This window comes from Sphingomonas phoenicis (genome assembly GCF_047238005.1).
Lineage (GTDB): Bacteria > Pseudomonadota > Alphaproteobacteria > Sphingomonadales > Sphingomonadaceae > Sphingomonas.
The window spans coordinates 1-56,257 of sequence record NZ_JBDFMC010000005.1 but is presented as its reverse complement, the minus strand read 5'-3'; the positions used below and the strand labels follow the sequence as shown (position 1 = coordinate 56,257).

General features: G+C 65.0%; 56 protein-coding genes and 2 pseudogenes (1 of these 58 cut by a window edge). 26 read left to right on the top strand and 32 right to left on the bottom strand.

Features of this window, described 5'->3' with window-relative positions:
• The 12 genes from ABC319_RS19080 to ABC319_RS19025 form a co-directional block, all read right to left on the bottom strand.
• Positions 1-48 carry the beginning of a reverse transcriptase domain-containing protein gene (locus tag ABC319_RS19080; protein ID WP_024018999.1) on the bottom strand. The gene continues 1,875 nt to the left of window position 1, outside the view, so only the first 48 of its 1,923 coding nucleotides appear in the window; it begins with the start codon at positions 46-48; its stop codon lies off the left edge, out of view.
• Positions 49-639: 591 nt separating this feature from the next.
• On the bottom strand, positions 640-930 hold the full coding sequence (locus tag ABC319_RS19075; protein WP_413071845.1) for a hypothetical protein: 291 nt from the start codon (positions 928-930) through the stop codon (positions 640-642).
• A gap of 27 nt (positions 931-957) precedes the next feature.
• Positions 958-1,395 carry a hypothetical protein gene (locus tag ABC319_RS19070; protein ID WP_413071844.1) on the bottom strand — a complete coding sequence of 146 codons (438 nt, stop codon included), beginning with the start codon at positions 1,393-1,395 and terminating at the stop codon, positions 958-960.
• Positions 1,396-1,401: 6 nt separating this feature from the next.
• A complete protein-coding gene (locus ABC319_RS19065) occupies positions 1,402-2,046 on the bottom strand; it encodes a hypothetical protein (protein WP_413071843.1) in 645 nt (214 codons plus the stop codon).
• Positions 2,047-2,111: 65 nt separating this feature from the next.
• Complete coding sequence (locus ABC319_RS19060; protein ID WP_413071842.1) at positions 2,112-2,309, bottom strand: hypothetical protein; 198 nt, start codon at positions 2,307-2,309, stop codon at positions 2,112-2,114.
• A complete protein-coding gene (locus ABC319_RS19055; RefSeq protein ID WP_413071841.1) occupies positions 2,306-2,782 on the bottom strand; it encodes a hypothetical protein in 477 nt (158 codons plus the stop codon). The genes ABC319_RS19060 and ABC319_RS19055 overlap by 4 nt, the downstream gene beginning before the upstream one ends.
• Before the next feature lie 36 nt (positions 2,783-2,818).
• Positions 2,819-3,781: an ArdC family protein gene (locus ABC319_RS19050; protein ID WP_413071840.1), complete on the bottom strand. Its 963-nt coding sequence runs from the start codon at positions 3,779-3,781 to the stop codon at positions 2,819-2,821.
• A 102-nt stretch (positions 3,782-3,883) separates the two neighbouring features.
• The gene (locus ABC319_RS19045; RefSeq protein WP_413071839.1) at positions 3,884-5,938 is read right to left on the bottom strand and encodes a ParB/RepB/Spo0J family partition protein; all 2,055 of its coding nucleotides are present in this window, start codon (positions 5,936-5,938) and stop codon (positions 3,884-3,886) included.
• Between the two features lie 94 nt (positions 5,939-6,032).
• Positions 6,033-10,274 (bottom strand): strawberry notch-like NTP hydrolase domain-containing protein, encoded by a 4,242-nt coding sequence (locus tag ABC319_RS19040; RefSeq protein WP_413071838.1) that lies wholly within the window; start codon positions 10,272-10,274, stop codon positions 6,033-6,035.
• Between the two features lie 34 nt (positions 10,275-10,308).
• Positions 10,309-11,139 (bottom strand): DUF7146 domain-containing protein, encoded by an 831-nt coding sequence (locus tag ABC319_RS19035; RefSeq protein ID WP_413071837.1) that lies wholly within the window; start codon positions 11,137-11,139, stop codon positions 10,309-10,311.
• A gap of 193 nt (positions 11,140-11,332) precedes the next feature.
• On the bottom strand, positions 11,333-11,650 hold the full coding sequence (locus tag ABC319_RS19030; RefSeq protein ID WP_413071836.1) for a hypothetical protein: 318 nt from the start codon (positions 11,648-11,650) through the stop codon (positions 11,333-11,335).
• On the bottom strand, positions 11,647-12,324 hold the full coding sequence (locus ABC319_RS19025) for a ParA family protein (RefSeq protein ID WP_413071835.1): 678 nt from the start codon (positions 12,322-12,324) through the stop codon (positions 11,647-11,649). The genes ABC319_RS19030 and ABC319_RS19025 overlap by 4 nt, the downstream gene beginning before the upstream one ends.
• Positions 12,325-12,596: 272 nt before the next feature.
• Between ABC319_RS19025 and ABC319_RS19020 the strand changes: the two genes are divergently transcribed.
• A complete protein-coding gene (locus ABC319_RS19020; RefSeq protein ID WP_413071948.1) occupies positions 12,597-13,475 on the top strand; it encodes a lytic transglycosylase domain-containing protein in 879 nt (292 codons plus the stop codon).
• Here the strand turns inward: ABC319_RS19020 and ABC319_RS19015 are convergent.
• The 4 genes from ABC319_RS19015 to ABC319_RS19000 all read right to left on the bottom strand — a co-directional run bounded on the left by ABC319_RS19015 (position 13,442) and on the right by ABC319_RS19000 (position 17,940).
• Positions 13,442-13,717, bottom strand: a complete 276-nt coding sequence (locus tag ABC319_RS19015) for a hypothetical protein (RefSeq protein ID WP_413071834.1) — start codon at positions 13,715-13,717, stop codon at positions 13,442-13,444. The two genes, ABC319_RS19020 and ABC319_RS19015, sit on opposite strands and share 34 nt — an antisense overlap.
• Positions 13,718-13,808: 91 nt before the next feature.
• The gene (locus ABC319_RS19010) at positions 13,809-14,702 is read right to left on the bottom strand and encodes a replication initiator protein A (protein ID WP_413071833.1); all 894 of its coding nucleotides are present in this window, start codon (positions 14,700-14,702) and stop codon (positions 13,809-13,811) included.
• Between the two features lie 183 nt (positions 14,703-14,885).
• A complete protein-coding gene (gene repC, locus ABC319_RS19005) occupies positions 14,886-16,238 on the bottom strand; it encodes a plasmid replication protein RepC (protein WP_413071832.1) in 1,353 nt (450 codons plus the stop codon).
• 496 nt (positions 16,239-16,734) lie between these two features.
• Positions 16,735-17,940 carry a tyrosine-type recombinase/integrase gene (locus ABC319_RS19000; RefSeq protein ID WP_413071831.1) on the bottom strand — a complete coding sequence of 402 codons (1,206 nt, stop codon included), beginning with the start codon at positions 17,938-17,940 and terminating at the stop codon, positions 16,735-16,737.
• A gap of 369 nt (positions 17,941-18,309) precedes the next feature.
• On the opposite strand from ABC319_RS19000, the gene ABC319_RS18995 reads away from it, so the two are divergent.
• Positions 18,310-18,933 carry a PRC-barrel domain-containing protein gene (locus tag ABC319_RS18995; RefSeq protein WP_413071830.1) on the top strand — a complete coding sequence of 208 codons (624 nt, stop codon included), beginning with the start codon at positions 18,310-18,312 and terminating at the stop codon, positions 18,931-18,933.
• 146 nt (positions 18,934-19,079) lie between these two features.
• On the opposite strand, the gene ABC319_RS18990 is transcribed toward ABC319_RS18995, so the two are convergent.
• The 3 genes from ABC319_RS18990 to ABC319_RS18980 form a co-directional block, all read right to left on the bottom strand.
• On the bottom strand, positions 19,080-19,295 hold the full coding sequence (locus ABC319_RS18990; protein ID WP_413071829.1) for a hypothetical protein: 216 nt from the start codon (positions 19,293-19,295) through the stop codon (positions 19,080-19,082).
• Between the two features lie 55 nt (positions 19,296-19,350).
• Positions 19,351-20,480 (bottom strand): IS3 family transposase gene (locus ABC319_RS18985; protein WP_413071828.1). Its coding sequence is split into 2 segments (ribosomal slippage): positions 19,351-20,231 and positions 20,231-20,480, totalling 1,131 coding nucleotides; the frame shifts between segments, so codons are not numbered across the junction.
• A gap of 59 nt (positions 20,481-20,539) precedes the next feature.
• Entirely contained in the window at positions 20,540-21,418 is an 879-nt protein-coding gene (locus tag ABC319_RS18980) for a LysR family transcriptional regulator (RefSeq protein WP_413071827.1), read from the bottom strand.
• Positions 21,419-21,519: 101 nt separating this feature from the next.
• Between ABC319_RS18980 and ABC319_RS18975 the strand changes: the two genes are divergently transcribed.
• From ABC319_RS18975 to ABC319_RS18940, 8 genes and pseudogenes are all read left to right on the top strand, one after another.
• On the top strand, positions 21,520-23,100 hold the full coding sequence (locus tag ABC319_RS18975; RefSeq protein WP_413071826.1) for a proton-conducting transporter transmembrane domain-containing protein: 1,581 nt from the start codon (positions 21,520-21,522) through the stop codon (positions 23,098-23,100).
• Entirely contained in the window at positions 23,100-25,514 is a 2,415-nt protein-coding gene (locus tag ABC319_RS18970) for a YbcC family protein (RefSeq protein WP_413071825.1), read from the top strand. The genes ABC319_RS18975 and ABC319_RS18970 overlap by 1 nt, the downstream gene beginning before the upstream one ends.
• Positions 25,515-25,654: 140 nt before the next feature.
• Entirely contained in the window at positions 25,655-26,518 is an 864-nt protein-coding gene (locus tag ABC319_RS18965; protein WP_413071824.1) for a DUF6671 family protein, read from the top strand.
• Between the two features lie 20 nt (positions 26,519-26,538).
• On the top strand, positions 26,539-26,763 hold the full coding sequence (locus ABC319_RS18960) for a hypothetical protein (RefSeq protein ID WP_413071823.1): 225 nt from the start codon (positions 26,539-26,541) through the stop codon (positions 26,761-26,763).
• 107 nt (positions 26,764-26,870) lie between these two features.
• The gene (locus tag ABC319_RS18955) at positions 26,871-28,562 is read left to right on the top strand and encodes an ATP-binding cassette domain-containing protein (RefSeq protein ID WP_413071822.1); all 1,692 of its coding nucleotides are present in this window, start codon (positions 26,871-26,873) and stop codon (positions 28,560-28,562) included.
• A 37-nt stretch (positions 28,563-28,599) separates the two neighbouring features.
• Entirely contained in the window at positions 28,600-29,628 is a 1,029-nt protein-coding gene (locus ABC319_RS18950; protein ID WP_413071947.1) for an HlyD family secretion protein, read from the top strand.
• The gene (locus ABC319_RS18945) at positions 29,625-31,031 is read left to right on the top strand and encodes a TolC family protein (protein WP_413071821.1); all 1,407 of its coding nucleotides are present in this window, start codon (positions 29,625-29,627) and stop codon (positions 31,029-31,031) included. The genes ABC319_RS18950 and ABC319_RS18945 overlap by 4 nt, the downstream gene beginning before the upstream one ends.
• Positions 31,032-31,256: 225 nt before the next feature.
• Positions 31,257-32,174: pseudogene (locus ABC319_RS18940) on the top strand (transposase); the annotation flags it as partial.
• Positions 32,175-32,211: 37 nt separating this feature from the next.
• On the opposite strand, the gene ABC319_RS18935 reads toward ABC319_RS18940, so the two are convergent.
• Together ABC319_RS18935 and ABC319_RS18930 are read right to left on the bottom strand one after the other, a co-directional pair.
• The gene (locus ABC319_RS18935; RefSeq protein WP_413071820.1) at positions 32,212-32,778 is read right to left on the bottom strand and encodes a recombinase family protein; all 567 of its coding nucleotides are present in this window, start codon (positions 32,776-32,778) and stop codon (positions 32,212-32,214) included.
• A gap of 221 nt (positions 32,779-32,999) precedes the next feature.
• A complete protein-coding gene (locus ABC319_RS18930) occupies positions 33,000-33,560 on the bottom strand; it encodes a TetR/AcrR family transcriptional regulator (RefSeq protein ID WP_413071819.1) in 561 nt (186 codons plus the stop codon).
• A gap of 79 nt (positions 33,561-33,639) precedes the next feature.
• On the opposite strand from ABC319_RS18930, the gene ABC319_RS18925 reads away from it, so the two are divergent.
• Positions 33,640-35,376, top strand: coding sequence for a CocE/NonD family hydrolase (locus ABC319_RS18925; protein WP_413071818.1), 1,737 nt, complete (start codon positions 33,640-33,642; stop codon positions 35,374-35,376).
• A 10-nt stretch (positions 35,377-35,386) separates the two neighbouring features.
• Here ABC319_RS18925 and ABC319_RS18920 read toward each other — a convergent pair whose 3' ends face one another.
• Together ABC319_RS18920 and ABC319_RS18915 are read right to left on the bottom strand one after the other, a co-directional pair.
• Positions 35,387-35,995: an IS5 family transposase gene (locus ABC319_RS18920; RefSeq protein ID WP_413071817.1), complete on the bottom strand. Its 609-nt coding sequence runs from the start codon at positions 35,993-35,995 to the stop codon at positions 35,387-35,389.
• Entirely contained in the window at positions 35,962-36,171 is a 210-nt protein-coding gene (locus tag ABC319_RS18915) for a transposase (protein ID WP_413071816.1), read from the bottom strand. Before ABC319_RS18915 ends, ABC319_RS18920 begins: the two co-directional genes overlap by 34 nt.
• A gap of 371 nt (positions 36,172-36,542) precedes the next feature.
• On the opposite strand from ABC319_RS18915, the gene ABC319_RS18910 reads away from it, so the two are divergent.
• From ABC319_RS18910 to istB, 9 genes are all read left to right on the top strand, one after another.
• Positions 36,543-37,358: a universal stress protein gene (locus ABC319_RS18910; RefSeq protein WP_413071815.1), complete on the top strand. Its 816-nt coding sequence runs from the start codon at positions 36,543-36,545 to the stop codon at positions 37,356-37,358.
• A gap of 259 nt (positions 37,359-37,617) precedes the next feature.
• Positions 37,618-38,043 carry an ion channel gene (locus ABC319_RS18905; protein WP_413071814.1) on the top strand — a complete coding sequence of 142 codons (426 nt, stop codon included), beginning with the start codon at positions 37,618-37,620 and terminating at the stop codon, positions 38,041-38,043.
• 83 nt (positions 38,044-38,126) lie between these two features.
• A complete protein-coding gene (locus ABC319_RS18900; RefSeq protein WP_413071813.1) occupies positions 38,127-38,555 on the top strand; it encodes a group III truncated hemoglobin in 429 nt (142 codons plus the stop codon).
• Positions 38,552-38,902, top strand: a complete 351-nt coding sequence (locus tag ABC319_RS18895; RefSeq protein WP_413071812.1) for a TehB family protein — start codon at positions 38,552-38,554, stop codon at positions 38,900-38,902. The genes ABC319_RS18900 and ABC319_RS18895 overlap by 4 nt, the downstream gene beginning before the upstream one ends.
• A 125-nt stretch (positions 38,903-39,027) precedes the next feature.
• On the top strand, positions 39,028-39,489 hold the full coding sequence (locus ABC319_RS18890) for a hypothetical protein (RefSeq protein ID WP_413071811.1): 462 nt from the start codon (positions 39,028-39,030) through the stop codon (positions 39,487-39,489).
• A 94-nt stretch (positions 39,490-39,583) separates the two neighbouring features.
• Positions 39,584-39,991: a c-type cytochrome gene (locus ABC319_RS18885; protein WP_413071946.1), complete on the top strand. Its 408-nt coding sequence runs from the start codon at positions 39,584-39,586 to the stop codon at positions 39,989-39,991.
• A 304-nt stretch (positions 39,992-40,295) separates the two neighbouring features.
• Positions 40,296-40,544, top strand: coding sequence for a hypothetical protein (locus ABC319_RS18880; RefSeq protein WP_413071810.1), 249 nt, complete (start codon positions 40,296-40,298; stop codon positions 40,542-40,544).
• 291 nt (positions 40,545-40,835) lie between these two features.
• Positions 40,836-42,350, top strand: a complete 1,515-nt coding sequence (gene istA / locus ABC319_RS18875) for an IS21 family transposase (RefSeq protein WP_413071809.1) — start codon at positions 40,836-40,838, stop codon at positions 42,348-42,350.
• A complete protein-coding gene (istB, locus tag ABC319_RS18870; RefSeq protein WP_413071808.1) occupies positions 42,337-43,065 on the top strand; it encodes an IS21-like element helper ATPase IstB in 729 nt (242 codons plus the stop codon). The genes istA and istB overlap by 14 nt, the downstream gene beginning before the upstream one ends.
• Before the next feature lie 651 nt (positions 43,066-43,716).
• On the opposite strand, the gene ABC319_RS18865 is transcribed toward istB, so the two are convergent.
• Positions 43,717-44,178, bottom strand: coding sequence for a BON domain-containing protein (locus ABC319_RS18865; RefSeq protein WP_413071807.1), 462 nt, complete (start codon positions 44,176-44,178; stop codon positions 43,717-43,719).
• Positions 44,179-44,217: 39 nt separating this feature from the next.
• Positions 44,218-44,289 (bottom strand): annotated as a pseudogene (locus ABC319_RS18860) (BON domain-containing protein); the annotation flags it as partial.
• Here ABC319_RS18860 and ABC319_RS18855 point away from each other — a divergent pair.
• Both ABC319_RS18855 and ABC319_RS18850 read left to right on the top strand, forming a co-directional pair.
• Positions 44,290-46,155: a sensor domain-containing diguanylate cyclase gene (locus tag ABC319_RS18855; RefSeq protein ID WP_413071945.1), complete on the top strand. Its 1,866-nt coding sequence runs from the start codon at positions 44,290-44,292 to the stop codon at positions 46,153-46,155.
• Between the two features lie 69 nt (positions 46,156-46,224).
• On the top strand, positions 46,225-47,175 hold the full coding sequence (locus ABC319_RS18850; protein WP_413071806.1) for a L,D-transpeptidase: 951 nt from the start codon (positions 46,225-46,227) through the stop codon (positions 47,173-47,175).
• 1 nt (position 47,176) lies between these two features.
• Here ABC319_RS18850 and ABC319_RS18845 read toward each other — a convergent pair whose 3' ends face one another.
• From ABC319_RS18845 to hemN, 3 genes are read right to left on the bottom strand one after another with little or no spacing between them, the layout of a single operon-like run.
• On the bottom strand, positions 47,177-47,686 hold the full coding sequence (locus tag ABC319_RS18845) for a GNAT family N-acetyltransferase (protein ID WP_413071805.1): 510 nt from the start codon (positions 47,684-47,686) through the stop codon (positions 47,177-47,179).
• Complete coding sequence (locus ABC319_RS18840) at positions 47,683-48,462, bottom strand: Crp/Fnr family transcriptional regulator (protein WP_413071804.1); 780 nt, start codon at positions 48,460-48,462, stop codon at positions 47,683-47,685. Before ABC319_RS18840 ends, ABC319_RS18845 begins: the two co-directional genes overlap by 4 nt.
• The gene (hemN, locus tag ABC319_RS18835; protein ID WP_413071944.1) at positions 48,425-49,747 is read right to left on the bottom strand and encodes an oxygen-independent coproporphyrinogen III oxidase; all 1,323 of its coding nucleotides are present in this window, start codon (positions 49,745-49,747) and stop codon (positions 48,425-48,427) included. The genes ABC319_RS18840 and hemN overlap by 38 nt, the downstream gene beginning before the upstream one ends.
• A gap of 102 nt (positions 49,748-49,849) precedes the next feature.
• On the opposite strand from hemN, the gene ABC319_RS18830 reads away from it, so the two are divergent.
• Positions 49,850-50,551 carry an OmpW/AlkL family protein gene (locus ABC319_RS18830; RefSeq protein ID WP_413071803.1) on the top strand — a complete coding sequence of 234 codons (702 nt, stop codon included), beginning with the start codon at positions 49,850-49,852 and terminating at the stop codon, positions 50,549-50,551.
• 132 nt (positions 50,552-50,683) lie between these two features.
• Positions 50,684-51,391 carry a Crp/Fnr family transcriptional regulator gene (locus tag ABC319_RS18825; protein WP_413071802.1) on the top strand — a complete coding sequence of 236 codons (708 nt, stop codon included), beginning with the start codon at positions 50,684-50,686 and terminating at the stop codon, positions 51,389-51,391.
• Position 51,392: 1 nt separating this feature from the next.
• Here ABC319_RS18825 and ABC319_RS18820 read toward each other — a convergent pair whose 3' ends face one another.
• The gene (locus tag ABC319_RS18820; RefSeq protein ID WP_413071801.1) at positions 51,393-51,929 is read right to left on the bottom strand and encodes a hypothetical protein; all 537 of its coding nucleotides are present in this window, start codon (positions 51,927-51,929) and stop codon (positions 51,393-51,395) included.
• 152 nt (positions 51,930-52,081) lie between these two features.
• On the opposite strand from ABC319_RS18820, the gene ABC319_RS18815 reads away from it, so the two are divergent.
• Positions 52,082-53,041, top strand: coding sequence for an HWE histidine kinase domain-containing protein (locus ABC319_RS18815; protein ID WP_413071800.1), 960 nt, complete (start codon positions 52,082-52,084; stop codon positions 53,039-53,041).
• Between the two features lie 5 nt (positions 53,042-53,046).
• Here ABC319_RS18815 and ABC319_RS18810 read toward each other — a convergent pair whose 3' ends face one another.
• From ABC319_RS18810 to ABC319_RS18800, 3 genes are all read right to left on the bottom strand, one after another.
• On the bottom strand, positions 53,047-53,235 hold the full coding sequence (locus ABC319_RS18810) for a hypothetical protein (RefSeq protein WP_413071799.1): 189 nt from the start codon (positions 53,233-53,235) through the stop codon (positions 53,047-53,049).
• 70 nt (positions 53,236-53,305) lie between these two features.
• The gene (locus tag ABC319_RS18805; protein WP_413071798.1) at positions 53,306-54,007 is read right to left on the bottom strand and encodes an NAD(P)H-dependent oxidoreductase; all 702 of its coding nucleotides are present in this window, start codon (positions 54,005-54,007) and stop codon (positions 53,306-53,308) included.
• A gap of 9 nt (positions 54,008-54,016) precedes the next feature.
• On the bottom strand, positions 54,017-55,351 hold the full coding sequence (locus tag ABC319_RS18800) for an MFS transporter (RefSeq protein WP_413071797.1): 1,335 nt from the start codon (positions 55,349-55,351) through the stop codon (positions 54,017-54,019).
• A 151-nt stretch (positions 55,352-55,502) separates the two neighbouring features.
• Between ABC319_RS18800 and cyoA the strand changes: the two genes are divergently transcribed.
• On the top strand, positions 55,503-56,257 hold a 755-nt coding region (gene cyoA / locus ABC319_RS18795; RefSeq protein ID WP_413071796.1), incomplete at its 3' end, for a ubiquinol oxidase subunit II.

Here is a 56,257-nt window from a genome sequence, read left to right as displayed (position 1 = left end):
GAGCGCCGGAATGGCCTCCAACCGGCCTTTCACAGTTTCTGGCAGCATCAGCACACCCCATGATCGGTGGTTGAAGAATCACAGCTGCCGCCCTTCCCCCGGTCTTCCCCGCTTTCGGCCCGATCGCTCGAGACCTTATACAGTTGCACCGCCGCCTCCGAAGAGGTCGATGTCCCGGGCATTACCCCGGGCATTTGAGTAATATGGCGGCTCCGTACCCATGCAGGCCGGCAGAAGCCGCCTGTTTAGGGCATCCCGTAGTTACGCTGAATGGAGATGCGGCGCGGTTAGGTGTCCCGTTCGTCCACTAAACCCCTCGACGAGAGGCGCACCGGATGGGCTGAGAAACAGGCGGCCAAGACATGAGACCGCTGTCATCATCCGGACCTGGCGTGACAGTCGCTTTCGCCAGTATCGCTATATAGATTGCTGCAGACTGGGATTTAAGCAGTGTAGCCTTCACCATACGCACCTTGCCCTGACCGTCATCGCCTCCATTTGCGACTAAGACGCATCTGGCCTTTTCCGAACATGCTATTGTTCCCCGTCCCTTTCGGGATTTCAGACCTTGTGAGGCCCGAGGTTAGTCCGGCGAGCAGAGGCATTCTCAACTTACCTCATCATCACTGATACTCCATTTCAGCGCCGCAACGGCGCACTGTCCTTGTAGCCGAACACGTATCCCTCCTTGTCGCGCGGGTTCCACTTGACCAGACACACGACCGCGAAGGCCGGGCCGTCGACGCCGTCGGTGCTGGGCACCGCGGCCGCATAGTAGACCTGGTTGCGCTGGCAGGATGACGCGATGATGCGGAGCGCCCTGCCCTTTCCGGCATCGTCGCGCCGGTCGTAGGTGAACTGCCCATCGAGGTAAGCCTTCGGGGAGGCGTACGGGTGCATCGACGACAGCGGCATGGTGAGCCAGCCCATGATAGATCCTTTCGGGAGTGAGCCGCGTCAGGCGCGGCGGGGGTCGAGATGGTTCAGCGCGGCGGCGTCGGCGGTGAGCCTGACGAACCGGCCCATGAGGTCCGCCACCACGGCCGTGATGCGAGCGTCGGGGAGTTCCTCCGGGTGCGCGGACAGAAGCGGCACCGGCGACGCGGTCATTTCGGGGAAGAGCGCGGATAGGACGGTGGCCTCGATCGCGGCGGCAAGCTCGTGGATGGCTCGCCCCTGCGCGGCCTTTTCCAGGCCGGGCGGCATCTCCAGCCACGACATGGGCGCGATCACCTCGGTCATCCGGGCGAGGAGCCCGTGCCCGTGCCCGAAGTCGCTGTGATAGTGGATCAGCGACTGACGTTCCGGTGACAGCGCCGCGAAGCGTGCATAGAGGCGATACTGGTAGCGCGGGCTCGCGCCGGTCACGCGCACGCGGGTGGCGAGGGCTTCCATGGCGTATCAGCCGACCAGGGCGATGGGCTGGGTGGTGGCCGGGGCCAAGCGAAGCTCGCGCCGGAGCCGCTCGGCGAAGCGCTCGGCGTTGAGCAGCTCCCGAATGGCGGCGAAGCGCCGGCGGTCGCCCAGATGGTCGTGCTGACCGCGGACGCGGCGGAACGTCACCTCATACTCGGGCCCGAGCGCGCCGAGCGACAGCTGGACCCAGACCTCCTCGCCATGGAGCGTGATCTCGCCCGACACGGACGGGCCGGATCGGTTGGACCGGATGGTGTAGCTGCCGTCCGCCAGCGCCAGGGCGGCGGCTAGGTTGCGCATCGCCTTGCGACCATCGGCGTGGAAGAGGTCCTTGGCAGCGGCATCGTACGCGACGCCCCGGATTGCGAGCGTCAACAGCGCGGGGAAACGCTGCAGCTCGTTGATGCTCTCCATGCACCGTCGCCGCATGATGGCCTCGACAGGCCGGTCCTGGGTGACCGTGCCGAGGTGCCGCGCCAAGAGGACGACCGCGGCGTCGCTCTCGTGATCGACGCCGGCGTTGCGGCAGTCGTCGATCGCACGCGTCAGGGCGTGGAGGCCGGCAGTGATGGTGGTCAGCGCGCTGGGATCGAGCGCCTGCTGATGGCGGAAGGCGACGTCGTAGGGCATGGCGGTCTCCGGGTCCTGAGCGCCTGTCGCGCCCACAATCCCGCCTCCCCCTCCCCTTCGCCCGGTCAGAGCATCAGGCCGGCCGGGTCCGACGATCGTTCCGCTGCGGCGAAGCCTCTTTCCCAGGCGGCCGCGAGCCGGCTGCCACGTCGGTAGCAGCAGCCGGGGTTGCCAAAGACAAAGCACCGCCAGCCCGACTTCTCGGCTTCCCACAAGGGATCGAGCGGCGCGGGCGCGAGCAGATCCAGGAGATCGAGCCTCATGACGACGCCTGGTCGGCTTGCGCGATCATCAGGTCGATCGCCTCCTCGAGCGCCTGTTCGTCGCCGTTGACGACGCGGAGCCCGGGACGCTGCCGGCGGGCAGCGGCGGCAACGACGGACGGGTCCCGGCCCTTCAAGGAATAGCTGTAGACCTTGCCGTCATCGATCGCGACGAGTTGCGTCCTGAAGGCCCGGCGGAGGCGCTTGGCTTCCTCGATCCTCCCGATCAGCGCGGCGACCTCGAACTCGAGCGTGTGATCGAGCACGGTGTCGCCGATACGGGTGGACGCCCGGTTCGCGGCGAGCCATGCGTCGACGGAGCGTTCGGTGATGGTGCCGACCTGATGGAAGTCGTCCGCGGCGCCGTGACCACGGTTGGACGCGAGGAACGCCTTTGCACCATCGATCCAGACCTCGGCGGTGTAGGAGGTCGTCTCCTCGGAGAGCGCGGTGACGACCTTCAGCTTCTTCAACTCGATGCGCATGGCTGCGGCTCCTGCGAGGATGGGTCATGCTGCGAGCGCTTCGGGCTCGCGCCAATCGGTCGCTGCCTCCTCAGCGGAGGCCGGGCTGGCGGGCCGCGCGAGATCCCTCAGGTAGGCGAAGGCCTGCTCCGCCTTGGAGGCGGCCTTGATGATCGCGCTCGAGTCCGACTTCAGGATCTTGAGCCAGTGATCGATATAGCTCGCGTGGTTATCGTGGAGGTCGCCCGGCAGCCCGAGCTCGGCACAGACGAGGCACTGGCCGATCGAGGCCACCAACTCCTCGAACGCGTAGGCGCTGTCCCCGAAGCGCTTGCCGAACTCGCGCCCCAGCCGGTTTGCGGCTCCTGACCAGTGGGTGTATTCGTGCCCGAGCGTGCTGGCGTAATGGTCGTCGGAGCGGAACGCGCCACGCTTGGGCATCTGGATGTAATCGCCGATCGGCGAGAAGTAGGCCTGGTCGCCGCCATGCCGGACGTTGCCCGGCAAGGCGTCGAAGAACGCATCGATCGCGGCGCGATGCTCGGACTCCACGCGCGGCGCGGGCGGTGCGGGGACGGGATAGTAATAGCTCGGCAGGCCGTCGATCTGGTCGACGTTGAAGACGATGTACGAGCGCAGGAAGCGGATGTTCTTTGTCGCTTCGGCGCCGGTGACGCGGTCCGTCTCCGTCTTCGAGAAGCTGGAGAAGTACACGCTCAGCGAGCCCCGCTCGCCGCGCCGGACCTGGCCGCCCAGCTCCTCGGCCTGACGATAGGTCATCCAGGTACGGCTGTCATAACCGCGGGCGTCGCCGATTGCCCAGAGGTAGAGGGTGTTGATCCCGGTGTAGGGCGTGCCGCAATGGCGCAGCGGACGGCCTCCTGCGCCCGTCAGGCCCCACGGCCGGGACCAGGGCAGGACGCCCGTTTCGAGCTTCTCGATGATTAGGTTCGTGATCTCTGCGGCGACGTCGCGCCGCGGCGCGTCGGATTTGCGACGGTAGGTCATGTCGGATGCTCCCCAAGAGGCGCGGCAAGACGCCTGCGAAGAAGAAGGCGGCCGCCGGATCGGGACGGCCGCCAGTTTGCCCGGGAGGGGGTTAGGCGGGGGCTACTCGGCGGCGACCAGGTCGGTGTCGTCGTTCACGCCGTCCAGGCCGGCGCCATCGTCCGCGGGCAGCTGCTCGCCGCCCGGGCCGCCATCGCCGTCGAGATCGGCGTCGTCGTCGGCGGGGTCGGTCTCCTCGACCAGATCGACCGATCCGACCGCGTCGAAGCGCATGGCGTCGGGCACCCAGGCGAGCGCCGCCTCCTTGGTTTCCGCCTCGGTGATCGCCTCGCCGGCGAACAACCGCTCGCAGCTCGTCTCGATGTCGCCCTTCTTGGACCCGATGTAGCGGGCGGCGAGCGTGGCACCCCCCACCTCGGTGAGCGTGGCGAGGCAGGTGCCCTTGCTGACCCGGTTGAAGAAGTTCTTCACATTGGGCCGCCACCACTTGGCGACGTCGATCTCCAGGATCGACGCGAGACGGGCATGCAGCGGGTTGGTCGTGACCGCGCCGTAATCCTGCTTCGCCTCGAGCGAGTCCGCGACGACCATCGCCAGCCAGGCGGCCTTGGCGTCGTCGTCGAGCGCCCGGAACGCCTCGAACCGGTCGACCGCCTCCTTGGCCTCGGACCAGCTCGTGTCGAGCGCCTCACGCGCTTCGGCGACGGCCAGCTTCGCCTGGGTGGGAGCGAAGTCGGGCGGCATCTGCGGGTCGTTGGGCCGACCGGCCGTGAGCGTGGTTCCGGACCGACCGTAGTTGCGGGAGCGGTCGACCATCGCGAACAGGGCATAGTCGAGCGCCAGTCCGGGGTCGGCCAGGATCGAGGCGGCGAGGATGTCGCGGCGCTGGACCGCCAGCTCGTCGTGGAGCTTCGCGCTCAGCTTCTTGCCGCCCGGCGCAACCGCCTCGGGCGGGAGCGAGCCGGTTTCGCGCGTGGCGCCGGTCGCCTTCGGCTCGGTCGTGTCGCCGGGTGCCCGCAACGGCGTCTCGCTGAAGTAGGAAGTCTCCAGCACGAGTTTGCCGGCGCGGTCGAGCATCAGGAACGTCCCGACCTGTCCCTTGATCTCGTCGGGCAGCACTGGCGCCTTGCCGTGGATGCCCTCATACTCCGCCTGCAGGGCCTCGTACTCGGTCTCCAAGGTGGCGTAGGTCTCCTCGTCCGAGCCCTCGATCTCCTCAGAGATGATCTCCATGCGGGCGGCGATCTCCTCCGACCGGGTCTCCTCCGCCTCGGTGAGCGGCGCCGGCTCGAGCGGAACGCGGTGGAGGTCCGCGGTGGCGCCGTAGAGGTTGGTGGTCGCGATCGGCCGGATCCAGGCCAGTCCCTGCTCCTCGCCAAGGCGCTTCGCTTCGGCTTCCATGATCGTCGCGGCGAGCGACTGGGCGAGTTCGGGGTCCGACCAGCGGTCGCCGTCCTCGCTGAACAGTTCGCGCTCCACGCGGCCGCCAGCGGCGGCGTACGCATCCTCCCCGACCAGGATGGCGACCGGGTCGGTCGCCTTCATGGTGTCGTTTGCGATCGCGCGGCGGATCTGGTCGGCGTTGATGTAGGAGTGCTGGCCGTATTGAGCGAACACGCGTTCCTGCTTGGCCTGGTCCTCGGTGGAGCCATAGGCCTTCGCCATGTCGAGCGTGATGTCGCCGTTGGCGAGGGCCTCGAACACCGGGGCCGCCAGCTTCGCGAGCCGCAGGCGTCCCTCGATGAAGCGCCGGGTCTGACCGAACCGTTTGGCCACGGCATCGATGTCGCCGTCGGACCGCAGGAAGTGTTCGAACGCGCGGCATTCCTCGGCGGGGGTCATCGCCTCGCGCTGGAAGTTCTCGGTCAGCGAGAGCTCGCGCAGCTCGGCCTCGTTGCCGGTGACGATCTTGACCGGCACGTCGTAGTCGGCGGCGACGATTTCGCCGAGTTCGGCCCGCATCATCGCGCCGAGGTAGCGGCGATCGCCGGCGATTACCTCGAACATGCCGCGCGGCTTGCACGGCGTGATCAGCAGGTTCTGGATGATGCCGCGCGCGCGCTGGCTGGCGGCCATCGCCTCGATGTTCTTGGGCGGCGTGGTACGGGCGTTCTTCTCGGAGCGCTTCAGCTTCGAGAGTTTGACGGTCTGGGTCATTGCCAGTCTCCTGAGCGTGGAAGATGCTCGGCGAAGTCCCTCACCAAGCACCCTCCCCGCTCCCCCTCTCCTTCCCGCTCCGGTCCTGACGGCCTCAGCCGTCGTGTTGCGCCGTCAGGCGGCCGATCACCTCGGTTGCGCCCTCGTTGGGGATGAAGACGCGCGTCTTGTAGGAGATGATCTCCGTGTAGCAGCCGATCGACTTCAGCCAGGGCAGCTGCGCCACGGGCGCGCCGACCAGTTCGATGCGCGGCTTGCCGTTGACCCGCGCGCGCTTCACCTCGCAGGCGAACGGGCGCTTGAGGACGATCGAACCCCCGCCCAGCGCCGCCTGGGCGATCTCGTCGGGCTCGAGCACTTGGGGTTCGTCGAGGCCGAGCTTGCTGAAGAGCGTGTGGATGTCGCGCGGGAAAACCATGCGGCCAAGCCAGGAACGCCCTTCCCCATCGACGATGCGGTTGACGACAAGGTGATCGCTCGGAAGCGCGGACCAGATCGGCAGCAGAAGCCCCGTGGCGAGGCGGATCGTCTCCGTGTCGACCTTGGTCCGCGCTTCCTCGACCTCGGCTTCCCAGGCGGCCGTGAACACCTCGGGCGGGCACTCCTCCCACGCGGTCTCGTAGAGATCATCGAGGGCGAGGTATTCGCGCCGTGTCGGGCGCATCAGCTCGATGCGGAGCACCGCGACGCCGTCCTCGGTCATCCCGGACCTCGCGGCGGTCCGCAGCGCCACCTTGTCGGATCGGCTGTTGCGCATGAAGGTCGCCGTGCCGTCGCTGTCGGCGATGCGGAGAGCCCGGTCGAGCGGCACAGGCTGCCGGCGACGGGCGACCTCGATCGTGAGAAGGTGCGACGTCGCGCCGCTGATCGGATCGGTCCGCAGCACGGTGTCGTCGAGGACGGTCGCGGTGTCGACCGCCATGGTCTCGACCCCGACATCGAGTGTACCGGCCTCGCGCGCGGCCGCGACCCGCGTTTCGACCAGCGCGAGGAACTCGTCGAAGATCAGATTCTGCAGCCCGATTGGCAGGGCGAGGAGGCGGTTGAGCCAACGCTGGATCGGCGGGAGCTCCTCCTTCAGGACGCCGTCCTTGTCGAGGAGTTCCAGGCCGGTGCGATGCTGGAAGTCGACCAGGTTGGTGCTCGTCAGCTTGCCCGCTTTGAGCAGGTGATACCAGCTGATCAGCGCCGCCTTGGCATATTCCGATTCGAGATTGTCGGCCGGGTCGAAAAGGTTCTGGCCCCCCGTCTGCCTCTGACCCCGGGTGAGAGCCCCAAGGCTGTCGAGCCGGCGCGCGATCGTCGACGTGAAGCGCAGCTCCCCCTTGCAGTCCGTGGTGACCGGCCGGAACAGCGGCGAGCAGGCCTGGTGGGTGCGGTGGGTGCGTCCGAGCCCCTGAATCGCACGATCGGCGCGCCAGCCAGGTTCCAGGAGGAGGTGGACACGCTGCTCCTGGTTCTTGGCCGCGAGGCTGGCATGGTACGAGCGCCCGGTGCCGCCCGCGTCGCTGAAGACGAGGATGCGCTTGGTACCTTCCATGAAGGCTGCGGCGTCCGCCTGGGTCGCTCGCGCGGAGCGGCTCTCCAGTTTCTGGGTGCCGCTTGCCGTGCCGACAAGGCGCTTGGTCCGTCCGGTCACCTCCGCGACATTGTCATGGCCGAAATGTTCGAGGATGCCGTCGAGGACGGCCGCGATCGGCGGGAGCGCGCAAAGCTGCTCGATCAGCGCGTCGCGCGCAGCCTCGGCCTCCGGGTTGGTGACCGGGGTGCCGCGCTCGTCGAACATGGGTCGGCTTCGGGTCTCGCCGGTGTCGTCTCGGTAAGGTGTCATCTGCTGGACCGGGAATGCGCGCTGCAGGTAGTCGATGACTGCCTCGCGCGGGGAGAGGTCGAGATCCAGCTCGGCCCGTTCATCGGGTGAAAGCTCTCCCAGCCGACGATCGAGGATCGCCTCGGCGGTGCTGACCAGCTGGAGCACGACCGACTGCCCGGCCTCCAGATGCTGGCGGACGGCGGCGAGGACCGTCGGGAGCTTGCACGACAGGAGGAGCGCACCGAAGAAGCGCTGCTTGCAGCTCTCGAAGCGGGACCGCGCAGCGGCCTTGGCACCCGAGTTCAGCGTCTCGCCTTCCACCGCGTCGACGACGCCGGTGAGTTCGAGCGCCGTCTCCATGTTGCGGTGGATGATTCCCCAGGCGTCTGCGTAGGTATCGTACACCTCGATCTGCTCGGGCGAGAGTTCATGCCGGAGGATGTCGTACTCGACGCCGGCAAAACTCAGCGCTCGCGCTGTGTAGAGACCGGTCGCCTTGAGATCGCGCGCGACGAGCTCCATCGCGGCGATGCCACCCTGTCGGATCTCGGTGATGAACGCCTCGCGGTTGGCGAACGCAGTGTCGGGACCCCACAGGCCCAACCTCACCGCATAGGCGAGGTTGTTGACTTCGGAGGCTCCGGTCGCGGACGCGTAGAGCACGCGCGCGCCGGGCAGGCGGTTCTGGAGCAGAACGCCGGCGATGCCCTGCTGGGAGCCCTTCTTGGCGATCATGCTGCCCTCGCCCCCCGCGACGCCGCCCATCTCGTGGGCCTCGTCCCAGGCGATCACGCCCTCGAAGTCCTCCCCTGCCCAGGTGAGGATCTGCTCGAGGCGGCTCGCGTCGCCCCGGGACGAGCGCAGCGTAGGATAAGTAACGAACAGAACGCCTTCGGACATGCTGATCGGTTCGTCGATCTTCCAGCGCGAGAGCGGCTGCACGTCGGCGGCGAGCCCGCCAAGAGCGGTCCAGTCGCGAACGGCATCAGCGTGGAGCGCCTCGTTTTTCGAGACCCAGATCGCGCGTCGACGGCCGGCGAGCCAGTTGTCGAGGATCACGGCCGCAATCTGGCGCCCCTTCCCTGCTCCCGTCCCGTCGCCTAGGAAAAAGCCCTTGCGATACTGGCTGCCGTTCTCGTCGATGATGAGGCCGACGCCCTCCGGGTCTGCCCGGAACCGGCCGGGGATGACCTGGGTCCACGCGTGACCCGCATAGACGACCGTCTCCAGCTGCGAGGAGGACAGCAGGCGCTCGGTGACGGTGCGCTCGGGCAGCGACGGGACGTGGCTGGGGATCGGAGCCGGGATCGACCCCATCGCGACCGACTCGACCAGGGCCGTCGGATGCTCGCCGGCGGTGTCGAAGACGATGCGGCTCGGCCGGTAGGGCAGGTAGACGCCGGTCTGCTCCGCGAGTGGCGCCGGGGTCTCAAGGACCTGATAGGTGACCGGCGCCACCTCGTTCCGGGTAGGCGCGCGGAACAGGCGCGGCGCAGAGGCCGGTTTCGACCGGACGCTTCGGAAGAGCGACACACTGCCGCCGCGTGTCACCGGCGCCTTGTCGATCAGCGGGGCCAGTGTCAGGCGCTCAGGCACGTCGAGCGCGGGCAGCAGCTCGGCGACGGTGCCCCGCTGCAGCGTTACGCTGGTCCCCTTCCCGACGGCCTTGTCGAGCACGTAGAGCCGTACGGCGACGCCCGTGCCGTGCTTGCCGTAAGCGTCGGTCAGGCGGATCGACGTCCTGATCGAGACCTGGTCCAGGGTCGCCGCCCAGATCTCACCCATCCGAGCCGAGTTACTGAACCAGTCCGGCATGATCGCCACCACGCGTCCGTTCGGCCGGACGCGCTTGATCGCGGCCTGAAGGTGGCGCACCGCGGCGAGCGCGTCGAGGCCGCGCCCGATCGACCGGGAGAACGGCGGGTTCATGACGATCAGGCTGGGGCGCGGGAGCGAGGCCATGATGCTCGCGACCGCGGCGCCGTCGTGGCCGGACACCGGTGCATCGGGGAAGGTCGCCAGCAGGCGAGCCCGTCGTGCGGGATCGATTTCGTTCAGCTGCAAGGCGGCCAAAGGGCCGAGCTGCGCGACGAGGAGGCCATTGCCAGCGCTGGGCTCAAGGACGACGTCGTCGGGCGTGGCGGCCGCAAGCATGAGGGCCACGGCGGCAAGGTCGAGCGGCGTTGAGAACTGCTGCCACTCTATCTGCTCCTCGCTTCTGACCGTCTGCGTCGGCAACCGGTCGAGCAAATCAATCGCCTGCAGCACGTCCTGCTTTGCAATCTGCTGGCGCATTGTACTGCAGTTGCGCATGGCAAGCGCAAGGGCATGCTCCAGCACTTCGAAGCTCTCGCGCTGGGTCCAACGGTCGTCGGCGTCCGAACCGCCATAGGCGCTGGTCATCGCCTCGTTGAGCATCGCCCGCGTGATCTTCGCTTCGCCGAGGACGGCGGGGACGAGAAAGCGGGCGGCGGTCGTGCAACAGGACGCGCGATCGCGCGCGGCGTCGAACAGGTCGCTCATGGGGGTCTCCTGGGTTGTGGCTGCCCGTCGCAGCTCACCGACCAGCTCCCCCTCCCCTCCATGCTCCGGTCTCGACCTCCGCCCAGTCGGCGAACTGGCCGGGTGGCGGCATGCGCCGCATTTCCAAGCCGCGAGGGCGATAGGCAGCCCACGCCTTGCGGCAGGCTCGGCGCCCTTCAGGGTCGTTGTCCTCGGCGAAGATCAGGAACCGCACCGATGGCGGGATATGAACCCGGTCGAGCCTCGCCGCGCCGAGCGTGGCCCAGCACGGGATGCCGTTGAGTTCGGTGAAGCGAGCTGCCGTTTCGAAGCCCTCCGCCAGCGCCAGCGTGTCGGTGATCGGTCGTCCCTGCCAGCTCGCACCATGAGGCGTTCCTAACATGACCTTGTCGATGTAGCCGCCATTCTCCAGGTCGAGGAAGACGCGCTGGATCGCGCGGAGCGCACGCGCCTCGCGCGCGGCGACGAGCAGCGCCGGAAGGAACCGGGTCAGTGGCTTCGGACCGCGCGGACATCGCGGATGAAAGCGAAGGTCGTCGAACGGCGCCACGATGCCTCGATGCAAGAGGTAGGCTTCGGCCGGCGTACCGTTGACCGGCACCGCCTCGGTCCAGATTCGCTCGACATTGGGCTGGCGTGCTGGGCGTGATGGCGCGGGGACAAGGTAACGCTTTCCTGGCCGCAGGCGCGAGATCTCTCGCAGAATGTCGCCGGGATCGCACCCGGCGAAGCAATGAACAAGAATCCCGTCATGTCCCTGTCGGATCGACAGGCTCGGCGTCTTGTCCGCGTGGGCCGGGCACGGGCACATGGCGTGGTAGCCCCGCCAGGTGCCGCCCAATGTGCCGACGATGTCGACAACCAATTGGGTAGGCTTCAGTGCGACTAAGGGCATCGTGCATCCTTTCTCACGATGCACCCGCCCCCTTCCCTTTCCTTTCGGGCATTTGGGATGAAAATGACAAACGTAAAAAAGCGCGGAAGTCCTGCGCTGTGCAAAGCACGATACAAGTGCACTGCGCTTTCGCCTTGCATCTGACTTGCGCTTGTTAAGGCTCTCAGTCCTTAGGGCGCGTGGCCAGGTCCAGCAGGCGATCGAACGCGTCCGACTGGGACAATTGCTCGCGGTCGCAGAACTCGTCGAACCGAGCGAAGGTCGATGGCTTGATCCGCATGGTGAGCGTCTTGCTCTTGGTCTCGCGCGCTCGGCGACGCCGAGGGCCTGACGCGGCCTGGTAGTCGTCGGGGAGGCTCATCGGGGCGCCCGGCCGCGCCGAAGGCGTGGCGCGAATATCCGACAGGTCGAGATCGCTTGGAGCAGGGGACCTGTCCGTCCTCGCGAACTTCTTCGGCCCGGGTGCGGAGGTCTCGCTCATGCCCGTGATGCTCCCTTGATGATGGCGACAATCTCACGAAGCAAGGATTGCACCTGCTGACGCGCGCGCTCGGTGCGTGAGAGGCCGTGGGCGTCGAGCTCCTCGAGCGTCATCCGGTAGAGGAACATGGCCTTGTAGGCGTCACCCTGGAAAAGCTCAGAGGAGAACACCTCCACCGCCTCGCGGGTCTGGTCCATGATCTCGCGATCGGCGCGTGACATGATCGCCGCGCTGCGCTGGGTGAAGACGACGCGGTGGGGCAGGGGCCTTCGGCGTGCGCTCTCGATGAACTCCATCTGGTCCAGAAACTCGATCGAGCGTTCGAGGTCCGCGGCCGAGGCGCGCTGGGGAATGACGAGCAGGTCTGCCTGTCGAGTCGCGTGGAGAATGGCCTCGTTCATGGCGCCCTTTACGTCCACGATAACGAACGGGTGCTCGCGCGAGGCTTCATAGACCGCGGTTTCCAGCTCCTTCTGGGACATGCGGTGGCCGTCCTCGACCACGATCCGATCCTTCAGCTTCCAATCCTCGTACCAGCGGTACAGCGAGTTCTGCTTGTCGGTGTCGATGATGTGGACCGTTTGCCCGGCCGATCGGATCTCCGAGGCGAGGGCGAGGGCAGTCGTCGACTTCCCGACGCCCCCTTTGATCGATCCAACAAGTATAACCGGCATGCTGTCCCCGCTCTGTACCGCTGAAGCGCAGGACATTGTGCTGCGCTTTGCACTTCAACCTGCACTGTATGGCGCAGCGTCCTTCGCTTGGCAATGCGCGTTACAAGCGGGTGGTAGCTGGAAAGCGACTGGCAATGCGCTTTGCACCGCGGTTGTACTGCAACTGTGTAAAAACTTTCCACGTTGTCAGGCAGCATAGCCTGTGGTCCGCTTGACGCGTGGTGGGGATCAAAAGCCTTTCGTCGACGTGTCTGGTCGGAGCTGCCTTGGCGGTGCTAGGCTGGTCGAGCGCGGACGCGCAGCAGGTCGAGCTCGTGCCGTTCCGAACATTCGACGATGGCGTGGTGATCGAGATAGGGAAGGGGGCTGCGCACCGAACCGCAAAGCCCTCGGTACAGGCCCGACCGGCAGTGTCGCCGGAAGCGCTTGCCATCGACTTCGCGGGCCTGGTGCCCGCGCCGAGCTTCGTGCCTGCGGTTGCGCCCCTACCCGCGCCAGTTGAGCGATCAGCGATCCCGGTCCCGCTCTGGATGCAGACGGGCAGGGCAAGTGCGGCGGGGATGGTCGCAGCGGCCGCGGTCGGGCCGTACCTCTACAGCCCCGCCGCTTGCTCGATCTCGCCCTACAGGCCCCGTGGCGATCTGCCGGCGTTCCTGGAGCAGCGTCGCGCACGCTACTATCCCCTGATTTCTGCGGTTGCCTGCGAAGCCGGGGTTCCCGTTGGCCTCTTCGATGCCCTGGTTGCGCAGGAAAGCCGGTACGACCCGCTCATCGTTTCTGCCAAAGGCGCGGTCGGCCTGACGCAGTTGATGCCGGGTACAGCGTCCCATCTAGGCGTCTTCGACTCCCGCGACCCGCTCCAGAACCTCCGGGGAGGCGCCCGCTATCTCCGCGAGCACCTGGACGAGTTCAAACGGGTCGATCTGGCGCTGGCCGCGTACAATGCCGGGCCGGGACGGGTGAGGCTGAACGGCCGTATCCCGCCGTTCCGCGAGACGATCGGCTACGTGTCGGCAATCACGCGGGGGTGGAGCGCGAGTGCTTTCCGCACTGCGACGATCCAGACTGCAGCGACGACGGTCAGGCCGCCCGTCTTCCGGGGCGTGCAGCTCCTCGCTTACACGTCGACGAGCGTGCCGAACCCGAGGTGATGGGCGTAGAGGGTCGCGATCGCGAGGATCGCGGGTGCTCCTTGAAGGTAGTTGAGCTGCCAGCGGACCCAGACCCGTGGCGCAGCGAGAACCTTGTCGAGCACGGTCGTCGTCGTGACGGTGCTGGCTCCCGTCCGATAGTCATGGATGGTCTTGATGATCGCAAACACGGCGCACATCGCCACAAGCAGGCCCACGGCGGCGTAGAGGGAGATCCAGGCGTCGAGAGTCGCTTGCCGCATACCCGATCCTTATCGTCGAGACCCTTTCGGATACTTAACGGGGAAGCGTCGAGTTTCGTTGCGACGGGACGCGGTAGGGGAGGGGAGGGGGCTACGCCTCGGCCGAAACCTGCGCGCCGATGGCGCGCTGACGCGGCCGCAGCCGGACCGTCGTGGTCACCGACTTGCGCCGGCGGCCGATCGTGTCGGTGTGCTCGCCGCTGACGGTCTCGAGTAGGTCGACGTCGTACTCGGGCAGTCGGTTCTCACCCTCGATCGTCTTGACGAGCTGCTTCAGGCGCTTCACCGGCCCCATCGAGCCGATCTTGCGGTGAAGTTCCTCAAGTTCGATCTCAATAGGCCCAGAACCGCAATAGCAGTGGGCAATTTCGTACATTCGTCGCTCGATCGCACCCAACCTAAAATAGTCGTGGTGGTAATGGTATATCCGCTGATCACGCTTTATCGCGCGGTATAGCCAGTTGCATGGTCGAACTCGCACGTATTTCAGCAGCTCGTCGCCGTTTGCCTTGCGTTCGTATTCGACTTGAGCTTCGGAAAGCCAGGAAAACCAGCCACGATCGATTTTCGAGCCGGTCTCGATATTCGTCTTGATCTGTGTGCCTTGAAGGCGCTCGAGCGCCTCAGCAAACCGCTTGTAGTCCCGCGTGGAGGGCCGCTCGACACCGGTGATACGGAAGAAGTCATGCGCCGTGAAGGTGACGTCCTCATCGGCAACCTGGCCATCAGCTATCGCTTGAGCCACCAACGAGGCGACGTAGAGTAGAATTTCCTTGTCCCACATCGTCGCAACGCCGGTCGCGCTGGGACGGATCTGGATCGTCACGTCGTCGTGACGATATTCGATTGGATCCATGTGCGCATTCTTCGACAGCGCGAAGAACGGATAATCCATGATGCTGCGCTCGCCCCGCACATTCCCGTGCAGCGGGCTGTCCATGTCGAACAGCGAGATTTGCCGCGGTAGGGCGGGGGGCTTCGCCATCATCGCTCCTTTCCGATAAGTCCGGCCATCATATCAGCTTCAGCCGGGTTATCATCCCCGACGCGACATAGGGTAACTGAAAGCACGAGGATTGATGGCGCTGGGGACGTCCGGCTACGATTTTCCCATCCGGGGCCGATGGGGCAGGGGAGGGGGCTCGTGCTTTCAGTTTCCGTATCTCCCTCATAGCAACCGCCCCGAGCGGGCGTTCCGTGCAAGGTTGAGCGCCGCGGCGGCGAGCTGGCCGACCGAGCGAGGCTCGGCCCCGGATGCGAGCGACCGCATGCCCTCTGACCTGGCGTTGTCTTTGAGGCCGTGAAAGGTTCGCCCGAGGTTGAGCAGACCCGATGCGGCGTGCCTGTTCATACCGCGCAGATAGGCACCGGGGCGATCGACATCTCCACGCATGTGCTTGTGGGCCGTGGCGAGCACCGAGGCGGCTGCCCCCTTCTGACCCATGAGGCGGCAGGCTTCGTGCCACACGTTTCGATGGATCGAGGCCTGGTCGACGAGCCGCTCGGCCGTACCGATCAGCGTTCCCCAGGTCGGCGGCTGGGTCCCGGGCAGCATGAATTCGGGAATGACCGAGGCGATGAAGCCCGGATCGACGCCGTGCTTCGCAAGGTCCGCCTCGACCTCCGTCTGGGGGTTAGGGTCCCGGACGTCGTACCGAGATCCACTACTCTTTTCCGGAAAGCCGCTACTGTAATCTGCTTTAGCAGTTTTAGGTTGGTTTGTAGTTGTAATGAGGGTGTCTTCAAGGTCGTCCGAGGGCGAATCTTTTTCCTGATTCTTGCTCGATTGGAGCCCGTCGAACACGCTGGTAACCGCCTTTTGCAGCTCCTCGGCGCGTGCCTCGATCTGCTCGACACAGGCGCCAAGGAGGGCCTCGTCCCGGACGGCTCGCATCTGGCGGGTAGCCAGCTGCGCGATCTCGACCGCGGTGCGCGCGTCGATTGACTCGATCATCTCGTCCTCGACAAGCTGGGCGAGGCTGCGGATGCGCCGGCGGGCAGCCGTCAGGCGCTTGCGAAGGACGTCGATCCGCTGGTCGGCGGCGGTGCCCTCGGCGGCGGCCTGGACGAACTCCTCGTAGCGCGCGCCCAATGGGCTGAGGTCTATTCCGTAGGCGTAGATCAGGCGGCCGTCCTTGCCGCGCGCGCCGATCCGGTTGCCGTTGGCGCTGTCCCGGTGGGTGAGCAGCCCGAACCGGGCCGCGCTGGTCAGCATTTTTTGAAGTTGCCGGACCCCGATGCCGAGCTTCTGGGTCAGCTTCTCGTTCGACGGAAAGACGATCGGGCGCTCACCGTCCATCCAGTCGACAGGCCGCGACCAGCTCATCAGCGTGTCAATCGCATGAACGAGGCGAGGGGGGATGCCGAGATATGGGGCCGCGCGCTTGAACATGGTGAGGACCTGCCTGTGGCTCACCTCCTCTGGGAGACCGGCGAAGGCCTGCGCAAGCTGGTTGGTGGCGGCGGTTCGCTCGTCGATCCGGCGGTGGCCGGCGCCAGGAGCATAGGCATAGGACATCATTCGGAAAATCCCCTTTGGGACTCCGTGCGGACGCAGACATCCGTGGCGCGTATCGCGCTTTTCTCTTGCTGCGTTTGCGGAGCTCGGCTAGGGAATCGCTGCTACACGGCCTCTCCGAGGTTCCGAAAAGCCCGGCCTAGTGCCGGGTTTTTCTATTTTGCACGGCGTCCCCTGTTCTTGGTTTCTCGCGGTCGATCGACGGCGAGGTCGCGCGCACCGGGAATCCCCGACTTGGCAACATCCGCAAGGTAAACGGCAGTGGGCGCGAGAGTCGCGTCCCGCGGCTCGTGCTTTCGGTTTCCCTATCCCGCGAATCCTCGTGCTTTCAGTTTCCCTATGCCGCCCTGAAGCGCCGGATCCGCCCGCCTGGGGGACAGGGTAACTGAAAGCACGTGCGCTTCGAGCATGTCAGGCGCTCTCCGGGGTCCGGCAGCTCGCTCTCGTGCTTTCAGTTACCCTATGGTCGAGAGCGTCAGGGCAGGAGGCTGGTCAACGGCTACATAAACCCCTTGCCGGCGTGGTCTCGGTACCGCTCGGTCTCACGCACATATTCGGCGACCATGTCGATCGAGGCGTGCCGGCTGTGCTCGCGCATCTTGAACAGATTGGCGTTCTGGCGTCCCGCCTCGGTGAGGAACCCGGCGCGAAGCGAGTGTCCGGCAAACGCCTCGGGCGGATATCCCGCTGCCGCCGCGGCCGCCTTGACCACCAGCGCGACGCCCTTGGTGCTCATGGCCTTGTCGGTGAGGCGGCCCTGCGGGGTGAGCTTGCGGAACACCGGACCGGACGTGATGCCGGCCTTCTCGATCCAGCTCTCATAGTGGCGCACCGGTTCCAGCCTGGGCCCGTCGAGAATGGCGACACCCTGGCCTTGGCCGAATTGATCCGTCTTCGAGGTCTTGATCCTTACGGTTAGCCCTTCGCGGTCCCGGGTCACCTGCGCGAGGGTGATGGCCACCAGCTCCGAGCGGCGGAAGGCACCACCCATGCCGATCGCGAGCAGCGCGCGGTCGCGATGCGCGCGCAGGTCGTCGCCAGTGATGCTGCGGAGCATGTCGCGCAGGATGTCGCCGTCAGCGGCGCGCTTCTTGAGCTTCTCGGTGCCCGCCTTGGTGCGGCGAATGCCGCCCATGACGAGGCCGAGGTCGCCGGCGCCGGGCTGCGACGTCGGCGGCTCGACCTTGGCCATGCGATGCGCGAACACGATTGCGGCGAGGCGCCGGTCGATCGTGGAGCGGGTCAGCGGCCTGGGCGCTCGGGGTGCGCGCAGCTTGCCGGTCTTGGTGCGCTGTTCGGCCGCGGGGGTGAAGCCGGTGGTGGCGAGCTCGCTCAGGAACGCGGCGACCGTCGCCGGCGTCGCCGGCAGCGGGCGGTAGCGCCGCTCGAGGCACCAGGCGAGAAACAGGTTCCAGTCGGACTTGTAGGATTGCAGCGTCGCCGCGGCGCGCCCTTGCCGGAGGAACGCGTCGACGCGCTCTTGGTCGCTGGGCGCCAGCTCGGGCAGATACAGATCCTGCGGCTCGACACGATCGACGACGGTCAGCGCGCCGGTGATGATCGCGTCGAGGTCGGCCGGCGGCGCATCGGCCGAGGAATTGCGGATCCTGTCGGCATCGTCCGCTGCGGTCGACGACGCGTCGATCTCGACGCGGTCGTCGCCAGTCTCGCCGACGCGGTCCGGATTCTCATCGTCTGTGACCATGGGCGTGTTCGCTCGACAAAGTGGATGAGATGCGGTCGCACGGGTGTGAGACCGGTCTCGATCGGGGTGCAAATCCGTAGCCGAAGCGCCCTCGCCCGCCCACCATGTTTTTTCCAGGAAGGGGTGTTACTGGAATAAACAATGTCGATGCCGTTCGGGCGATACGGTTCGTGACGATGCTCCGAGGGCGTCAAAGCAAATCCGCGACGAGCTGCGAGGTCGAGCCATTTCGGCCTCTTGATGACAGTTGGCAACGTTGAGGATCGTGGCCCGCTCAGACAGCATTGATCGACTGAACGGATCGAACCGGAACGACCTGACCTAGCCTGACGTTCGCAAAGCCATGCTGAGTAGATTCAACGGTGAACGATGGAGCAGATAGCGGGCTGGATCGCGCCGGCCGCAACCATGATCGCGGCGATGATGACCGCGGCGAACCTAGGCGCGCGGGTCACAGGCTGGGGCTTCGCCGTGTTCACGCTGGGCTCGATCTGCTGGTCGATCCTAGGCATGGGTACGGGTCAGCAGGGGCTGCTCGTCTCAAACGCTTTTCTCACCGTGGTGAACTTGGTCGGCATCTGGCGCTGGCTCGGCCGGCAGGCCAAGCACTCGGACGGAAGCAGGCGCGCGGCGAAACGCTCGGAGCGCATGAAGGGGCCGACGTTGATGTCGGCGTGTACGCTCGTAAACGCGCCTGTGGTCAACCTCGACGGCGAAACAATCGCGACCGTGGTTGACGCGATGGTCAGCCGCGAGGATCGCGACATCGTCTATCTTGTCGTAGCCCGAGGCGGTCTAGGCGGTATGGGCGAGAAGCTGCATCCGCTCGATCCGGCGGCCGTCGAATTGAACGGCTGCGATGTCGTATCCCAGCTTTCGGCCGAACAACTTGACGCGCTTCCCGAACTCGAGCCTGACCGCTGGCCGGGTGCGCTACCCCTCGACGCACGACTTGGAGCAATGCGAGGGTTGAAGCTGGTGGGCGCGGGCTGACGAACGATGCATAATACGAGCGATCGTTTCTGCGCCAGCCTGTCGCCGCCGGCGTTCGACATCGCGGTCAGACTCAGCCGCCCGTACTCACCAGATGTAAGCAGGAACCAGCGTTCACTGCTGCAATTTGCAACCTTGGGGCTGATCTAGGCTGAGCCGACGATTTTGAGTGACACCGGCTCTCCACGAGCGGCCTGTTCCCGTTGGGCCGCGTATAGCGCGGCTAAATCAAGATGGATTGCCTTGATCGAGCGATCCGTAGTCGCAGCAGCTAGATCAAGTTCCTGCTGTGCGCGGCGAGCAAAATAAGCCTGTTCGCTCTCATTCGCCAATGTCTCCTCCTTGATTGCCCGTTCCAGCATAATGGCTGGCTTTTTCGTTTTCGAGCTAGTGACGTGCTCCCCAAAGCTCCTCCAGTCATAACTGGAGTCCGGGGTTGATATGGTGCCCCTCGGGGCGGTGTTGCACAACCCGCCTGGCAGCATCGGCGGGCGTCAGCCCGCCTATCCCGCTATGCGGTCGCACGTGGTTGTAGTCGTCTCGCCAGAGCCGCAGCACCGAGCGGGCATGGCCGAGCGACACGAACAGCGTCTCGTTGAGGCATTCGTCACGCAGACGACCGTTGAAGCTCTCGACGTAACCGTTCTGCTGCGGCTTGCCGGGCGCGATGTAATGCCACTCAACGGGCCGGTCCTGCGTCCATCTCAGGATCGCCAGACTGGTCAGCTCGGTGCCGTTGTCGCTGACGATCATCAGCGGCGGTACGCCTCGAGCAGCGACGATAGCGTCGAGCTCGCGGGCAACGCGCGCGCCTGACAGCGAGGTATCGACCACCAGCGCCAGGCATTCCCGCGTGAAGTCGTCGACCACCGCCAGGATGCGGATGCGCCGGCCGCTGATCAGCGTGTCGCTGACGAAGTCGAGGCTCCAGCGTTGGTTCGGCCCTTGTGGCAGCGCCATGGGCGCTCGCGTGCCCATGGCTCGCTTGCGGCCACGCCGGCGCCTGACGCGCAGGTTCTCCTCGCGGTAGAGCCGCAGCAGCTTCTTGTGGTTCATGACCAGCCCCTCACGGGCCAGCATGATCCCCAACCGCCGGTAGCCGAAGCGGCGACGTTCCGCCGCGATCTCGCGCAGCCGCGACCGCAGGTCGCCATCATCACCACGCCGGGGCGCGTAGCGCACCGACGTCCGATCCACGCTGAAGATGGTACAGGCCCGACGCTCGCTGATGCCGAACAGCTGTCGCGTATGCTCGACAGCCTTCCGCTGAGCGGCAGGCCTCACCAGTTTTTTGCCGCCACCTCTTTCAGCACCGCATTGTCGAGCATGGCATCCGCCAGCAGCCGCTTGAGCCGGCCGTTCTCCTCCTCCAGCACCTTCAGCTTGCGCGCCTGCGACACGTCCATGCCGCCATATTTGGACTTCCACGCGTACAACGTCGCGCTGCTGATGCCGTGCTTGCGGCACACGTCGGCGGTCTTCATCCCGCCCTCCTGCTCACGCAGCACCGCGATGATCTGCTCCTCGCTGAACCTGGTCTTCTTCACGTCCGTCTCCTCACGAAGGCGGACTCTAGCTCAGACTGGCAGAGTTTTAGGGGAGCACGTCATTCGATAACCGCTTTCAGCAGTTGCGCGATCGCTGTCTTTGGAAACCGCCGTTTCACCGTCACGGCAAAGAAGCTTTCCGTGAGTCCTGCAAGGCTGTCGAACTCGACGAGCGTTCCCGAGGCGAGCTCATCCCGTACGGCGATCGGCGGCAACACCGCCAATGCAAATCCTTCGCGTGCAAGGAGCCGCATCATGGCAATATCGTCGACCTCAGCAGCAATTTGCGGGTGCAGGTTCAACCGATTCACAAAAGCGTCGAAGCCAGTGCGGATGCTGCTCAACGGCGTTGGTACGATAATCGGATGTGTTGTCAGCAGATCCTCGATGGAAGATGGTTCACATCGCAAGCGCGGCACTCCGATCAAACTCACCGGTTGGTCAGCGACCTTCTGCACGACAAAGGGCGCCAGTACGTCGCTCGCCGGCACGACATTAGTCAGTACGACGTCGAGGGTGAGAGCCTGTAGCGCAAGCAGCAACTCGGCAGCGCTTCCAGACCGAAGGACCAGTTCGATGTCCGTTCTTCCAAGCAGCGGCTGGAGGAAGCTCAACTGGAAATTGCGCGAAAGGGTGGCCAACGCCCCAACCCGTACCGCTTCTCGGGCCACTCCGGTTTGACCGAGAGTGCCGAGTAGCTCGTCACCTGCCGCGAAGATGGTGTTGGCATGATCGAGCGCGACCCGGCCTGCCTCGGTCAGGTGTAGACCTCGGCCGCGTCGCTCGAAAAGAGCGTGGCCGAGCTGTTGTTCCAGCTTCTTGATCTGCAGCGACAACGCGGATTGCGACAGGTTGAGCTGCTCCGCCGTGCGCGTGAGATTCCCGTCGCGCGCTACCGCCCAGAAGTAGCGAAGATGGTTGTAATTCAGCCGAGCCATACCCGTCGTTCTACGACAGCGAACGTTATGAGCTAAACAATATATTTTTATCTATGCGAGCGTATTGATAGCGCGTCTCCTGTGAAGCCGGAGACCAATTGGTGCCTTTATCCCTGATTCCATATGCGTCTCCCGTTCTGCTGATCGCTGCCGCCGCGATCGGCTGGTGGTCGCCAATCCGTATGGGAAGAACGTACCTATCGGCCATCGAGGCGCTCTCGATCGCGGGGCTGATCGCTTCGATCGCCTCGGTCGCAGCCCTGGTCATTTCAGGAAGTGGAACCGCGGTCCTTGCAGGGACACACGGATGGGGCATGTCGTCGCGGCTTGATGTGATCAGCGTCACCATGCTGACGCTTGTCTCCTTCGTCGGGTGGGTGGTCGTACGGTACTCCGCGACTTATCTCGACGGCGAGCCTCGCCAGCACGCTTTTATGGGCTGGCTCTGCGCGACGTTGAGTATGGTGATGTTCCTCGTCATCTCGGGCAACCTCGCGCAACTCCTGATCGCTTTCTTCGCGACCAGCCTGTGTCTCCACAAGCTCCTGCTTTTTTATGCCGATCGCGTGGCGGCACAGCGCGCCGCGCGTAAGAAGTTCGTCACGGCACGAATTGCGGACCTGGCGCTTGCTGTGGCCGTGCTGCTGCTGAGTTGGAACTACGGCACCGGCGACATCGCCTCCATCCTTGCTGATGCTAGAAACGGGATCGGGGGGGCAGCCGCGATGGCTGCCGCAATGGTGATAGCGCTGGCAGCGCTGCTCAAGTCCGCTCAGTTCCCCGTCCATGGCTGGCTCACCGAGGTCATGGAAGCACCCACGCCCGTCTCGGCCTTGCTGCATGCCGGCGTGATCAACGCGGGCGGGTTTCTCCTTATCCGCTTCGCCGACGTCATGCTGCTGTCCCCTGGGGTGCTAGCTGTTCTCGCGATGATCGGCGGCTTCACGGCGCTATTCGCCGGCATGGTGATGCTCACCCAACCGGCGGTGAAGACCTCGCTTGCCTGGTCGACGATCGCGCAGATGGGATTTATGATCATGCAGTGCGGGCTCGCGCTGTTCCCGCTGGCGCTCCTCCACATCGTCGCGCACTCGCTCTACAAGGCGCACTCATTCCTCGCATCCGGCGGAGCGGTCCAGCGGATCGCAGCCGCCAGGCGTCCGGGGCCAGTAGCCGTTCCTGACTGGAAGGCCGTTGGACAGGCATTCCTGGCGGCGATTGCGCTTTACGCCATCGTCGGGTTCGCCTTCGGCATCCAACACAAGTCGCCGCAGGCAGTTGCCCTTGGTGCGATCCTCATCTTCGGCATCGCCTACCTGCTTGCGCAGGGTCTCGCGGACGCAGCACCGCGTGCGTTGATGCGGCGGATGGCGATCTATGCTTCGGCCGCGTCGGTCGGGTATTTCGGGCTTCATGCGGTCGCGTTCAGGGCTACAGCTGGAACCCTGCCGCTAACGCCGCAACCCGGCGCGCTGGAATGGGCGCTGCTCGTCCTCGCGGTGACAAGCTTCGGGCTCGTCGCGTTCGCACAATCGCTGTTTCCGCTCTGGTCTTCCCACCCGTCTGTCGCGGGCCTCCGGGTCCACCTGTCCAACGGACTCTACGCCAATGCCCTTTTCGACCGGCTGCTCGGCGGCTGGTCGACAAAACGGCCCCTGTCACTGGATCGGAGCGCGAAGTAATGTTGGATGTCTCAAGCACGTCGGAGCACAGCCTCCACGACCTGTTCGGGGCCGCGGATGCCGCAGCCCTTGCGATCCCACCCACGTGGCCGCTGGCGACAAGCGTCGCCGTCAATCCGTATCTCGGCCAAGCCGACCTGGACCTCGCTCAGGCCGCAGCGCTGCTCGCGAGGGTGGCGGGCGCGAGGGTTACGATGCCGAGGGACTGGTACCGCATGCGCATCGCAGCCGGCACCATCACGCAGGCGGACCTCACCGCAGCACTGTCGACCTCGTCGCGGCCGGCCTTGTCGACGGCGGCCTTGCTCGCCGCAGTGGACGAGACGCCGCCCGAGCCAGTGGCCCTCCCCACGATCGCTGATCTCGTGGCGGATGTCTCCGGGATCGATTGGCCGGCGATTATCGCGGAACGGTTCGGAGCGTGGGCCGGCGCCTATTTCGATGATGGGCAGGCGCTCTGGAAGCTGCCGGCGGGGAAGAGTGCCTATGCCTCGTGGAAAGCAGTAGCGACCCACGACCTTACACCCGAGATCGCCGGATTGCGCGGGTTCGCTGCCCTCGTCGCCGACGCCCCCGACACTGCTACCGACGCGCTGGCGAGCGCAGCCGCGATGCTCAGCCTGCCGTCGGCAGCGATGCAACCCTACTTTCATCGCCTGCTGCTATCCTTGGGTGGCTGGTCGCATTATGCGCGCTATCACCTGTGGCAAGCCAAGCTGGCGGGTGGAGACGATGACACGATCACCGACCTCCTCACCATTCGTTTGGTTTGGGAAGAGGCGCTCTGGGCTCAATACGGCGATCAGATCGCTGACAAGTGGTACGCGGCAGCAGCAGCCTATGCCGCGCCTCTTGAACCAAGCGAAAACGACGTCATCGATGCTATTTTACAGGAAGCAGTCGATCGCGCTTCGCAGCGCGAGCTCAGTGAGGCACTGATCTCGTCTCCATCGCATCCTAAAGCGGTGGAGCCCGACCTTCAGGCAGCTTTTTGCATCGACGTGCGCTCGGAGGTGTTCCGTCGCGCCCTGGAGTCTGTCGGGAACCGGATCGAGACCAAAGGCTTCGCAGGATTTTTTGGGCTATCGACCGCGCATCGTCGCTTCGCATCGGATGTCGTTGAGCGGCGCTTGCCGGTGCTGCTCAACCCGGGAGTGTCATCCAGCGCGGGAAGCGACGCTGATAACGCCGAGGATCAGGCGCGGCGCTATGGCCTGCGGGCGTCGCGGGCGTGGGACCGCTTCAAGCTCGCGGCGGTGTCGTCGTTTGCGTTTGTCGAGGCGTCCGGCCCGATTTATGTTGCCAAGCTCGTGCGTGACGCGCTGGGCTTCGCGCCGCGCGAGGCACGCGCCGATCCCGCGCCTAGACTCGATCCGCCGCTGGACTTGGCGACGCGGGTAGAGGCGGCGACCTCCATCCTGCGGGCGATGTCCCTGACAGACCGCTTCGCGCCGCTGGTGCTAATCGTCGGTCACGGCGCCAGTGTCGTGAACAACCCGCACGCCAGCGCGCTGCAATGCGGTGCCTGCGGCGGGTTTTCTGGCGAGGTCAACGCCCGACTGCTCGCGATCCTGCTCAATGATCCCGCGGTGCGCGAGGAGCTACTGAGCGCCGGAATTGCCGTACCCGCACATACACTGTTCGTCGGCGCGCTCCACGACACAACCACTGATGAGGTTCAGCTGTTCGCGGACGACCAGCCGTCCGAGATGCATCGGGCGAGGATCGAGAGCGCCAGGTCATGGCTGGCCACGGCAGGTGTGATGGCGCGGAGCGAGCGTGCCTTGCGGCTACCGCGCGCAGCGACCGGACAGAATATCGTCGGTCGCAGTCGCGACTGGTCCGAGACCCGCCCGGAATGGGCCCTGGCAGGGTGCAAGGCGTTCATCGCCGCACCGCGCGCACGCACGGCTGGCGTTGGGCTTGAAGGCCGCGCCTTCCTTCATGATTACGACTGGCGGACCGATCCAAACTTCGGTGTGCTGGAATTGATCATGACCGCGCCTGTCGTGGTCGCGAGCTGGATAAGCCTGCAATATTACGGATCGACGGTCTCACCCGACGTGTTTGGAGGCGGCAACAAGCTGCTTCATAACGTCACTGGAGGTATCGGTATCGTCGAAGGCAACGGGGGCCTGCTCCGGGCCGGGCTGCCGTGGCAGTCGGTCCATGACGGGTCGAAGCTGGTTCACGAACCGGTCCGTCTTGCAGTGTGCATCGAAGCACCCCGCGAAGCCATGTCGGTGATTCTGGAGCGGAACCCCGGCGTCAGGGCGCTGTTCGATAATCGCTGGCTTCACCTGTTCGCGCTTGACGAAGCGGGGCGGCTTGCCTGGCGTTATACAGGCAACCTCTCCTGGACGTCCGAAACCAAAACCAGCGTAAGCGTCCGCCCGGTCGAGCAGGCAGCTTAATCCGTGCCAGTCAACCAAACGGACCTTTTCGCGATCGTACGCGAGACCTTGGGGTCGGTGCATTCCGAGCGGCAAGGGCGGATCGGCGACAGTGAGGACGGTGGCTCGCTCGAACAGAAGAAGCGTGAAGGCTACTTCTGATGTCGGGCATCTTGCCTCTTTATAACGGTGACGACGCGCTTCTTGCGACCATGCATGCCAAAGAACGCGTGATCGAACCCTTGGCTCGCAGGTTCTTGGGCCTGCGGCTCACGGTCGCGGCAAACATTGATACTGATGCGTTTGGCACCTTCAGCCGTGATGTCGCTCGGGCGGGCTCGCAACTCGATGCGGCGCGCGCGAAGATCGAGGCCGCCTTCGCTATCGACCCGACAATCGATGTGGCGCTCGCCAGCGAAGGAAGCTTCGGGCCTCATCCATATCTCCCGTTTTGCCCGCTGGAGCGGGAGATTGTCGTTCTGCATGATCGTCGCACCGGGCTGGAGCTGATCGGCCACCACGCGACGCCCGATACAAACTTCGCTCATGCGGTCGTATCGGACATCGATGCCGGTTTGGCTTTTGCCGAACGCGCGGGGTTTCCGGCTCATGGCGTGATCGTGCTCGGCGCCCGCGACGGACAACCCGCCCCCGATCTCGCGCTGGTCAAAAGTGCCGAGAGCCGTGGCGAACTCGCCACTGCCATCACGGAAACTCTCGCGAAAGGTGGAACCGCGTTCATCGAGACCGATATGCGCGCGCATCGCAATCCGCGACGGATGCGGGCAATTCGCCGGGCGATGATCGACCTGATCCGCAAGGCGCGCAGCCCTTGCCCCGACTGCAGGCAACCCGGGTTCGCCATAACCGAACGTCTCTCGGGCCTGCCCTGCAAATGGTGCGCGGCACCCACGCTGCTGACCCGCGCGGACGTTTGGACATGCTCAAGCTGCGGTCTGCGGCGCGAGCAACCGATTGCCGCGATCAAGGCCGACCCCGGGCACTGCCCCGAGTGCAACCCTTAATCTTGAAACTGGAGGTTTACATGGCAACGCATGAACCCGAGGCGCTTCTCGCGGTCGCTCAAGCCCGCATAGCGTGGGTACTCGACCACCCGAATATGAGCGAGTGGCTTAAAAATGCCCTTCGAACAGCGGAAGGGAATGATCCCACGGGCTTATGGAACGATGTCGAGATGCTCCGCCATTTGATCGTTCCGCGATCGCAGGCGCAGATCGAAATTGCTCTTTTAACGCCAATAGCCAATTAGACAGCGCGACGAAGCTGGCCGTGGATATCATGTAGTAACCGCGCATCGACATCTGACAATGTTGGATCCACCAACGAAGCAATACGGATCGTAAGGGTTAATGTTCGATGGCTGCGAAGGAACGCGTTGGTTTCAGGGATGCCGCGCGCTGGTTAAGTGAGATTATCGGACCAGACAGAGCGTATCTGCGCCTGGCCGTGGTCTATGGCGTGGCGATCAGCCTGTTGTCTCTCGCGACGCCCATCTCCGTCCAGCTGCTCATCAACAGCGTGGCGCACACAGCCCAGCCTACGGCGCTCTGGACGCTGTCGGGCTTGCTGTTCGTGCTCCTGCTCCTAGTGGCGTTGCTGAGCGCGTTTCGGGTCCACCTGATGGCGCTGTTCGAACGTCGGGTGTTCGCGCGCGTGGTGGCGGAGGTGACGGTGCGTGCCGTCCACGCCCAAAATCCCTTCTTCGGCGACGCCAAGCGCGCCGACCTGTTCAACCGGTTTTTTGACCTGACCGTGGTACAGAAGGCCGTTCCCAGCCTGTTCATTGGCGGGTTCACCATCCTGCTCCAGTCGGCGGTAGGACTGGTGATCACCAGCTTCTATCATCCGTTCTTCCTCGCCTTTAACGGCGTGCTGCTGCTGACCCTGCTCCTGGTTTGGCTGATCTGGTCAAGAGGCTCTTTCACCTCGGCCGTGGCGCTCAGCCATGCCAAGCATAACGCTGCCCGGTGGCTGGAGAGCGTCGGCGGGTCCAACGGGTTTTACAAGTCGAGCCGCCATCTCGACTTCGCAATGGACCGCTCGGAAGCCGTCACCGCCACCTATATCGACCGGCACCGCCACTACTTCGGCTATAGTTTCGCCCAAACGCTATCCTGCCTGCTGCTCTATGCCGTCGCTTCGGCCGCGCTGCTGGCGCTCGGCGGCACGTTGATCCTACGCGGCGAGCTGTCGGTAGGACAACTGGTCGCGGCAGAGCTGATCCTGTCAGGCGTGTTCTACGGGATCTCGCAGCTGGGCTGGTATCTCGACAGCTTTTACGACCTTATCGCCTCGTCTGAAGAGCTCTCGCTGCTGTTCGCCATTCCCCAAGAGCGGCCGCCTACGACGGGCAGGCAGGCGCCGCGCGACGGTGCTGTCCGCCTGCGCGATGTGCGGCTCGGCTCCACCCGCTTTGACTTGGAACTGGCTGCGGGCGAGCAGGTCGTAACAATCGCCGAGCCGGGCCTCGATCGCGAGCTGGCGCTGGTGCTCAAGCGCCATGCGGCCATTGATAGCGGTCTCGTCACCATCGGCGGTACGGATTTGGGCGGCCTCGACATGTATCTGCTGCGCTCGGCCGTCATCGTGCTCGACCGGCCGACCATCGTGGAAGTGACTGTCCGGGAATACCTCGCGTTAGCCGCGCCGGACGCGGCGTCGGAACCGATGCTCGACGTTTTGGAGCAGGTCGACCTCGCCGACCGGATCGCGCAGCTGCCGGAAGGTTTGGATACGGTACTTGCCTCGTCCGGCTGGCCGCTCTCGATCGGTGAGGTGATGGAACTCAAGCTTGCCAATGCCTTGCTCTCGCGTCCGCGCGTGCTGGTCCTGTCTTCGTTGTTCGACCTGATGCAGCCGAACAAGCTGGCCCGCGCGCTCAACACCCTCAAGCAAGGGGGCACAACGGTCATCCTGTTTACTGGTAGGCCGGGGGCGATTGAGCTGGACGGCTGGCTGCTCATGAGCCGTTCCGGTCAGCGTCGTTATGCATCGTTAGACGCTTTGGAGCAGGCGCGCTCGGCAAAGGAGTCCGCCCGTGCCCTATAGGCCCGAGCATCTCGGCCATTTCCGCACGCTGGCGGGGATGCGGCCACCCCGCGTCACGGTCGCGTTCGCCTGGATGATCGTGGTCGGCGTCGCGCTCGCGGCGGCGATCATGGCCTATGCGCCCTGGGTGCAGACCGCGATCGGCGACGGTCAGGTCGCCGCACTCGATCCGGGCGACCGCGCCCAGCAGGTGACGGCGCTAGTACCCGGGCGGGTCGAGCGCTGGTACGTCCATGACGGCCAACATGTCGGGCGCGGCGATCCGATCGCGCGCGTGGTCGACGTTGACCCCAACTACCTGTCTAGCCTCGCGGCCGAGCGCGCTCAAATTCAGGCCGAGATCGCGGCTGCGCGCCAAGGCCAGGCTGTTGCTGCGATCGATGTCGGCCGCTCGCGCCAGCTGCTCGCCGAAGGGTTGGTCGCGCGCCGCGATTTGGAACAGGCGCAGATCAAGGTGGCGGATGGCGCAGCCAAGGTCGCGGAGTCGCGCGCCAAGCTCAATCGCATTGACGTCCAGCTCAGCCGTCAATCGGCGCAGTTGGTCCGCGCTCCTCGCGACGGGCGCATCCAGCAGCTGAATGCAGCCGCTGGCGGCGCGCTGGTGTCGGCCGGGACCGTGCTCGCGGTGGTCGCGCCGGAGCGCGTTCAGCGCGCGGTGGAGCTGTTCGTGGACGGGCGTGATGTGGCGCTGGTGCGCCCCGGCCAGCCGGTGCGCCTCGAGTTTGAGGGGTGGCCGGCCATTCAGTTCAGCGGCTGGCCTTCGATCGCGCAAGGACTGTTCGACGGGCGGGTTCGCGGCATCGATCCGAATGCCGGCACGAACGGCCTGTTTAGAGTGTTGGTGGAACCGGCCCCGGGCAAGCCGACTTGGCCCAACCGGCGCTTCGTGAGGCTCGGCGCCAAGGTGCGTGGCTGGATTCAGATGGAGACCGTTTCGGTCGGCTATGAGCTGTGGCGGCAACTGAATGACTTCCCGCTCGAGTTCGGCAAGCCGCAAGGGCAGGCAAAGGGGGCGGCCGAGAAGGATGACGACGCAGCCGTGCTCAAGGCGGGCAAGCCCAAGTGATCGCCCGCCTTCTCCTCCCGCTGCTGCTGCTCTGGTCGGCAGTCGTCGTCGCGCAGGACGTGCGTCCGCTGACGCTCGATGAGGTGCTCCGCTCGTCTGCAATCAATGCGCCACAGATTGTTGAGGCGCTCACACGCGTACGCCAAGCCGAAGGGCGATCACTGGCGGCCGACGGCGCGTTCGACACGGTGTTTGATGTCGACGCGCAGAGCCGGGTCGCGGGCTACTACGACGGCAGCTACGTCGATGGTCGCGCGACGCGACCGCTCACGGGCAACGGTGGCCAGCTCTACGGCGGCTACCGCGTATCACGGGGCACATTCCCGATTTATGAAGACAAAGCCTATACGGACCGACTGGGCGAGTTCCGGGTCGGCGGACTATTCTCGTTGCTGCGTGACCGCGCCATCGACGAACGGCGCGGACGGTCCGTCATCGCTGCGGGCGATGTCGACGTGGCGCGACTTGAGCGCGAGATGGTGGCGATCGGCGTCCAGGGACGTGCGATCGCCGCTTACCAGAACTGGGCAGCCGCCGGGCTAAGATTGAAGACCTATCGATCGCTGCTGGCGCTCGCCGAGGAGCGGCGCGGCGGGATCGGCCGTCAGGTTCAGCTCGGCGCACGTCCCGAGATCCTGCTGACAGAAAATGAGCAGAACATCGTTCGACGGCGTTCGCTGGTGGTTCGCACCGAACAGGAGTTCGACGTTGCCGCCAACGCCCTCTCCTTCTTCCTGCGCGACGAACGCGGCGAGCGGGTCACACCGCCTGCGGAGCGCCTGCCTGATACGCTGCCGGAGTTCCGCGCCAGCAGACCGGTTGGTCCGGTCGATCGCCCCGACCTGCGCGCGATCACGGCGCGCGCCGATCAGTCGCAGATACGGTTGGCGCTAGCGGAGAACGAGCTGAAACCTCGTCTCGACCTGCGTGGTGAGCTCGCTTACGACCTTGGACGCACGGGATTGGGTGGCCGCTCCCGCGATGGCGAGGAGGCGATCGTGGGCTTGCGCTTCTCCGTGCCGCTCCAGCGTCGTCAGGCCAAGGGCCGCATCGCGGAAGCGCGTGCGGAGATCGACGGCCTCCTTGCGCGCCAGCGCTTAATCGCAGACCAGATCGCCGTGGAGGTGCGCGGCATCGTCATCGCCGCCGAGGGCGCGGAGAGAACGGCTGAGCTTGCGCGGCAGGAGGCCGAACTCGCCGATCGCATGGCTGCTGCCGAGCGCCGCCGGTTTCAGCTTGGCGCGAGCGATTTTTTTCTGCTGAACTTGCGCGAGGAAGGGGCGACCGACGCCCGCGTGCGGTTGCTCGACGCGCAAGCGCGTGCGACACTTGCCGCGGCCGATTTGGCGGGAGCAACGGCCGATCGCGTCCGCTTAGGGCTAGAAGGAACCAATGTGCCTTAACACTCAACCGAAACTTGAACACGGTTGGGAGCGGTCCGATGACGGAATTCACATCCTATCTTGGTTCCTAGGGTTGGATGCTGACCGTGCACCGGACGGCTTCGCGCCCCTTGGTGGAGGATACCTTATCAGGAGTGGTGTCAAAACCGAACGGGACTGTTGAAGAACACCGGACACGCTGATCTCTTTCCTGTGTTTCGCTTCCGGGAATGAAGGAGCGGCGCCATGATGGGCACGGCTTGCGATAATGGAAGGACCGGGCCGGGCTCGCGAACCATAGATCGCATGTTGCCGCGCGACCACCTTCTTCGCCGTGTCGACCGGCTGCTCGACCTGAGCGAGCTGAAGACCGCGTTGGCGCAGCATTATAGTCCGTGCGGTCGACCCTCGATTGATCCCGAGCTGCTGATCCGGATGGCACTGATCGGACGCATCTACGCTATCAGGTCGGAGCGTCGACTGTGCGAGGAGCTGCGCTACAATCTCGCTTACCGCTGGTTCTGTCGTCTTTCGGCAGGTGCATCCGTCCCGCATCATTCTACCTTCAGCAAGAACCGGCACGGCCGCTTCCGCGATGCCGGAGTGTTCCGTTTGCTGTTCGAGAACACCGTCCGGCGCTGCATCGAGAAGGGGCTGGTCGCCGGGAAAGACGCCGCGATCGACGCATCTTTCATCGCCGCGGATGCGAGCTGGCAGCGCAAGGTACTCCCGGTAATCCTGCCTGACGCGAACTGTGCGACCCGCCCGGTGCGCGAGTGGCTGGCCGATCGGGCGAGGGCTCCAGTGCCGCTCACCGACATGACCAAGGGATTCCCAGGTGTGTCGCGCACCGATCCTGCCGCGGCTTGGACGGCTCGCACCGTGCGAGGGCGGTTCGGTTATGCACTTAATGTCCTGATCGACACCCCGAGTGGAGCCGCGCTCGATGTCGAAGCGACGCCCGCCCGCTTCGCGGACGAGGTCGACGCGGGACGCGATATGCTGGCGCGAGCCGCTGATCGTTTCGATTACCGGCCCACGCGGATCGCCGCTGACAAGGCTTATGGCAGCGCCGCGTTCCTCGCCTTCGTGCGTGATCGCGGGGCGATGCCCCACATTCCTGTGATCGCCTTCGAGGGGCAGAGGAGGAGTTCCTGGTCGAGGCGGCTGTGCTGAACCTCCTGCTGTTGGCGCGACCGGATCATGCCGGTTCCCGCTCGCTTGCGGGGAAATAACGATAGAATGTCGAGCGGCCTACTTGCAGCAGTCTCGCAACTTTGGCGGGTGTGTCCCCCGCCGCGAGCAGCTTGCGCGCGGTATCAAGCATATCGGGGGTCATTACAGATTTCCGACCTCCACCGGTGCCGCCCTTCGCGCGAGCCGCTGCCAGCCCGGCAATCGTCCGTTCTTTGATAAGCTCGCGCTCCATCTCAGCCACGGACGCGAGAATATGGAATAGCAGCCGGCCCGAAGGGGTGGCCGTGTCGAACCCATCCGTCGGCGACCGAAAGTCCACCTTACGCCCCGACAGGTCGGCCGCCAGTTCGATCAGACCTTGGATCGAGCGGCCGAGCCGGTCGAGCTTCCAAATTACCAGCGTGTCGCCGGCACGCACGAAGTCGAGGGCTTCCGCCAACCCGGGCCGATTGGCCTTTGCGCCGCTCGCCTTGTCGGTGAACAGCTTCTCACATCCGGCTTTAGTCAACGCATCGGTTTGCAGCGTCAAATCCTGATCGGCCGTCGAGACCCGCGCGTAGCCGATCAGCATTTGTCCCGAAACTCCATCCCAAACAGCCAATTTCGGGACTTATATTTCGGGAACATATTTCGGGAAAGCGAAACATGCATTCCGGGTGCCAAGGAGCTTTGGTCTCGGCTGTCCCGTTGGAGGTTCGTTTTCGGGAAGGCTAGAGTAGCAGTAGCTGTCGTGCCGCGCCATGATGCATCGAGCGATCATCCGTGTTTGGTCAGCCAAGACTCTGATCCGTATCAGCCCACATCAATGTGGCGCTGAAGCGCGCGTCCAAAGCGCCGGATCACCTCGGCGCGTGGCAACGCCACAACGATCGGCAGCCGCCAGACGAAACGTGCCATGGTCAAACCGATGATCTGGGTTGCGACCAGCGGTGCGGCCGGAAGAAGGGTGGGTTCAACCGCAACGAAGAAGCGGGCGATCTGCTCGCCGAATTGGGCTATAATCCGCATACGCGCGGAATCGCTCGCGATCGTGGCCCTTACCATCGCGGCAAGGGCGGCCCCGTCCTGCTTATCTTCCCACAAATCGAGAACGTGTGAGACCAGCGCCGCACCGAGTTTGTCGACAGGCATTCCGGCGAGCCGTTCGATCTTGAGGTCAAGCGCCGCGACCTCGGCGAACAGCGCCTCCTTCGAGCCACAATAGCGGATCACCAGCGCCGGGTTGATCGCCGCCGCCTCGGCGATCGAGCGGATCGTCGTCCGCTCGTACCCGCGCGCCGCGAACAGGGGGCGCGCGGCAGCTATAATCCGCTCGCGCCCTATATCCGATCGGCGCGGCGTCTTCGTGTCCATTGCGGTTACATGCAAACGCTCGTTTACAATGTCCAGCAGCTTGGATACGTAAACGGGCGTTTACATCAGGAGAGCGGTTATGGTGAAGGCGTCGGGCGTCGAGCCGGGACAGCGGCGGCTGAACGGACCGCAGACCACGGGCCGGACGTACCGTAACCTGTCGGAACCGCAGTTCGCGATGACTCGAGAAAACAACGTCCGCGCAACGATGCGCGACGGCTCGGCGCTACTCGCCGACGTAATCCGCCCCGACGCACCGGGGCGGTTCCCCGTCGTGGTCGCGGCGTCTCCGTACCCGCGGCAGATGCAGGATCTAGGTGCGCCGCTCGGCTTCATCGAGGCGGGGCAGAGCGACTTCTTCGTGCCACGCGGCTACGTCCATGTCATTGCCAACTGCCGCGGCACTGGTGGCTCGGACGGCACGTTCGGCTTCTCCGACGCGCAGGAGCGGCGCGATATGCACGATCTTGTGGAATGGGCGGCAGCGCAGCCCTGGTCCGACGGCAACGTCGGCATGATCGGAATCAGTTACTTCGCGAGCACGCAGATCATGGCCGCAGTAGAACGGCCGCCGCACCTGAAAACGATCATGCCGATCGCGTTGACGGCGGATCTCTATCATTCATGCACACCCGGAGGATTGTTCAGCAGCGCGCTGGTCACGCCTTTCCTCGCGATGGTCGGGCTGGCTTCGAAGCAGCCGGACTCGTTGTGGCGCAGCAAGTTGGTATCGGCGGCGAAGGCGGTTCTGCACGTACCTGCGGTGCACGATCGCTTCGCCACGATGAACGGCGAGGCGGCGCTCGCCGGCCTGCGCAAGTTGGTCGGCCTGCCGCACGATCCGCATCCCTGGGACGATCTGTGGCGGGCGATGGCAGTCGAGCATCCGTTCCGCGACGCCTGGTGGCAGGAGCGCAACCTCTTGCCTTTGCTCGACCGGGTCGAGGTGCCCGTGTATCTCGGCTGCGACTGGCAGAACGTGCCGCTCCACCTGCCGCAGACGTTCCCCGCGCTGGCGGGATTGACCAACAGCCCGAACGTGCGCGTCGCAGTGCTCGACGAGTACGGGCTGACGTGGCCGTGGGAGAGCCTGCATATCGAGGCGCTCGCCTGGTACGATCAGTGGCTGAAGGATCGGGACACCGGTGTACTCGAAGGGCCTAAGTTCCGTTACGTCCTGCCCGGCGAGGGCGAGTGGCATGCGACAGAGGCTTGGCCGGTGCCGGCACGCTATGAGCCGTTCGCCTTGGGGGCCGACGGGGTGCTTGGTGGTGACGCGGTCATGGCCGGCGAGCGGCAGATGATGTCGCTTGGCATTGGTTTCGACCGGCCACACGCCAGCGAGAGCGATCCGCCGGCGATGCTCACCTGGACCAGCGCGCCGCTGGAGCATGACACCGACGTGCTCGGCCCGATCGAGCTGCGCGTCGATGCCACCCACACCGCACCCGATACGGCCTGGATCGTAGTTTTGCAGGATGTTGCCCCCAACGGAGCGGTGCACGAGGTCACCGCAGCTTACCTGCGTGCCGGCCTGCGCCGCTGGGACGAGGCGGCGAGCCGCGAGGGCGCGCCGGTGCTGCCGTACGACCGCTTCGAGCCCTTGCTAATCGGCGAGCCGGTTGCCTATCGCATCCCTCTGGTGCCCATCGCCCGCCGTTTCGCCGCAGGCCACAGCATCCGCCTGCTCGTCACCGCCAACGATCAGGACTCCTCCGTCCCGGCGCTGATGAACTTCCGCCATGCCAGCGCAGGCACGAGTTGTCTGACGACGATCTTCTCGACTTCGACGCTGCTGCTACCGCTGTCGCGATAAAAGCAATGAACTAGGCCACGTGGACAAAGGGCAGCCACAGCTTGACTGAGGCGAGCGCGACGAAGCCGAGATAGGACTCTGCGGTTTTGTCATAGCGGGTGGCTACACGCCGCCAGTTCTTGAGCTTGCTGAACAAGCGCTCGACGAGATTGCGCCAGCGGTATTTCTCGCGATCATGGGGGATCGGTATCCGGCGGTTGCTCTTGGCTGGGATGACGGCCTCGACACCAGCCTTGGCGAGTTCCTCGCGGATGGCGTCGGCGTCATAGCCCTTGTCGGCGAGCAGCGCCTCGATCCGCTCGGCCAGCATCCGGAACAACGGCCTGAAGCCCTTCACGTCGTGAGCCTGTCCTGGCGTCAGGACGAAGCATAGTGGTCGGCCCTGACCGTCGCAGCGGGCGTGCAGCTTGGTCGTGAAGCCGCCTCGCGAGCGGCCAAGCCCCTGGAACTCCTGATCCCCTTTTTTAGCCCGATGGCGCAATGGTGCGCCCGGATCACGGTACTGTCGATCATGTCGGCCGTGGTGTCCCGTTCGACTACGCCGGCGAGCGTCTCCAGCATGGCCTCGAACACTACCGTCACAACTCAGCGACGATAACGCCGGAACACGCTGTTCCACTTGCCGTACTCGTCCGGCAGATGTCGCCACTGCGCCCCCGTCCGCGCCATCCACACCATGCCTTCGAAATAGGGCCGGTTATCTCCCGCAGGCCGGCACCCGCGGCCGCGCTCTGCCGGCAGCAACGGACCGATCAACGCCCACTCATCATCGGAAACCCCGATCCGCTCGCCCAATGCCGCCTCCAAAAGACAGCCTTGAATCAACCGATCAGACGCCCGTCAACCTTTGTCCACGAGGCCTAGGGCGCAAGCCGCCATGCTGCGCCGAGGTCCGGCCCTCCGGGTTGGGCGAGCATCAACAGCCAGCCGCATCGGAATTGACCGGGATCAAACAACGCTGACGTGCGCGTGCTAGGACGGGATCATGATCTGTTGACGCGTCAGATGTTCCAGCTGACGGCAATGCTAGAGCACGGCGCCATTCGACGACCTCCCAGTAGTGTTGTTCAGTCTGAGTAGTGTCGTTCACCACGCGGCAGGTTGGAAGTGGATCGTCGGTCCGAGTAGCTGGATCCTGCGCTGAAGCTTGATAAGGAGAGTGTCCGATGCCTTACAAGTCAATCTTGGTTCATGTCGGCCCTCAACCCACCTCCGGGGACGCGCTCGCGGTTGCCAAGCAAATCGCGCATCGCTTCGACGCAGCTCTGATCGGTGTGGCGGCGGAATCTTTTGATGTGCCCATGAGCGGTGTCGAGGACAGCCTGGCGCTGGCGACGCTGCGCGAGCAGGTAGAAGCGGACCTCGACACGGCCTCAGCGCGCTTCCGCGAAGCCACCGAAGACAGCGGGCTGACCACCGGCTGGATTGCTATTCCCGGCGACCCGGACCGGGTGCTGGCGGTTCGTGCCCGCGGAGCAGACCTCATCGTCGCTAACCGGCCCGCCAAGGGGATCGGATCGTCCATGGCTCCCAGCCTCGCGTCACTTGTACTCGATAGCGGCACTCCCGTCCTTGTCACGCCGAGCCATCTGCATCGCGACCTGCGCGCCGAACGCATCGTCATCGGCTGGAAGGACACGCGTGAGTCCCGCCGCGCCGTCAGCGATGCACTACCCTTTCTCTTGGAAGCGGAGCATGTCCTTGTAGCCGCCATCTGTAAGGAAGCGCGATCGGACGAGGCGACCGGTCTGGACGAGATTGTGTCGCGACTGGAGCGCCACGGGATCAAGGCGGAGGGAAGGCTGGTTCCTCGTAGCGCAAAATGCGTGGGGCATGACCTCGAGAACGTGGCCCGGGAGGCTCATGCAGACCTGCTGGTGCTGGGAGCCTATGGGCACAGCCGCTTTCGTGAATGGGCACTTGGTGGGGTTACCGAGGACCTGATCGAGCGGTCCTCCCACCATATTCTCTTCAGCCACTAAGGCCTGCGCTCGGTCGCGGCTGACATACGGGCAAGCTCTAGGCGACAGAAGCCGAAGCCGGGACAGCGCATCTCTGCCGCACCCTCCGGACAGGCCGCTGTGGTGGTGAACCGCTGCCATGGATTGGTGATCCGCGAGGCGTTTGCAGCGTGGCCGCGAGGAGGTGGAAGCCTCCAGGGTCGCCTTCGATCATCTCGGAGGGTAAGAGAAAACAGCACATGAAGGACGGGACTATCGAACAAGGTGAATGATGCAGTTGATGGTTGCCACCCTGATGGTCGCGGTGACGGTGATCATGCATCTCGCGGGGCTCGCGTTGCTGGTCTCGCTGCTGCGGGGTCACCGGCGGCGCTTCGGAGAGCGCCCGCGCGAGCTTCCGCAGCTCACCGCCATTCTTGGCGCCGCCTTCGGTCTGTTCGCCCTCCACACATTCGAAATCTGGGCGTACGCCTTCCTGTTTCTTCAGGTTGGCGCCGTCGCAGGCTTCGATGACGCTCTCTATTATTCGACAACGACCTATACCACTCTTGGCGCGGGTGACATCGATATAGCCAAGTCGTGGCGGCTCGTTGGTGCGATCGAGAGCGCAAACGGGATCATTCTGCTCGGCTGGTCTACCGCTTTCTTCGTGTCGGTCATCAATCGCATCCGGATCTTCGAGCAGGAGATCACGGATCGTGCATGACCCCTTCGCAGTCCGACGGCCTATCCAGGCCAGCCATGCGACATCTCACAGTCTCGCCAAGAGGCGCAAATGAAGGAGTGCATATGGAAAGCAACTGCCTGAGCGAAACCGACCTGGCGCGCGTGGTCGATGCTTTCTACGACAGGGTGCGGTCCGACGCCGAGCTGGGTCCGATCTTCAATAAGGCGATCGGCGACTGGGAAACGCATCTTGGAAAGCTGGCCGACTTCTGGTCGTCGGTGATGCTGACGAGCGGGCGCTACAAGGGCCAGCCGATGGCCGCGCACTTCCAGCACGCGAACCACATGACCCCCGCCGCGTTCTCGCGTTGGCTCGCCCTCTGGCGTGAAACCACAAGCGCCCTGCTTCCTCCCGACCAGGCCGCGGCGATGCTCACCAAGGCGGAGCGGATCGCCGAAAGCCTCTCGCTTGGCATTGCGTTCCAGCAAACCGCCGAAGCGTCGCCGGCGACACGACTTGCGTCGCTCAAACACGCGGCCAGTGCGGAGTGAACGCGGAGAATTTCGTTGCTACGTTTCCGGCCGACCTGGAAGCGTACAAGCGGACCGGCACCTTCACCGAGACAAGCGTGCCGGCTGGACTGCTGAAGGACCACAGCACCAAGGAGGGCACGTGGGGGCTGATCCACGTTGTCGCGGGGCGGCTCCGATATCGCGTGACCGACCCTCGTCGCGAGCGCTTGGAAGCTGTTTTATCACCGGATCTGCCGCCCGGCGTGGTCGAGCCGACGATCCTTCATCACGTCGAGCCGCTTGGCGCCGTGCAGTTCTACGTCGAGTTCTATCGTCACGCCAAAGACCGCCTACACACTAAGCCGAACGAGACGGCCATGGAATGATCGGAGGCAACTCGTCTCCCCGCGCGGGCCGAAGCACAAGTCGGACTAGTCCCGTTCGATGCTCCCTGGCATGCCGGCCATGGCTCGCGCTGGATCGACATACCCGAACGAAGATGAGGACAATCGTGAACGACATTGCCATCGCGATCGCGCTTCATCTGCTCGCGATCGTCATCTGGATCGGCGGCGTTGGTTTCGTCGCCTTGGTCTTGCTTCCCTCAATCCGTCGACATAACTCGCCCGAAACGAGGTTGGCAGCGTTCCTGCGGGTCGAGGAGCAGTTCGCCTGGCAGGCGCGTGCCGCAGTGCTCCTAGCGGGCGCCAGCGGGATATGGATGCTGTATCGCCTGCAGCTGTGGTCGGCCTTCACGTTACCGAGCTACTGGTGGCTTCACGCGATGGTGGGCATCTGGTTCATCTTCGCCGCCCTGCTCTTCCTGATCGAACCCTTGTACCTCCATCGCCACCTGGCCCAGACAGCCCGACCCGCGCTCGCCTACCAGCGTCTTGAACGTCTGCACCGCCTGCTTCTCGGCGCAAGCCTCATCACCGTCGTGGGCGCGGCTGCGGGTAGTCACGGGTTATGAGGCGCGGGGTATGATCTGGAGCCCGAGGGCTTGGGCCGATCGGAGGCGCGCCAGACCTCCGACGTCGCTGATCTTTTCGATGGCGTCCTCCTTGATGCTCCTGAACGGCTGTTCAGGCGATGACGTGGAGGCTCGTCGGCGGGCCGCTGGCTCCGCACCGTCGATCGAGGCGCTGGCGAAGGTGGCCGATGCCGGTCGCGGGGGGAAGCTGTTTGGTCAATGCGCGGCGTGTCACACGATCGCTGAAGGCGCGCCGGATCGCACGGGGCCCAATCTGTTCGGCATCATCGGGAAGCCGGTTGCCGGTGGCAGCGAAACTTTCGGGTACACCTATGCCCTGAAAACCAAAGGCGGGATCTGGACGCGCGCGCGCCTGCATGCGTGGCTCGCCGACCCGCAACGGTTTGCGCCCGGGACGCAGATGCTATTTCCGGGGCTCGCCGACCCGATCGACCGCGCGGACGTCATTGCCTACCTGGAGGGGCAGACGGGCCCGAAGTGACGGCGCCGTAGCGCGTCGTCATGTCACGGGAGTGCGCGTCCGAGGACGGTCGAGTGGATTTTCTACTCGAAAGCACGAAGCCGGGCTTGGTCTCGATGATATCGGGACCCGCGGGACGAGCATCATGGCGCGGGAGTGGGACGGGCTCGCATGAGACGGGGCAACTGCCGCGGCCGCGATGGCAGATTGCGCGAGCAGCACCGGAGGCCCGAGCCATCAATCGTTAGCGGGCAGAGAAACACCCGCTGCGGGAGCCAGAGCTGCGGCCAGGCGTTGATCTTGATCATCGGCTGCAAGGAAGAACATGATGCAACAACCAGGACTGCATGGCCGTCACCGCGATAAAAATGGTGAGATTTCCCGCAAGCACGGCAACACGCTGGTGAGCACGTTGCGCAAGGTCTACGGCCCATCCTTCGCGTCGGACGCGAAGCCACATGAAAAGCTTTCCGACCTACTGGCCGAGCTGGACGAACCGTCGCTGACGCGCCTCGTCCACGATCACGAAAAGGGCCACCTTGAGCGAAAGATCGGCGAAGCCGAAGCAGCCTAAGCGCCTCGGGCGAGACAGACCTGCACCCGCCGACAAGAGCAAGAAACGCCGCGGGGACGAGGCGCGGTGAAGGCATCGTGCCCTATCAAGAGCATCGGTTAACGTCGCAGGGGCTGCCGGCGCGAGCGCAAGTCTTCGGGCCTGTGCTCCGGCTTAGCTACTCTTTCCTAGAATGAGGATCGGCGTGCAATGAGGACCCCGGTAGCGGGGTGATCGGCGTCTAAAAGGGACCCCACATCCTGATGTTCTAGGCGCGTCTGCTTTGGTGGCGACCAGGGCGGCGGGATCGGGATGCTGATATTGGAGACGGTGGTTCGGGTTCGGCGCGAGCACGCCGAGGGCAAGTCGATCAAGGCGATCGCGCGTGACCTGAGGTTGTCGCGCAAGGTGGTGAGGAAGGCGATCCGGGCGCCGGAGGCGGAGTTCACCTATCGGCGAGCGGTGCAGCCGCTGCCGAGGATCGGACCGTTCCAGGAGCGGCTGGATGCGTTGCTGGCGGAGAACGAGGCACGGCCGCGGCGCGAGCGGGTGCGGATGACCCGGCTGCACGATCTGCTGCTGCGCGAGGGGTTCGAGGGCTCCTACGATGCAGTGCGCCGCTATGTCGCGCGCTGGAAGATTGCGCGGCGCAAGGATGCGGGCGTGGTGACGGCAGCGTTCATCCCGCTGATGTTCAGGCCGGGCGAGGCGTACCAGTTCGACTGGAGCCACGAGGACGTGGAGATCGCCGGCGTGCCGGTGCGGGTGAAGGTCGCGCACATGCGGCTGTGTGCGTCGCGGGCGGCGTACGTCCGGGCTTATCCGCGCGAGACGCAGGAGATGGTGTTCGACGCGCATGCGCGCGCGTTCGCCTTCTTCGGCGGGGTGCCGACCCGTGGCATCTACGACAACATGAAGACCGCGGTGGCGAGCGTGTTCACCGGCAAGGACCGGGTGTTCAACCGCCGCTTCCTGATCATGGCCGACCACTACATGGTCGAGCCGACCGCCTGCTCGCCGGCGGCGGGATGGGAGAAGGGCCAGGTCGAGCACCAGGTCCAGACGATCCGCGGGCGCTTCTTCCAGCCGCGGCTGCGGTTCGCCAGCCTGGAAGAGCTGAACGGGTGGCTGGAGGCGGAGTGCCGGCGCTGGGCCGAGCTGCACCCGCATCCCGACCAGAAGGAGCTGACCGTCGCCCAGGCGTGGGAGGCGGAGCGTCCTGCATTGCAGTCGATGCTGGCACCGTTCGATGGCTTCCACGAGACGCCGCACGCGGTGACCGGCACCTGCCTGATCAGCTTCGACCGCAACCGCTACTCGGTCATGGCCAAGGCGGCGCGGCGTGCGGTGCAGGTGCGCGCCTATGCCGACCGGATCGTCGTGCGGCTGGACGACGAGGTAGTTGCCGAACACGCCCGCTCGTTCGGCCGCGACCGGATGATCCTTGATCCATGGCACTACCTGCCGGTGCTGGCCAGGAAGCCTGGTGCCCTGAGGAACGGTGCGCCGTTCCAGGGATGGGAGCTGCCGCCGGCGCTTGCCCGATTGCGGCGCAAGCTGGGGCCCGGCGATGATGCCGACCGGAGGTTCGTGCGCGTGCTCTCGGCGGTGCTGACCGATGGGCTGGATGCGGTCGAGGAGGCGATCCGCGAGGCGCTCGACAACGGTGCCGCCAGCGACGACGTGATCCTCAACATCCTGGCACGCCGACGCGAGCCGCCACGGCCGCCGACGATCGTCACGTCGGACGCGCTGATGCTGGCGCATCCGCCGATCGCCGACTGTGCCCGCTACGATCTGCTGCGAGGCGCCCGTGCAGCGGCATGAGATGATCGCTGCAATGAGCGGCCTTGGCATGAAGGGCATGGCCGGCGCGTTCGACGAGGCGGTCACCACCGGCGTGCAGCGCAAGCGCACGATCATGGAGATCCTGACTGATCTGCTGCGGGCCGAAGCCGCACATCGCCATGCCGCCTCGATCCGCTACCGCATGGGTGCCGCCAAGCTGCCGGTAGTGAAGGACCTCGATGCGTTCGTGTTCGAGGGCACGCCGATCAACGAGGACCTGGTCCGCTCGCTACATACCGGGTCGTTCCTCACCCGCCGGCGCAACGTTGTGCTGGTCGGGGGTACCGGCACCGGCAAGACCCACCTGGCGGTCGCCATCATGGCCAGCGTCGTGCGTGCCGGCGCTCGTGGCCGCTACTTCAACACCGTCGACCTTGTGAACCGGCTCGAGGAAGAGGCCCGGATCGGCAAGGCCGGGACCCTGGCCGCCCAGCTCTCCCGGCTTGATGTGGTCGTGCTCGATGAGCTCGGCTACCTGCCGTTCGCGCGGTCCGGTGGGCAGTTGCTGTTCCACCTCGTCAGCAAGCTCTACGAGCGCACTTCGGTGATCATCACCACCAACCTGGCGTTCGGCGAGTGGCCCACCGTGTTCGGTGATCCCAAGATGACGACCGCCATGCTCGATCGGCTCACGCACCACTGCGACATCGTCGAGACCGGCAATGACAGCTGGCGTCTCAAGCACCGCAGCTGACACCCGGGGCAGATGGCAAAGGACGCTTCGCGCTGGTTGCGCCTCCGGCCGGGCTACGCCCGCCCTACGCCGCAACCAGCGCGAACGGTACGCCCATGATCCCCGTGCCGATGCTCGACGAAGGGGGTCCCTTTTACACGCCGATAAGGGGTCCCGGTTGGACGCCTATTTACATTCCTAGAATGGCCCGAACGGCCGAGAGAAGCCTGGCAACATGGCGGGCGATCGGCGATTGGCTCGAGAGGATGGGCTGAGTGCCATGCGAAGGTCTCGCGACATTGTTCTCCTGGGCGACAGCTCACGACGAGTCACGTCGGCCCGTGGAAGGAATTTTTCTTAAGGGCGTCGGAGGTTTCCACTTGTCGCGGTGGCGGCTTCAGCGGGGCAGGCTGAGCCTGCCGCAAATGCGGGCGTGGGACGTTGATGTCGCGCCTGGATTAGCAACTCTGCGGGCCGCCGCCAGAGCCTTGATGGACTTCTCGCGATCGGATGGGCCGGCTCGCTTGGCCGCCCCGAACAGTTAATTTTTTATGGTGCGGTCCTCTATGTGGTCAGGCGGGCAACGGTAGCCGGCTCCGCCGTGGCGAAGATACTCATTCTCACTCCGATCAAGACGGACCGCCCGCTGCCGCGGGCGGTCCGCGTCCGATATCAGGCGATGATGAGATCGTTTTCGACCTCGGTCGCGCCTGGGGCGCCCCACGCCGTTGTGCCCGCGACGTAGCGATCTCCTGGCGTTTCGACCGAACCGGTCAACTTTACCTTGCCGCCCTGAGTCGTGACCGTGATTGTTTTGGGATCGAACCACGAGCGATGCAGCGCGAGATCGATGTTATGCCCGATGTTGGTAGCATCCGCCCGCGGCTTGATCGTGGTCTCGTTGAGCACGCCGACGACGCCGTAGAGGCCATGAATATGCCGTTCCGCTGCGTCCTTCTGATAATGCCAGTCGACCTCGCCGGTGAGCGTCACCCACCCATTCTCGACCTTGATCTTGACGGCGTCGCGCGGGACGCTGACTTCCCAGTCCAGGCGCATTGCGGCCGCCTTGGCGATGTCCTCATCGCTGCGGACCATGGTGGGGTGGAGCTCGACCTTCAGCTCCTCGACCACCGCCTTGACGCCCTTGACCCGTGCCGCCGCATGTTCGGCTGCGCGCTTCTGAAGAAAGTTGTCGACGTGCCCCGTAAGCGTGACGACGCCGTTCTGGGCAGTGACGCCGATATGAGCGGCAGTGACACTCGGCTCCCATGCCTCGTTCCGTTAACTATCGTTAACCATTTGCGGCTAAATCATTTCGGCATGGTATCGGCTTCGGATCTCAGAAATTGGAAAGCGGAATTGCCGCAGGCGCTACAGCTCGCGCTTGCGTACTTTGCCGCCGCGTTAGCTGCTGTAACCTACGCCCGCGTCGACGGCGGCGTGGCGCTTCTCTGGTTCGCGACCCCGCTGCTGGCAGTCGACCTACGCTATCGCCCTGAGCGGTCGTGGGCGCTACGCCTCGCCGCCTGCGCCGCAGCAAGCGCGCTTGCGACCAGTCTCGAGGGGCTCGGTGTCGGCGTTGCCCTTCCGTTCGCGCTCATCAACATTGCCGAAGGTGCCGCAATCGCATGGCTGATGCGTCGGTTCGTGCCTGTCCCGGGCCATCTGACGTCCCTCCGCGAACTCGCTATCCTCATCATCGTGGCAGGAGTTGTCGTGCCGGCTGGCACCGCGGTTCCGGCTGGACTTCTCGCTCATTGGGCGACGGGGCTCCCGGCCGGAAGCAACGCCTTCAACTGGTACGCCGCTCATGCGCTGGGCACGCTCACGGTGATGCCCATGGTCAAGCTCGTCATCGGCGGAGATGTGGCAGGCTGGGCGCGTTCGGTCGAGCGACGCGAGGCGTGCGAAGCGGCGCTGCTCACCGGGTTCCTTGTTGCCGTGACCGGGCTCGTATTCGCGCAAACGCGACTGCCACTAATGTTCGTCCCCCTGCTTCCATTGATGCTCATGGTGTTCCGGCTCGGCCGCCTCGGCGCCGCGACGGCCCTCCTGGTGATCACGGTAGTGGGCGCAATCTGTACCGCCCGCGGGCTGGGACCCGTGGCAATACCGGGCGCCAGTACCAGCACGAAACTCCTGCTCTTCCAGCTGTATCTGGTGGTCGCAACATTGATGGCGCTACCGGCCGCGACCGAGCTGAAGCGGCGTAAGCTCCTGTTTTCGGAAGTGCAGGCACAGGCGGCGCTGCACAAGATCATCACCGACCGAAGTGGCGACATCATCATGGCGGTGACCGCCGACGGCATCATCAGCTTCGCCTCGCCGTCGCTCGTCACCATCGCTGGCTATGGACCGGATGCCGTGGTCGGGAAGCTCGCTCGCCACATCGTCGCGCCTGACGATGTAGACGCGGTCGAAGAAGCCCACCGTCAAGCCATGCAGGCGCCTGATCAGACAATCATGTTCGAGTTTCGCGCGACGAAAGCTTCGGGTGAGCTTGCATGGTTCGAGAGCCATACCTGCGCGATCACGGACGAGAACGATCAGATATCCGGGAGCGTGAACGTCGTCCGGGACATATCCGAGCGCAAGGCATTGGAATCGAGCCTACAACGCGCAGCCGGCACCGACGCGCTGACAGGCCTTCCGAACCGGCGAGCTTTCGAGGTGGCCGAACGCCAGCTCCAGCAACGCCTGCTGCCGTGGCGGCATTATCTCGCCGTCTTTGACCTCGACCACTTCAAGGACGTCAACGACCAGTTCGGCCACGGCGTGGGCGACGAGGTGCTCTGCGCCTTTGCCGACATCCTGAGAGCCAACACTCGCTCGAGCGACACGGTCGCACGCCTGGGCGGAGAGGAGTTTGCCGTCCTATTCGCCAATCTGAACCTGCAGGCAGCGCGTGACGCGTGCGAGCGCGTGCGAATGCAGTTTGCAGCCGCCCGTATGATAACCGCGGACGGACGGACCGTGCACGCGACCGTCAGCGTCGGGCTCGCGGCGCTCGACGGCGACACTGGCCTTGCAGATGCGCTGACGGCGGCGGACGTCGCGCTCTACCAGTCCAAGGATCAGGGTCGCAACCGGCTCTCGCTCGCGGCCTGATCCTGCCGGCAGACTGGCGAAGGTGCTGAGCCGATTGGACGAAGCGCGCCCTGCTCGCTAGGAAAGCGCGTGTTTTTGTCCCTCGCTCCCGTATTACTTCTGGCTCCGATGATCGCGGCTCCGCAAGCGTCCGTGCCGGTTGCGATCGATGGCCCGATTGAGAAGCTCAAGCCCGGAGAATATCTTTGGGCACCGCAGATCGCTCCAGACGGCCCAGTGACGATGATCGTCAGCCTCAAGGCGCAGCGTGCCTTCGTCTATCGCAACGGCGTGCCGATCGGCGTGTCCACCATCTCCTCCGGCATGCGCGGGCATGAGACGCCCACCGGCGTCTTCACGATCCTGCAAAAGGACGTCGACCACACGTCGAACCTGTACAGCGGCGCGTCGATGCCGTTCATGCAGCGCCTGACCTGGGACGGCATCGCGCTTCATGCGGGCGCCCTGCCGGGCTACCCGGCAAGCCATGGTTGCGTGCGCCTGCCGCTCGCTTTCGCCAAGTTGCTCTTTACCGTGACCAAGCTCGGCCTGACGGTCGTGATCACCAACGACAGCCTGGTGCCCGAGGTGGCGCCCGCAGCGGGCATGCTGGACCATGCGCTCGATGACGGCCATACGGCACCGACAACCTACCGCTGGACGCCTGAGCTGTCGGCGGAAGGCCCCCTCTCGATTGTGGTCAGCGGGCGCGATCGGCGGCTCGTGGTTTTACGTAACGGCGTGGAAATCGGCTCGGCCGCGATCCGGCTGGACGAACCCATTACGCAAACCGAGGCGTTCACCCTACGCGCGATCGACGCCGGCGGTCCGCATTGGCTGCGCCTCCCTCTTCCCGGACAGCGCCTTTCCGACGCCGGCGAACTGAGCGCCGCGGACCGGGCGCGAGGTCACCTCCCTGATGGCTTCCGGGTCCAGCTGGAGACCGCCCTTCGCCCCGGCGCCACGCTTCTGGTCACTCGTGACTCGCTCGCGAGTAGCGGCACCGGGAGCCGCATCTCCGTGTTACAGGCCGACCGCTAGTTCAGGTCAGTTGCCGGCTGACGCGAACCAGCGTTGGATCGTCGTCGAGCGGTTCTGCGATGAACCCCATCTCCTGTTCGAGCGCAATTGCCGAACGGTTCTGACGATCCTCGAGTGACTCGATGCTCGCGTAACCACGTTGCCGTGCGGTCTCGACCAGGTGTTCGAGCAACGACCAGCCGATCCCTTTCCCCTTGTGGTCGGCGCGGATGCTGATCGCGACCTCGCCACGGCGCGTAGCAGGATCACCCGCGAGTATGGCTGCGGCGACGATCTCGCCCGCCTTGCTCTCGGCAACCACGCTGTCCGTCTCGGGCTTGTGCTCGATCATCTCGACCAGGCGATCGTGGCTGACTTCGCGGATTGTACTCAGAAAGCGAAAGCGGAGGTCTTCAGGTCCTAATGCGCGGAAGAAAGCCGCGAGCTTCGCCTCGTCAGCGTCGCGGGTCGGGCGGACCCGGAACCAGAAACCGCTTCGTGTTTCGAGCTCGACTGTTCCTTGATCTGTCATGCCATCACTCCCTCGAGCGTTGATCGCCTCGCACCGACAAGGCGCTCGAGCCCAGGACGGTCCACCAGTTCGATAGTGCGGCGGCTCGGGAGAGCGATCAAGCCGGCCCGCGCCAGTGCCTGCAACTGGCGGCTGATCGTCTCCATCGAGAGCCCCAGGAGATCGCCGATGCTCCCCCTTTTCAAGGGCAGATCGAGTGTGTCGCCGCTCGGTGCGCCGGCCCGCTGGCGTCGTGCGAATTCAAGTAGAAAGGCTACCACGCGTTCGCGAGCGCTTTGCCGACCGATGATCAGCAGCCAGCGCCGCGCCTCGGACAAGCTGTGCAAGGCACAGCGCAGAAGCGCCCGTTGCACAGCCGGGTAGTCGCGCGAGACTTGCTCCAACGCAGACCGGGGGAAAATGCAGAGCTGGGCGTCGGTCAACGCGCGTACCGTAGCGTTCGCAGGCGGGCCAAAGGGATGGCCGACGATCTCGCCGGGAAAGACGAGGCCGACGCTCCGGGCGCCGTCGCCCTCGGACCGAACTACCTCCAGCACGCCCCTGGTAAGATTGCCGACGATGGCATCGCCCGCGGTGGAGCAGATCAACTGGTCGCCCGATCGAATGCGCTGGCGCCGCCCAATCCTGCGCAGTGCCTGGCCCTCGCTTTCGCCGACCTGGTCGCACAGCCCGCAGAGATGAAGCACGGTAGCGCGCGTGGCGGATCGAGCGGCGCTCGCCGGCGCGGCAGAAGGGCCTTCAAACGGCATGGCTGAAGCGACCGATGCTTTCGCCACGATACTGGTCGAGCCGGGCGGCGATCACGCGCGCATAGGGCAAGCCACCTTCCGCAAGCACGATCGACTCGCCGCGCCAGCGCAGCAGCCCGCGTGCTTCGAAATCGAGCAGCAAGGCGCGTACGCATGATCTGCCGGTCAGGGGTGACAGATCGGCAGCGCCGCGGGTCAGGATATCCTCGACGATCGTTCCCCGCGCGCGATCTTCCGGCGTGCGCAGCACGCCGCGGTGCGTTGCGAAGCGGCCGGCGCCCAGCGCGAGATGCCAGCGGCCGGTATTCTTCTCGTTCTGCAGCAGACGGTCCGGAAAGCTGCTGATCGCACTCGCGCCAAGCCCAAGCAGGCATGTGGCCCGATCGTCTGTGAAGCCCTGGAAGTTGCGGCGAAGGGTGCCGTCACGCGCTGCGATCGCCAGGGGGTCACCCGGCGTGGCAAAATGATCGAAACCGACCGGCTGATATCCCTTCCCGGTCAGAACGCGATGAGCAAGCGCGGCCTGGTCGAACCGATCACGCGCGCTCGGCAGCTGTGAGGCATCAATCCGGCGCTGCCGAGGCAAGAGCTGCGGGACATGCGCGTAGCCGAAGACGGCGAGCCGATCCGGTGCCAGGGCCAGCGCTGCCGCGAGGCTCGCTTCCAATTCCCGAGCGGTCTGGCCCGGCAGGCCGTACATCAGGTCGAAATTCAGCGACGTGATGCCCGCCGTGCGCAGCAAGGAGACCGTCCGCTCGATCAGCTCGGCGGGCTGCACGCGCCCGATCCTCGCCTGGATGGCGGGATCGAACGTCTGGACGCCGAGGCTTGCCCGCTCGACTTGGGCAGTCGCCAGCGCCGCGGCCCATGTTTCGTCGAACCCGCGCGGGTCGAGCTCGACCGAGATAACCGGCCGGTCGTGGCGGAATGCCGTCTTGATCCGGTCGACCAGCCTCAGGAAGACTTCCGGCGCGATCGCGTTCGGGCTCCCGCCCCCGAATGCTATCCGTCCAACGACACCCCGTGACCCAAGCTCCGCGGCGAACAGGTCGATCTCGTCGTGAAGACGGTCCACATAGGCGGATAGGCGCGCCTCTCGCGTGGCAGCGCCGGTATTGCAGCCACAATACCAGCAGATTTCCCGACAATAGGGAATGTGAACGTAGAGCGAGAGCGGCTCTTCAGCGGGCAGATCTGCCAGTCGGGCTTCCAAGTCGGCCGACGCCACTGTTTCGGTGAACTCGGCAGCGGTCGGATAACTCGTGTAGCGCGGCACCGGCTTGGCGAGCAGTTCGGGGTAATAGGTCCACATGGGCGAAAACTGCGCGACTTCCCCAAAACCGTCTTTGACTCGCGTCAAAGCGGTTCTTGCGACCTCATCCTAGCTGCTGCGGCATCAAGGATGGAGTAGACGATGACGCGGTATCTGGTTTCAAGCGCAGCAATAGCGGCGTGCGCGCTTCTGGTGGCGAGCCCTGCAGCAGCGCAGAGTGCGCCCTCCCCAGACGATCGGACGGGCGTCGCCGCAGGTGACGTGCTCGTGCGGCTGCGCGCGATCATGGTCGCGCCCAATGAGCGCTCAGGCAGCGTCCTTCCGACCTTCCCGGGCGAAAAGGTCAGTGTCGACAACAGCTTCATGCCCGAGGTCGACGCCACCTACATGGCCACCAATCACCTCGGCTTCGAGCTGATCGCGTCGACGACGAAGCATCATGCCGACGGGCGGACGGGAACCACGGGCTCGATCGGCCGGCTTGCATCGACCTGGGTGCTGCCGCCGACGCTGACCGCGCAATATCATTTCGCGCCGACCAGCCACGTTCGGCCCTATGTCGGAGCCGGGTTGAACTACACCATATTCTGGAACGAGAAGGCATCGGCCGGCCTCGAGAAGGCAGTCGGCCAGACGAACGTGCATATGAGCGACAGCTTCGGCTGGGCCGCGCAAGCGGGTGTCGACGTCGACATCACGCGCAAGGTGTTCGTCAACCTCGACGTCAAATATATCGACATCGATACCAAAGCGCGCCTGCGGACTACGGCGATCGGAACGCAGCAGGTCTCGTTGCATCTCGATCCGCTGGTGGTCGGCGTGGGGCTGGGGATCAGGCTCTAAACGGCGCGCAGGCGCCGCTCGTACGCCATCAACGCTTCAGAAGGATGGCGACGGCCCCACCCTGCCCGGCTCGATGCACTGCTGATCATTGAAAAGGGGGACAATCCCCGCGTCCACCGCTAAGGTGGCGGCATGGCAAGTTCGGATATCTGCTCGGAATGTGCGGTTCGCGATGCGGCTCTATGCGGTAGCCTCGATGATCGCGAACTCAAGGCGCTCAACGCGATCGGCGATCGCCGTCGCTATCCCCGGGGCTCGACGATCATTTGGGCGGGGGATGAGAGCGTCATCTGTGGCAACGTGCTGGACGGCATGCTCAAGCTCGCGACTTCCACTCCGGACGGTCGCGAGCAGATTGTCGGGCTGCTCTACCCGGCCGACTTCGTCGGCCGGCCCTATGCGGAGGAAGCCGATCACACAGTCGAGGCGCTGACCGACGTCGAGCTGTGCGTGTTTCCGCGGCGTCAGTTCGAACATGTGCTCGACGACCATATTCGCATGGAACGGCTGCTGTTGCAGCGGACGTTGACCGCGCTCCAGGAGGCACGGGCGCGCATGCTGATGATCTCGCGCAAGACCGCTGGCGAGCGTGTCGCCGACTTTCTCCTGGAGATGGCTACCAAGGTCGGTGACGCCGGATGCCGGGCGAGTGCCGGCGCGCCGTTGACCTTTGACCTTCCGCTGACTCGCGGCCAGATAGCCGACGTTCTTGGTCTCACGATCGAGACCGTAAGCCGCCAGCTCACACGTCTCAAGACCGCGGGCATCATCAGCCTCCCCGGCGCACGCGCCGTGACGATTTCCGATCGCGGCGCCCTGGAAGCGCTCGCGGCAGCCTAGGTCAAGCGGTCCCGCCGCGCTCCAGGCTGTGCTCGAGCGCCAGCCGCGCCTCAGCGGACAGGCGCGTTCCGGCCAAACTCAGCAGCGCCAGCTCCTCGAAGTCGATTGCGCGGCGATAATTGTCGAACAGGCAGCGCAGCATATAGCTCAGCATGTCGATCTTCTCGAGCTCGAGCGTCTCCCCCTGGAGTAGCTCGATCACGTCCTCCGCATGCACCGCATCGGAGATCTGACCAAGAAGGATGCGCGCGAGCACACCTTGGCCGAAACGCAAGGCCTCTCCGCCGAACAACCGTTCAAGACAATTGCTCGTTACCTTCACGTGATCGCGAATGCAGCAGCGCACGTTCTCGGCGAGGCTTACTCGCTGCTCAAGTCCCGGGTCGTCGCCCAACTGGTCGGCAAGATCCTCTGCCCGCTGACACATGCGACGAACCGCGACGTGGTCGGCGAGCAAGGGCGCAAGGTCGACCTCGTTGACGACGTGCCAGTTGCGCCGGAAGGGCAGAACCCGGCGCTCGATGACCATGTGTTCCAAAGTAGACCCTCCTGCTCTAAGCCATGACGGCGGCCCGCGCAGAACACTTTGACCGCGATCAAAGCCGAGCGGTTCTTTCTAAAGGAGGGCGCGAGAGAGGCCCCTTGCCGTGATGAAGCGGGCCGGTAGACAAGCGGGGGACGAAGAGGATCATGATGGAATCGAAGGCAGCGGAACGAACGGCGGTGGTGCTCGTGCGACGGGCGCTCGGCTTGCTCGACAACGCCGACGCCGGCAGCAGCGTCTTCGCCTGTCTTCTCTCCGAAGCGCTGGACGCGTGGGCGAAAGCGGAGACGAATGCTGCCTTGACCGCTTCCGAACCGGAGCTGATGGGAATCGATGGCGCCACCTTTGCGCTGGCCGACGGGCGACCGATCGCGATCAGCCCCTCGGCCGTGACACACCTATGCTGCGAGGAGTCCGGCACGACCGTTCGGTTCGTCGACGGCACGCAGGTGCAGCTCAAGGATGAGTTCGACGATATCGTGAGCAAGCTGGCGCTGCCATGCGCGGGTCAACCGCCGGCGAACGGCTTTATTCCGGTGGATGGCGCCCGTCATGCGCTCCGCAACCTGCTCACCATGGTGTCGGCACTTACCAGTCAGGCGATGGATAGCGACGAGCCGCTCCTCGTCAAAGGTCAGGAAGTGGCAGCCCGCGTTGCGTTGCTCAGCAGGATCAGCGATCTGATCGTGCAACCAGAGGCACACGTTACCGACTTACAGACGCTGGTCGAGCTCGCGCTGGCTGACGGACGCAGCAGTCGCGTGCGCATCGTCGGTTCGCCCGTGGCGGTCGGTCCGAGTACGGCCGCCGCCATCGCGCTGGCGGTTCACGAACTGGAAGTTCACTCGCTGCGCTGCGGGGCATTGAGCGGACACAACGGCTATGTGTCGCTGCGATGGGAGATCAATGCGGTGGAACAGCCCCATATCTGGCTGCAGTGGGCGGAGCGCGACGGTCCACAGGTCCGCCCGCCCCTGGACGCATGGAGTGAGCGTCTGCTCGGAGTAGCGACGCCTCGGCGGCTGGGCGGCGTCGGCGGCGTCGACGAACTTCCGAGCGGCCTCGTCTGGTCGCTTCACGCCCCGCTCGCGGCGCTACAGGCCTGATCGCATCAGTGGCGGTCGCCGGGCGGGCGGCCGTGCTGCTCGACAATCGCTGCGACCGCAGCACTGCTGATCCGCTCCGCCGTCCGCAACGCTGCCTTCGGCGTCATCACGACATCGACGCTGTCGGGGCCTGTTACCGTGACCAACCCGTGGTTCGCCTCTGCCTTCGAAGGCTCGTCATATACTTCTTTCATGGCTCACTCCTCTGAACACTAAACGCTGTGGGCTGTAGAGGAGTTCAGCGATTCTCTGCCGACCCGCTTCTCAGGCAGAGCCGGCGTGATCCTGACGCCGGCGAAGCGCCGCTTGCGCCTGTTCGCGGTAGTGCCCGGCAGCAAGGTTGGCACAGGCCTTTTCCGCCGCTGCGCGGACGCGCTCGAGCTGCTCGGCTGCATAGACGGGCTTCATGCCGGGGACTACCGAGTCGATCCGGATGTGCTCGGCCTGGCTCAGGCCCAGCCCGCGCATCAGATAGACGTCGAAGATCTCTTTCAGCGAGAGCACCTGCCCCTGCTCGCCGAGCCATGAAAGCGGCGTGCCGGACGTGCTGAACGAGAGGAGCGGCTTGCCTTCGACCAGCGGATGTCCCTTCGCCGCGTGCACGTCCCGAAAGCTGTAGCCGGCCCCCAGCACCCGGTCGACATAGCCCTTGAGCATGGCAGGCGGCAGCCCGAACCAGATCGGGTAGACGAAGACGATGATGTCGCAGGTGCGCACATGTTCGAGTTCGACCGCTACGTCGGGCGCCGGCAGCCAACCGGGCTCGGTGGGCCGCTCGGTGGCGCGGAGCACCGGATCGAAGCCGACGGCATAGAGGTCGCGAACCAGCACGTCCTGGTGGTGGCTTTCGACGACCTCTCGATAGGCGTCGACGATGGCGTGGTCGAAACCTTCGGGGGCAGGGTTGGCCAGCACCACCAGATGACGAAAGCGCGGCGCGGGCTGCTGGTTGTGAGGGTCGATCATATCAGGTCCTCAGGCGGTCTTACGGCCCCATTCACGGTTGAGCGCGAGGGCACCAAGCGTGCAGGCCGCCCCCGACAGCAGATAGGCGCCCACGGAGATGAGGCCGAAGTTACTCGCGAGCAGCAGCGCAGCCAGTGGCGCGAATGCTGCGCCGATGAACCACGACGCCGTGGCCGTCGTCCCCGCGCCTGTGTACCGGTGGCGCGGAGAGAAGCTGCTGTTGGTCGCGCCGGACGACTGCCCGAAGGAGATCCCGAGGAGGATGAACCCGAGGATCATGTAGACCCACTCGCCGCTCGGACCCCGCCCCAGCAATTGCGGCGCGAAGCCGCTATAGGCCCCGATCAGCGCGGCTGAGACACCGAGGAGCGTGCGGCGCCCGATCCGGTCGGCGATCGTGCCCGACGCAGCCACGGCCAAAAGACCGACGGCCGCACCCACCATCTCGATGACGAGGAAATGCACCGCGCTTTCGCCCGAGGTCAGCACCACCCAAGATAGCGGGAAAACGGTAACGAGATGAAAGAGCGCGAAGCTGGCGAGCGGCGCGAACGCGCCGAGGACGACCGTGCGTCCCTCCTCGCGGAACATCTGCGTCACCGGCGAGGGCTGAAGCTCGCGGCTTTCGAACAGTTCCTCGAATTCCGGCGTCGAGATGAGGCGGAGACGGGCGAACAAAGCCACCACGTTGATGACGAAGGCGACGAAGAACGGATAGCGCCAGCCCCATTCCAGGAAGTCGGCCGTCTTGAGCGTCGTCAGGAGGAAGGCGAAGACCGCCGCGGCCACGAACAGGCCGATCGGTGCGCCGAGCTGGGGGATCATCGCGAACCAGCCGCGGCGGTTCTGCGGCGCGTTGAGCGACAGCAACGCGGGCAGACCGTCCCAGGTGCCGCCCTGCGCGAACCCCTGGCCGAGCCTGAAGAGAGCAAGGAGGACCGCTGCCACGCTGCCGACCTGAGCATAGCTCGGCAGGAACGCCATGGCAGCCGTGGAGCCGCCGAGCAGAAACATCGCGATCGTGAGCTTGACGCCGCGCCCGTGGCGACGATCGACCCACAGAAAGACGAACGCCCCGATCGGACGGGCGATAAACGCGAGCGCGAAGATCGCGAACGAGTAGAGCGTGCCCGTGAGCGCATCGACATAGGGGAAGATCAGGCTGGGAAAGACCAAAACGGACGCAATGGCGTACACGAAGAAGTCGAAGAACTCGGTCGAGCGACCGATGATCACGCCAACCGCGATGTCGCCTGGACGAACCTTGTGCTCTCGGGCATTGATCAGCCGGGCGTCCCGCTCGAGCGCAGTCGAGTTCGCCGTGCCGAGGGTGCTGGCAACCATCCCTGTTCGTCCTCCGTTCCGTCATCAACCGGTCTGCGACACAGGATCGCAACGATCTTGCCCGGCTGATAGTTCACCCTAGCCTTTGATAAACGATGCACCTTTGATCCGAGTCAAAGTCGGTCAAGGAAGGGAGGGTTAGCAGGCAAGCATGCTGAGAACAGGATCCAAGCTCATTCGAAAGGCCTTGCGCCTGCCCGTGCTCGCGCTGCCTGCGCTGCTCGGGGGCTGCGACATGGTCGTCATGAACCCGACCGGCGATATCGCCGTCCAGCAGCGCGACCTGATCCTGTTTGCGACGGGCGTCATGTTGCTCATCATCGTGCCGGTCATGGTGCTGACGGTCGTGTTCGCGCGCAAGTACCGCCGCGGCAACACCAACAAGACCTACGACCCGAAATTCGATCACTCGACGACGCTGGAACTGGTCATCTGGGCGTGCCCGCTGCTGATCATCATCGCACTGAGCGCGGTCACCTGGACGAGCACGCACCTGCTCGATCCGTTCCGACCGCTCGAGCGGATCTCGCCTGGCAAGCCAGTGCCGGCCGGCACCAAGCCGCTCGAGGTGCAGGCAATCGCGCTCGATTGGAAATGGCTGTTCGTCTATCCCGATCTCGGCATCGCGACGGTGAATGAGCTCGCGCTCCCGGTCGACGTTCCCGTCCACTTCTCGATCACCTCGACCGACCAGTTCAACACCTTCTACGCCCCGACGCTCGCCGGCATGATCTACGCCATGCCGACGATGAAGTCGGAGCTGAACGCGGTGATCAACAAGCCCGGGACAAGCGAGGGCTATTCGGGAAACTACACGGGCCGCGGCTATTCCGACATGCGGTTCAAGCTCCACGGCCAGACCCCGGCTGACTTTGATCGCTGGGTGTCCCAGGTAAAGGCCGGCGG

What these genes read in the sequence shown, in the direction of transcription:
- ABC319_RS18950 (WP_413071947.1), top strand. Translation starts at nt 28,600, where the DNA reads ATGCGGCCACCCCGCGTCACGGTCGCGTTCGCCTGGATGATCGTGGTC.
- ABC319_RS19070 (WP_413071844.1), bottom strand. Translation starts at nt 1,395, where the DNA reads ATGGAAGCCCTCGCCACCCGCGTGCGCGTGACCGGCGCGAGCCCGCGC.
- ABC319_RS19065 (WP_413071843.1), bottom strand. Translation starts at nt 2,046, where the DNA reads ATGCCCTACGACGTCGCCTTCCGCCATCAGCAGGCGCTCGATCCCAGC.
- ABC319_RS18980 (WP_413071827.1), bottom strand. Translation starts at nt 21,418, where the DNA reads ATGGCTCGGCTGAATTACAACCATCTTCGCTACTTCTGGGCGGTAGCG.
- ABC319_RS18815 (WP_413071800.1), top strand. Translation starts at nt 52,082, where the DNA reads ATGATGGAATCGAAGGCAGCGGAACGAACGGCGGTGGTGCTCGTGCGA.
- ABC319_RS18935 (WP_413071820.1), bottom strand. Translation starts at nt 32,778, where the DNA reads ATGCTGATCGGCTACGCGCGGGTCTCGACGGCCGATCAGGATTTGACG.
- ABC319_RS18970 (WP_413071825.1), top strand. Translation starts at nt 23,100, where the DNA reads ATGTTGGATGTCTCAAGCACGTCGGAGCACAGCCTCCACGACCTGTTC.
- ABC319_RS18855 (WP_413071945.1), top strand. Translation starts at nt 44,290, where the DNA reads ATGAGCGGCAGTGACACTCGGCTCCCATGCCTCGTTCCGTTAACTATC.
- ABC319_RS18965 (WP_413071824.1), top strand. Translation starts at nt 25,655, where the DNA reads ATGTCGGGCATCTTGCCTCTTTATAACGGTGACGACGCGCTTCTTGCG.
- ABC319_RS18805 (WP_413071798.1), bottom strand. Translation starts at nt 54,007, where the DNA reads ATGATCGACCCTCACAACCAGCAGCCCGCGCCGCGCTTTCGTCATCTG.
- ABC319_RS19050 (WP_413071840.1), bottom strand. Translation starts at nt 3,781, where the DNA reads ATGACCTACCGTCGCAAATCCGACGCGCCGCGGCGCGACGTCGCCGCA.
- repC (WP_413071832.1), bottom strand. Translation starts at nt 16,238, where the DNA reads ATGATGTCCTATGCCTATGCTCCTGGCGCCGGCCACCGCCGGATCGAC.
- ABC319_RS18960 (WP_413071823.1), top strand. Translation starts at nt 26,539, where the DNA reads ATGGCAACGCATGAACCCGAGGCGCTTCTCGCGGTCGCTCAAGCCCGC.
- ABC319_RS18990 (WP_413071829.1), bottom strand. Translation starts at nt 19,295, where the DNA reads ATGCTGGAACGGGCAATCAAGGAGGAGACATTGGCGAATGAGAGCGAA.
- ABC319_RS19025 (WP_413071835.1), bottom strand. Translation starts at nt 12,324, where the DNA reads ATGCCGGTTATACTTGTTGGATCGATCAAAGGGGGCGTCGGGAAGTCG.
- ABC319_RS18905 (WP_413071814.1), top strand. Translation starts at nt 37,618, where the DNA reads ATGGTTGCCACCCTGATGGTCGCGGTGACGGTGATCATGCATCTCGCG.
- ABC319_RS19000 (WP_413071831.1), bottom strand. Translation starts at nt 17,940, where the DNA reads ATGGTCACAGACGATGAGAATCCGGACCGCGTCGGCGAGACTGGCGAC.
- hemN (WP_413071944.1), bottom strand. Translation starts at nt 49,747, where the DNA reads ATGTGGACCTATTACCCCGAACTGCTCGCCAAGCCGGTGCCGCGCTAC.
- ABC319_RS18830 (WP_413071803.1), top strand. Translation starts at nt 49,850, where the DNA reads ATGACGCGGTATCTGGTTTCAAGCGCAGCAATAGCGGCGTGCGCGCTT.
- ABC319_RS19045 (WP_413071839.1), bottom strand. Translation starts at nt 5,938, where the DNA reads ATGACCCAGACCGTCAAACTCTCGAAGCTGAAGCGCTCCGAGAAGAAC.
- ABC319_RS18910 (WP_413071815.1), top strand. Translation starts at nt 36,543, where the DNA reads ATGCCTTACAAGTCAATCTTGGTTCATGTCGGCCCTCAACCCACCTCC.
- ABC319_RS18925 (WP_413071818.1), top strand. Translation starts at nt 33,640, where the DNA reads ATGGTGAAGGCGTCGGGCGTCGAGCCGGGACAGCGGCGGCTGAACGGA.
- ABC319_RS19060 (WP_413071842.1), bottom strand. Translation starts at nt 2,309, where the DNA reads ATGAGGCTCGATCTCCTGGATCTGCTCGCGCCCGCGCCGCTCGATCCC.
- ABC319_RS18825 (WP_413071802.1), top strand. Translation starts at nt 50,684, where the DNA reads ATGGCAAGTTCGGATATCTGCTCGGAATGTGCGGTTCGCGATGCGGCT.
- ABC319_RS18845 (WP_413071805.1), bottom strand. Translation starts at nt 47,686, where the DNA reads ATGACAGATCAAGGAACAGTCGAGCTCGAAACACGAAGCGGTTTCTGG.
- istA (WP_413071809.1), top strand. Translation starts at nt 40,836, where the DNA reads ATGCTGATATTGGAGACGGTGGTTCGGGTTCGGCGCGAGCACGCCGAG.
- ABC319_RS18880 (WP_413071810.1), top strand. Translation starts at nt 40,296, where the DNA reads ATGATGCAACAACCAGGACTGCATGGCCGTCACCGCGATAAAAATGGT.
- ABC319_RS18995 (WP_413071830.1), top strand. Translation starts at nt 18,310, where the DNA reads ATGGAGCAGATAGCGGGCTGGATCGCGCCGGCCGCAACCATGATCGCG.
- ABC319_RS19015 (WP_413071834.1), bottom strand. Translation starts at nt 13,717, where the DNA reads ATGCGGCAAGCGACTCTCGACGCCTGGATCTCCCTCTACGCCGCCGTG.
- ABC319_RS18800 (WP_413071797.1), bottom strand. Translation starts at nt 55,351, where the DNA reads ATGGTTGCCAGCACCCTCGGCACGGCGAACTCGACTGCGCTCGAGCGG.
- ABC319_RS18810 (WP_413071799.1), bottom strand. Translation starts at nt 53,235, where the DNA reads ATGAAAGAAGTATATGACGAGCCTTCGAAGGCAGAGGCGAACCACGGG.
- ABC319_RS18900 (WP_413071813.1), top strand. Translation starts at nt 38,127, where the DNA reads ATGGAAAGCAACTGCCTGAGCGAAACCGACCTGGCGCGCGTGGTCGAT.
- ABC319_RS19040 (WP_413071838.1), bottom strand. Translation starts at nt 10,274, where the DNA reads ATGAGCGACCTGTTCGACGCCGCGCGCGATCGCGCGTCCTGTTGCACG.
- ABC319_RS19030 (WP_413071836.1), bottom strand. Translation starts at nt 11,650, where the DNA reads ATGAGCGAGACCTCCGCACCCGGGCCGAAGAAGTTCGCGAGGACGGAC.
- ABC319_RS18930 (WP_413071819.1), bottom strand. Translation starts at nt 33,560, where the DNA reads ATGGACACGAAGACGCCGCGCCGATCGGATATAGGGCGCGAGCGGATT.
- ABC319_RS18885 (WP_413071946.1), top strand. Translation starts at nt 39,584, where the DNA reads ATGCTCCTGAACGGCTGTTCAGGCGATGACGTGGAGGCTCGTCGGCGG.
- ABC319_RS19010 (WP_413071833.1), bottom strand. Translation starts at nt 14,702, where the DNA reads ATGGCGAAGCCCCCCGCCCTACCGCGGCAAATCTCGCTGTTCGACATG.
- ABC319_RS18955 (WP_413071822.1), top strand. Translation starts at nt 26,871, where the DNA reads ATGGCTGCGAAGGAACGCGTTGGTTTCAGGGATGCCGCGCGCTGGTTA.
- ABC319_RS19075 (WP_413071845.1), bottom strand. Translation starts at nt 930, where the DNA reads ATGGGCTGGCTCACCATGCCGCTGTCGTCGATGCACCCGTACGCCTCC.